This window comes from Streptomyces sp. NPDC028910, assembly GCF_055564955.1.
In genome coordinates, this window is sequence record NZ_JBVHVF010000017.1 from 110825 (window position 1) to 165916 (window position 55092).

The window sequence follows — 55092 nt, forward strand, 5'->3', positions numbered from 1 at the left end:
GCCTGGCCACGGTCGTCGCCGTGCTCGACGAGCCGATCCCGGCGCCCGTGCGCTCCGGCCCGCTGGGGCCCGTACTGGAACGGCTGCTGGTACGGGACCCGGCGGCGCGGCCCGACGGGGAGCAGCTGGAACAGCTGCTCCGCGATGCGAGCACTGCTCTCGGCGCGGGCACGGGCGCGGGTCCGGGCGCTGGCTCGGGTTCGGGCGCGGGGGCCGGCCCGGCGCCCGTCGCCTCCCCGGTCGTCCCCGGCCCGTACGGGCCGTACGGCCAGTACGGGCCGCCCACCCCGCCGCCGTTCGGCCCCGTCCCCTCCTCCGCGGGCACCACCACGCCCCTTCATACGGCGCACGCCCCGCGCGGGCGACGCCCCGTCCTCCTCGGCGCCGCGCTCACGGCGGTGCTGGCGGCCGGAGTCGTCGGGATCGTCCAGTGGCTGCCCGACGGGACCTCCGGCGGGGACGACAAGGCGAAGGACGGCCGGGCAACGCGCCCCGCCGTCGCCACCCACCCCACCCCGGCCACTCCCGGAGCAACGGCCCCCGGGCCCGAGGCGAGTACCCCCAAGGCCGGCGCGCCCCGGGGCAGCATGCTCACCCCGGAGAACATCCGGACCGCCCTGGAGGCGCTCAAGCGACAGACCGGCACCACCGTCTTCGTGGACCTGAAGGTCTACGACGGCTACGTCATCGCCTCCGTCCCCACCGCCCCCGGGGCCAAGACCGTCGACTCCTGGCAGTACCGCGACGGCGCGGCCCGGCGCACCGGCCCGAACGGCACGGTCAAGGACGGCGAGCCGCTGATCGACATGGCCACGGTCAACTGGGACGCGCTGCCCGGCCTGCTGGAACAGTCCAAGAAGGACCTCGACGTCCCGAACCCGACCTCGCGCTACGTCATCGTCGAGCCCTGGATGATGGACCAGGTCCCCTGTATGCGCCCCTATCTGAGCGACGAGTACGGCCGGGGCGGCTACGTCCTCGCCGGCATCGACGGCAAGGTCAAGAAGGTCGTCGCCTCCTGACACCGGCTACGGACGCGGCTGCACCCCTGCGCATCCGCGTCCGCGCCGTTCGCCGCCGGGACCGGTTCTAGTAGGGCCCGTTGACGTTGTCGATCGAGCCGTAGCGGGCCGCCGCGTAGTTGCAGGCGGCGGTGATGTTGGCGACCGGGTCGTAGGAGTCCAGCGAGGTGCCGGGCACGTGGTAGGCGCGGAAGGTCGGGTCGATGACCTGGAGCAGGCCCTTCGACGGGATTCCGTTCTTGGCGTTGATGTCCCAGAGGTTGATCGCCTTCGGATTGCCCGAGGACTCCCGCATCACATTGCGGTGAATTCCGTTGTAGGTGCCGGGAATTCCGTGCTTGGCCATCACGTCGAGGGACTCGCGGATCCATCCGTCGAGATTGTTCGCGTAGGCGAGGGCGGGCCGGGCGGCGGACCTGCTGGCGCGTTCGGCCTCCGCCTTGGTGCCGAGGTTCAGTTTGATGCCGGGCCGAATGATCGACGGGTTGTCGCCGATGACGGTCCGGTTCGCCGCGTAGAGCTGCTGCCAGCCGCCGCTCACGGAATGATCCGCGGCGATCTCCGAAAGGGTGTCACCGGGGACCACGGAATAGGTCGCGGGAGCGGCGGCAGCAGCTGCAGGAGCGACGGTAACGGCTGCGGGAGCGGTGGTCGTCTGCACCGCCCCGGCGGTGGTCGCGCTGATCAGCGGAAGGGTGAGGGCCGCGCCACCTGTGCCGGCGAGGGCCAGCTTGCGGGTGATCGGGTGGTGCTTGGGCCGACGGTGCTTACCCTTTGCGGGCATGGCGGAATTCCTCACGTGGGGGGACGGGAGAGCCCGGGCAGCGGCCGTATTCGGCAGCTGACCACCAGGAACGAGGGTGACCGTAGGCGAGCCCGTCGGGCGGTAACAAGCCCCGAATTCCACCGATAGATCGACATCCCGGTATCGGCCCGGAAAATGACCTTGGAGGCGCCCGGCCGCAATAGCCGATTCCCTTTCCGGGAAAAGGGAATCGGCCTCTCGGTGGAAATGATGTTGGCCTGACCGGCGTGACCCACATCACGGGCCGGCCGCTCCGAGGTCAATACGGGCAAGTCCGCACTCCACGTGCCGCATTCGGGCGACTCGTACGTAGGTGCCGAATCGCCCATCGTGGACGCTTTCCGGCGTCCGGCTCGCCCTACGACGCGTCCGCGAGCTCCGCCAGTCGCTCCAGGGTGGCCGTCACCGCCGCGTCCGAGGCCGGCAGCAGGGGCAGCCGTACGTCGGGCGTCGGGATGCGGCCCTGCGCGTGCAGCACGCCCTTGACGACCGCCGGGTTGGGCTCGGCGAAGGCGGCCGCCGACATCCGGGCCAGCGCGTGCCCCAGCGGCCGTGCCCGCGCCACGTCGCCCGCCCGCCAGGCCGCGGCGAGCTCCGCGAACCGGGCCGTCGCCAGATGCGCCGAGGCCAGGATCCCGCCCGCCGCACCCAGCGCCAGCAGCGGCGACAGGTACGCGTCGTCGCCGGCCAGCACCTCGAACCCGGCCGGCAGGTCACCGAGCAGCGCCACCGTGTCCTGGTCGATGCCGCCGCCCGCGTACTTCACCGCGGCCACCCCCGGCAGCGCCCCGAGCGCCCGCAGCGCGGCCGCGTCCAGCGGCTGCCCCGTGCGGTACGGGATGTGATAGACGATCAGCGGTACGGGGCTGACCTCCGCCAGCCGCGCGAAATGCGCCAGCACCCCCGCCGCGGAAGGCCGCACGAACGACGGCACGGTCACCAGCGCCGCCCGCGCCTGCGGCCACCGAGTCAGCCGGGTCAGCGAGGCCTCGGCGGCCCGGGTGCCGCTCGCCCCCGCGCCGACGGTCAGCGGTGCACCCCGCTCCCGGCAGACCCGGGCGCACACGCCGGTGACGAGGTCGCGCTCCGCCTCGTCGAGGCCGGCCGCCTCCGCGGTGGTGCCGAGGGCGACGATCCCGGTGGCGCCCCCGTCGAGCACCTCGTGGGCGAGTGCCTCCAGTGCCTCGGCCGCGACGTCCCCCGAGGCGGTGAAGGGGGTGACGAGCGGTACGTGGATCCCGTGGAGCGGGAGGGTCTCCGCGATGCCCTGTGCCATGTCCCGTGTCGTGTTCTGTGTCGTGTCCTGTGCCATGCCGAAGAGCCTCACCCGCCCGAAGGATCAAATCCAGTTCGCGTTCCTTACCCGACTCGTAAGCTGAGCCGATGCTCGATGTACGACGCCTGCGCCTGCTGCGCGAACTCGCCCGCCGCGGCACCATCGCCGCCGTGGCGCAAGCCCTCGCCTTCAGCCCATCGGCCGTCTCCCAGCAGCTCAGCGTCCTGGAACGGGAAGCCGGACTGCCCCTGCTGGAGCGCACCGGCCGCCGGGTCCGGCTCACCCCGGCCGGGCAGAACCTCGTCCGGCACGCCGAGGCCGTCCTCGAACGGCTGGAACAGGCCGACGCGGACCTCGCCGAGGCGCGCGGCGGCCTGGCCGGAGCCCTGCGGATCGGCGCCTTCCCCACCGCCACCCGGGCCATCGTCCCGGCCGCCCTGGTCGCCCTCGCCCGGCGCCATCCGGGGCTGGAGCCGATGGTCTCGGAGACCGACCCGGCGGCCGTGGCGCACGCCCTGCGGGCCGGCGACCTGGACGTGGCCCTGGTCCACGCGTACGACTTCGTGCCCGCCGCGCGGGAGCCGGGGCTGGCCACCGAGCCGCTCTACCGCGAGGCGATGTACCTGGCCGCGCCCGCCGGGGAAACCCCCGACCCGCCCCGGGAACCCGACCTGGGCGCGGTCCTGCGTACCCACGCCGAAGCGCCCTGGATCACCGCCACCCCCGGCACCCTCTGCCACGCCATGACCGTACGGGCCTGCCAGGCCGCCGGTTTCACGCCACGGGTCCGCCACCAGGTCGACGAGTTCGCCACCGTGCTCGCGCTGGTCGCGGCGGGCCAGGGCGTCGCCGTCGTACCGCAGCTCGGCGTCACGGGCCCCACCGATCCGGCCGTGCGCCTCACCCGCCTGCTCATGCAACGCCGTACCAACCTCGCCTTCCGCAGCGGAGCCGGCGCCCACCCGGCCGTGGCCGCCTTCGGCGCGGCACTTCGGGCCGCCGTACCGCCGGATCTGGCCGGGCCGGGCGCCGCGGCGTGACACAACTCCCGTACCGCGCGGCGCCCGTGTACGTTCGTTCACGTTCGTTGATCCAGACCGATTCGATCAGAGCGGGGTACGACGTGACGCATCGCGTACGAGGGGTCATCGCCCGGAGCAAGGGCGCACCGGTGGAGACGACGACGATCCTCGTGCCCGACCCGGGACCCGGCGAGGCGCTCGTCCGGGTCCAGGCCTGCGGGGTGTGCCACACCGACCTGCACTACCGCGAGGGCGGCATCAACGACGCGTTCCCCTTCCTCCTCGGCCACGAGGCCGCCGGAGTCGTCGAATCGGTCGGCCCGGACGTCACCTCGGTGGCGCCCGGCGACTTCGTCGTCCTCAACTGGCGCGCGGTGTGCGGCAGCTGCCGTGCCTGCAAGCGCGGACGGCCCTGGTACTGCTTCGCCACGCACAACGCCACCCAGCCCATGACCCTGGAGGACGGCACCCCACTGTCCCCGGCGCTGGGGATCGGTGCCTTCGCCGAGAAGACCCTGGTCGCGGCCGGCCAGTGCACCAAGGTGGACCCGGCCGCCGCCCCGGCGGCCGCCGGACTCCTCGGCTGCGGGGTGATGGCCGGCCTCGGCGCCGCCCTGAACACGGGCAACGTCGGACGGGGCGACTCCGTCGCCGTCATCGGATGCGGGGGAGTGGGCAACGCGGCCGTGGCCGGCGCCCGGCTGGCGGGCGCCTCGCGGATCATCGCGGTGGACCTGGACGACCGGAAGCTGGAGTGGGCGCGCGGCCTGGGCGCCACGCACACCGTCAACGGCCGTACGGAGGACGTGGTCAAGGCCGTCCAGGGCCTGACCGGCGGCAACGGCGCGGACGTGGTGATCGACGCCGTGGGCCGGCCCGAGACCTACCGCCAGGCCTTCTACGCGCGCGACCTCGCCGGGACGGTGGTCCTGGTCGGCGTGCCGACCCCGGAGATGAAGCTCGAACTGCCGCTCCTCGACGTCTTCGGCCGCGGCGGCGCCCTGAAGTCCTCCTGGTACGGGGACTGTCTGCCCGAGCGTGACTTCCCGCTGCTCATCGACCTCTACCTGCAGGGCCGGCTCGACCTGGACGCCTTCGTCTCCGAGACCATCCCGCTCGACGGGGTCGAAGCCGCCTTCGCCCGGATGGAACGCGGCGAGGTGCTCCGCTCGGTCGTCGAGTTCTGACGCCGCGACCGACGAGCGCCGTGACCGGGGCGACCGGGGCGACCGCCGTACCGGCCTGGCCGTGCGTTCCGGTTCACCCGGAGCGCGCGGCAACCCGTAAGCCCCACGCTGCGCCATTGCCCCGTACTACACTCGGCGGACCGCCACACCCGCGCTCCGCCGTCACCCGGCCGGGGCGCGGTCCGCCGTACCTCGTACCCCAGGGGGCCGTCCGTGACCATCGCCCACAGCTACCGCCAGCCCGGCACGGTCCTCACCGATCACCGGTTCACCGTCCCCCTGGACCACGCGCGCCCGGACGGGGAGCGGATCGAGCTGTACGCCCGCGAGGTCGTCGCCACCGGCAAGGACCCCGAGACGCTGCCGTGGCTGCTGTACCTGGAGGGCGGTCCGGGCTTCGGCGCCCGCCGTTTCATCGGCCGGCAGGCCTGGCTGGAGCGGGCCCTGACCGAATACCGGGTGCTGCTCCTCGACCAGCGCGGAACCGGTCGCTCCACCCCGGTGAACCGGCAGACCCTGCCCCTGCGCGGCACCCCCGCCCAGCAGGCCGACTACCTCGCCCACTTCCGCGCCGACTCCATAGTGCGCGACGCCGAGGCCATCCGCCCCGGCCTGACCGGCGGCGCGCCCTGGACCGTGCTCGGCCAGAGCTTCGGCGGCTTCTGCACGACCCACTACCTCTCCACCGCGCCCGAGGGCCTCACCGCCGCACTGATCACCGGCGGGCTGCCGTCGCTGACCGCCACCGCCGACGAGGTGTACGAGGCCGCCTACCCCCGCATCGCGCGCAAGAACCGGGCCCACTACGCCCGTTACCCGATGGACGTGGAGCGCGCCCGCCGGATCGCCGCCCACCTCGCGGAGCACCCGGCCGAACTCCCCGGCGGCCACCTCCTGACCGTCGAGGCCTTCCAGTCCCTCGGCATGCTCCTCGGCGTGGGCGACGGCAGCCACCAGCTCCACTACCTGCTGGAGGACGCCTTCGTCCCGACCTCCGCCGGCCCGGCCCTCTCCGACGCCTTCCTGGAGGGCGCCCGCGCGCACCTGTCCTTCGCCGGGCACCCCCTCTACGCGCTGATCCACGAGTCCATCTACGCCCAGGACCCGGCCACGCCCACGGCCTGGGCCGCCGAGCGGGTCCGCGCGGGCCACCCCGGCTTCGACGCGGCCAAGACCCTCGAGGGCGACGAGCCCCTGCTCTTCACCGGCGAGACCATCCACCCCTGGCACTTCACCACCGACCCGTCCCTCGCCCCGCTCCGCGAGAGCGCCGAACACCTGGCCGCCCGTACCGGCTGGCAGCCGCTCTACGACCCGGAGCGCCTGGCGGCGAACGAGGTGCCGGTGGCGGCCGCCGTCTACCACGACGACATGTACGTGGACACCGCGGACTCGCTGCGCACGGCTGCGGCCGTCCGTGGCCTGCGGACCTGGGTGACGGACGAGTTCGAGCACGACGGCGTCCGCGCGGGCGGCACCCGCGTCCTGGACCGGCTGCTCGCCCTCGTACGCGACGAGGCCTGAGCCCGCCTGCCTGCCCGCCTGCCTGCCCGCCCGCCGGCCAGCCCGGCTCCGGCGCGTCCGGCAGGGGTGCCGGCCGCCCCCTCGCGGTGTTCGCCTAGGGTGCGGGGTATGACCGAACGACGTGATCAGCATGCCCCGTTGCAGCCCATGCCCACCGACTGGAAGCGCGCCCTCGCGGTCGTCGCCCACCCCGACGACCTGGAGTACGGATGCGCGGCCGCCATCGCGGACTGGACGGACGGTGGCCGGGAGGTGGTCTACCTCCTGGCCACCCGCGGTGAGGCGGGTATCGACACCATCGCCCCCGCCGCGTGCGCCCCGTTGCGCGAGGCGGAGCAGCGCGCGAGTGCCGCCGTGGTCGGGGTGTCCGAGGTGGAGTTCCTGGACTACCGCGACGGTGTCGTCGAGTACGGCCTCGACCTGCGCCGGGACATCGCCGCGGCCATCCGCCGCCACCGCCCCGAGCTGCTGATCACCATGAACCACCGCGACACGTGGGGCGGGGCGGGGGGCGGCGGCTACTGGAACACCCCGGACCACAAGGCCGTGGGCCGGGCCGCCCTGGACGCGGCGGCCGACGCCGGGAACCGCTGGATCTTCCCCGAACTCATCGAGGAGCAGGGTCTGGAGCCGTGGAACGGGGTGCGCTGGGTCGCGGTGTCCGGCACCAACACGCCCACGCACGCGGCCGACGCCCGTCCCGGCTTGGAGCGTTCGGTGAAGTCCCTGCTGGAGCACAAGGCGTACCTCGCGGCGCTGACGGACCAGGATCCCGAGGAGTACGTCCGCGCGTTCCTCGGCGAGAACATGCAGCAGGTGGCGGACCGGTTCGGCGGGCGTCCGGCGGTTCCGTTCGAGGTCTTCCCCCGCTGACCGCGCACCCCTAGGATGACGGCTCGTCAGAAGCCGGGCCGGGGGGTGCGGGACAAGGTGATCGACACCATCTCCACGGAGATCGCGGAGGGTGAGGAGCGGATACGGCTGGAGGCCGCGGACGGCATCGCGGTCCTCACCCTCTGCCGCCCGGACCGGCTCAACGGCTGGAGCTGGGAGTCCACCCGCCAGCTGGGTCTGCTCGCGGACCGGATCCGCTTCGACCCCTCGGTACGGACGGTGCTGCTGCGCGCCGAGGGCAGGGCCTTCTGCGCGGGCATCGACGTGACCGCCCCGGGTGGCGCCATCACCGGCGGATCCGCCGCCGAGCGGACCCGCAACTACTACGAGGGCATCCGCTGGGTCCACGAGCGCTTCGCGGTCCTCGCCCGTCTGCCGCAGCCGGTGGTGGCCGCCGTCCAGGGCTACTGCCTCGGCTTCGGCTTCGAGCTGGCCCTGATGGCCGATGTCCGGGTGGCGGCCGAGGACGCCGTCTTCGCCCTGCCCGAGGCGCAGTTGGGCGTGGCCGTGGACGCGGGCGGCGACCTCCGGATAGCGCGCGAGGCGGGTGCGGGCTGGGCCAAGTACCTGGCCCTGACGGGGCGTCGCATCGACGCCGCGACGGCGCAGCGCCTGAATCTGGTCCAACTGGTCGTCCCCGGCGAGGACCTGGAGTCCACCTCCCGCGCCCTGGCGGCGGAGATCGCCGCGAACGCCCCGCTCGCGGTCCAGGGCATCAAGCGCGCGGTCGACGCGTACGCCGACGCCGCGCTCCCCGCGGCCCTCGACCGGGTGGCGATGACCGCGGCCCTCACCCTCACCTCGGACGACGCCCGCGAGGGTTACGGAGCCAAGGCGGCCCGCCGGCCCCCGCACTTCAGGGGAGGCTAGAAGGTGTCCGGTCGATCGGGCCGAACGGGCCGCGTCCCAACTGCTCCCGGACCGGGACGACCTCCGGATTGACCACCGAGCGGCGCTGCCAGTTCGCGCCGTCGACCACCAGGGTGTGGCCGGTGACGAAGCGGGCGTAGGGCGAGGCCAGGAAGGTGGCCGCCCAGCCCAGTTCGCGTGGCGCGCCGACCCGGAGGGCGGGCTGTCGGGCGTCCTTGGTGCCGGGGGCGGCGTGCTCCAGGCCGCCCCGGACGTCCTCGGTCATGTCGGCGTGCGGGAACAGCCCGGGGACGAGCCCGTTGATCTGGATGCCGTACGGGCCCCACTCGACGGCGAGCGTCTCGACCAGGTTCTTCACCCCGGCCTTGGCGGCGGCGCTGTGGGCGAATCCCGGCCCGCCCGTCCAGGCGTACGAGGCGCCGATGTTCACGATCGACCCCGGGGTGCCCGCGGCCAGGTGGCGGCGGCCGAACTCGCGGGTCATGAACCAGGTTCCGGTTAGGGTGATGTCCACCACCGCCCGCCAGGCGTTCGGCGACAAGTCCTCGGCCGGGGAGGGGAAGTTGGCGGCCGCGTTGTTCACCAGTACGTCCGGCAGCCCGAACGCCGCCTGCGCCGCATCGAAGACCTCCGCCACCCGCTCGGGATCCCTGATGTCGCAGACGGCGGCCGTCACCCGGCCCGCGCCGGGTACGGCCGCCAATTCCTCCCGCGCCGCCTTGAGCTGCTCGCAGCGCCGGCTCGCGATCACCAGGTCGGCGCCGAGCCGCGCGAACTCGGCGGCCACGGCCTTGCCCAGCCCGGTGCCGCCGCCGGTCACGAGGACCACCTGCCCCGCGTACGTACCGGGGGGCAGGGCGGCGGCGCCGAGCGGCGGCGGCGCGGGCAGGCCGCGCAGGGGGTTGTCCATGGGCCCATCGATAGCGCGCGGGCGCTCAGATCACCATGCCCCGGACGGGATCAGCCCTGCGGTGTGTACGCTTGCTTGCTCGCGCAGGTCCAGATCACGGCGTTGGTCACGCCGGTGTTCCAGTCCATGAAATAGCCGCCGACCCGGTCGTCGTCCGAGGCCGCGGAGGCCTCGCTGCGGGAGTCCGCGCTCGCCCCCGCGGGGTGGGGCAGGGCCAGTACCGGGCCCTGGCCCGGCCAGTAGGCGGCCTGGACGTAGTTCGGGTACCCCTCGACGAAGGTGACGGCCGTGCCGACCGCCACGTTCGTGGTCGGGCTGGCGGCGTGGAGTTCGAGGTGTTCGTACCCGGCGACCTTGCCCGGGTCGGCCGGCAGCGCGTCGTACGGCTTCTTCCAGATGGCGGCGGTCCGGCGCTGGTCGTCCCGGTAGCCGAACTTCTCGATCCCGATGACCCGGCCGCGGTCGTCGATATCGTGCGCATGGCTGCCGACGCTCCAGTGGCCCTCGTTCCACACCTGGAGGCTGTACGGCGGGTAGCCGCCGCCGGCCGGCCAGACCACGGGGAAGGTCTTGGTGACGGTCTGGTCGCTGTCCGCGTCGTAGTACTCGGTCCGCGCCGTACCGGTGATGTCGCCGCGCTTGTTGATACCCGCGACCGAGATGATCCTGGTGCTCGGGTGGGCGTCCGCGGGGACGGGCAGCTCGCGCACGAGCCGGCCGTCGCGCCACTCCTTGGCGCCGCCCGCGTCGCTGCCGACGACGTGGCCCGCGTCGTTGACGTCCAGCGCGAAGGTGCCGGTGGCGCCCCCGTTGAGCAGCTGGACGGCGCTCGCGCCCTGCTGGTAGGTGAACGCGGCGACGGCGCGGTCCGAGCTGCGCTGCACGGTGCCCACCATCAGGCCGGTGGAGTTCACGGCCTTGACCTCGCCGGACTCGAAGCCCTCGGGCAGCGGGACGGCGTGGGCCGCGCGGTCCGCGGTCCAGTACACCGGCAGGTTGGCGCTGGAGCCGACCGCGAGGCCCCCCGCCCCGAAGTCCTTCAGCCGCCCGCCGCCCGAGGCGTCGCCGTTGATGCCGGGCAGCTTGACGACGTCCGGCGCGCACGGGGTCGTGGCCGCCGCGGCCGGCCCCGCCGCCGTGATGAGACCCGCCAGTACGATCGCGGCTCCCGTGACGGACGTGGTACGTCTGATGCGGCTTCTGTTCATCGTGTGGTCCCCCTGATCACGCGTGTCATATGCCGTACGGCACCTGGCCGTTGATGGTAATCCGGCGGACCGGGAAAGATCACCTGTTTGCCCGGGCGCGCCCGGTGGTTCCCAGATGGGCAAGCGACCGCTTAGTATGCCCGCGGAGTGTGATTCCTCGACGGCGGCTGGAGGCCCCGGATGCAGGCATGGCGAGTACATACCCCCGGCGAGCCCCGTGAGGCCATGCGCCTCGAAGAGGTTCCCGAACCGGTGCCCGGTGACGGGGAGGTCAGGCTCAAGGTGCTCGCCGCCAACGTCAACTTCCCCGACGCGCTGCTCGTCCGCGGGCAATACCAGATCCGGCCGCCGCTGCCTTTCACCCCCGGAGTCGAGATCTGCGGCGAGACCGAGGACGGCCGCCGGGTCATCGCCACCCCGAGCCTGCCGCACGGCGGTTTCGCGGAGTACGTCACCGCGCCCGCCCGCGCCCTGCTCCCCGCCCCGGACACCCTCGACGACGCCGAGGCGGCCGCCCTGCACATCGGCTACCAGACCGGCTGGTTCGGCCTGCACCGCCGCGCCCGCCTCCAGCCCGGCGAGACCCTCCTCGTGCACGCCGCCGCCGGCGGGGTCGGCAGCGCCGCCGTCCAGCTCGGCAAGGCCGCCGGGGCCACCGTCATCGGAGTCGTCGGGGGCAAGGCCAAGGCGCGCACCGCCGAGGAGCTCGGCTGCGACCTCGTGATCGACCGGACGGCGCAGGACATCGTCGCCCGCGTCAAGGAGTTCACCGGCGGGCGCGGCGCCGACGTCGTCTACGACCCGGTCGGCGGGGACGCCTACACCGCCTCCACCAAATGCGTGGCCTTCGAGGGCCGGATCGTCGTCGTCGGCTTCGCGAGCGGCACCATCCCCGCCCCAGCCCTCAACCACGCGCTGGTGAAGAACTACGCCGTCCTCGGCCTGCACTGGGGGCTGTACGCCACCAAGGAGCCCGCCGCCATCCCCGCATGCCACGCCGAACTCACCCGGCTCGCCGCCGAGGGCGCCATCAGACCGTTGGTCAGCGAACGCGTCCCGCTCGCCGCGGCCGCCGACGCCGTGCAGCGCCTCGCCGACGGCAGCACCACCGGCCGGCTGGTCGTCGTACCGGCCCCGGACGGAGGTGCCCGATGACCGGCGTTACCGCGTCCGCGGCCGCCGAGGAGCTGCGCGCCCGGGTCCGCGACCTGCTCGCCGCGCACCCGCCCGCCACCACCGCCCGCACCGACTTCCTGCGCGCCCGCTTCGACGCCGGACTCGCCTGGGTCCACTACCCCGAGGGCCTCGGCGGACTCGGCGCGCCCCGCACCCTCCAGGCCGTCGTCGACGCCGAGCTGGAGGCCGCCGGCGCTCCCGACAACGACCCGCGCCGGATCGGCATCGGCCTCGGCATGGCCGCGCCCACGATCCTCGCGTACGGCACCGACGAGCAGAAGCACCGCTTCCTGCGCCCCCTGTGGGTCGGGGAGGAGGTCTGGTGCCAGCTCTTCAGCGAGCCCGGCGCCGGATCCGACCTCGCCGCGCTCTCCACCCGCGCCGTCCTCGACGAGTCCACCGACGAGTGGGTGGTCGACGGCCAGAAGGTGTGGACCTCCAGCGCCCACACCGCCCGCTGGGCCATCCTCATCGCCCGCACCGACCCGGCGCTCCCCAAGCACCAGGGCATCACCTACTTCCTCTGCGACATGCACGCCCCCGGCGTCGAGGTCCGGCCGCTGCGCCAGATCACCGGCGAGGCCGAATTCAACGAGGTCTTCCTCACCGGCGTCCGCATCCCCGACCACCACCGCCTCGGCGCCGTCGGCGAGGGCTGGGCCGTCGCCCGCACCACCCTGATGAACGAGCGGGTCTCCATCGGCGGCATGCGCATCCCGCGCGAGGGCGGCATGATCGCACCGGTCGCCGCCGCCTGGCGCGAGCGCCCCGAGCTGCGCACCCACGCCCTCCACCAGCGGCTGCTGGAACTGTGGGTCGAGGCCGAGGTCGCCCGCCTCACCGGGGAACGGCTGCGCCAGCAGCTCGTCGCCGGACAGCCCGGTCCCGAAGGCTCGGGCATGAAGCTCACCTTCGCCCGGCTCAACCAGGAGATCAGCGGACTGGAGGTCGAACTCCTCGCCGAGGAAGGCCTCTCGTACGAGGACTGGACCATGCGCCGGCCCGAACTGGTCGACTTCACCGGCCGCGACGCCGGCTACCGCTACCTGCGGGCCAAGGGCAACAGCATCGAGGGCGGTACCAGCGAAATCCTCCTCAACATCGTCGCCGAACGTGTCCTCGGCCTGCCCCCCGAGCCGCGCGACGACAAGGACCTCGCCTGGAAGGACCTGGCCCGATGAAGACACCGACGCCGCCGACCGCACCGACGCCCCCCACCGCACCGACCGATCTGCTCTACTCCGAGACCGAGGAGGAGCTGCGCTCCGCCGTACGCGCTCTCCTCGCCGACCGCTGCGACGCGAAGAGCGTCCTCGCCCGGGCGGAGACCGGCCGGCCGCACGACCCGGCCCTGTGGCACACCCTCGCCGTCGAGATCGGCGCGGCGGGGCTCCTCGTACCCGAGAAGCTCGGCGGCCTGGGCGCGAGCCACCGCGAGGCGGCCGTGGTCCTGGAGGAGCTGGGCCGGGCCGTGGCGCCCGCCCCGTACCTGACGAGCTCGGTGCTCGCGACGGAGATCCTGCTCGGCTGCGACACGGTCGAAGTCGCCCCGCTACTCAGGGAATTGGCCTCCGGCCGTACGGTCTGCACACCGGCCGTGCCGCTGACGCTCGCCCCGGGCGCGCGCCTTCCGGCCGCCGTCCGGGACTCCGGTGGGGGAATCCTGACCGGCACGGTCACCTCCGTGGCCGACGCGGTGGCCGCCGACGTACTGCTCGTACTGGCCGACACCGGGCTCTACGCCGTCCCGGCCGCCTCGGCAGAGCTGACCGCGCAGGTCCCGCTGGACCTGACCCGTCCGCTCGCCACCGTCACCCTGCGGGCGGCCGCCGGCACCCGGGTCGCCGACCCCGCCACGGCCCGCGCGGCCGTCGCGGGAGCCCTGCTCTCCGGGGCCGGGCTGCTCGCCTCGGAGCAGCTCGGGCTCGCCGAGTGGTGCCTGACGCAGACCGTCGGCCACGTCCGGGGCCGCCACCAGTTCAACCGGCCCGTCGGCTCCTTCCAGGCCCTCAAGCACCGCCTCGCCCGGCTCTGGCTCGACGTGGCCTCCGCGCGTGCGGCGGCCAGGGCAGCGGCGGACGCCCTCGCCACCGCGGCCCCCGACGCGCCGCTGACGGTGGCCGTCGCCCAGGCCTACTGCTCGGGCGTGGCCGTACGCGCCGCCGAGGAATGCGTACAGCTCCACGGCGGCATCGGCATGACCTGGGAACACCCGGCCCACCTCTACCTCAAGCGGGCCAAGGCCGACTCCCTGGCCCTGGGCACGGCGGGCCACCACCGTGGCCTGGTCGCGGACTTCGCGGAACTCCCCGCGCCGTAGCGGGCGCCGGCCGGATCAGGGGGCGCCCGGGCCGTCCGACAGGATCGGCTCGCGCCCGGCGAGCCGTCCGTCGTGCTCGCCGGGACGCGAGCGTTGCGGACGTCCACCTGGCCGGCGTTCCCGGCCCGGCCGCTGCGGGCACGGCACCGTGCGCGCCACCCGCGCCGGTCGCCCTGGTGCACGAACCCGCGATCTTCCTGGCACGGGCACCGGCACCGGCGCCGGTACCGGCGCGGGCACGGGCATCGGCACGGCACGGCGCGGGCAGCCGCATCCGCCCCCGCCTCCAGCGCGTCCCCGGGTGATCCTTATCCTCGCCGCATGACGGCCACCATCACCGCGCTCTCCGCGACCGGACTCCGCGCCCATCGCGACGAACTCGCCGCCCTCCTCCTCGCCGTGGTCGACGGCGGCTCCTCGCTCGGCTTCCTCGCCGGCCTCGACCACCAGGGCGCCGCCGCCTGGTGGGACTCCCAGCTGCCCGCCGTCGAGGACGGCTCCCTCGCGCTCTGGGTCTCGCGGGGCGGCGACGGCCGCATCGACGGCACCGTCGGCTGGTACCGGGAGTCCAAGCCCAACGGCCGCCACCGCGCCGAGCTGCGCAAGCTCATGGTGCACCCGGCGGCCCGCGGCCGTGGCACCGCCCGGGCCCTGCTCGCCGAGGCCGAGACCGCCGCCGCCCGGGCCGGGGTGCTGCTGCTGTTCCTGGACACCGAGACCGGCAGCGGCGCCGAGCACCTGTACCGCGCCGCGGGCTGGACGGAGGCCGGCACCATCCCCGACTACGCCACCGACCCGGCCGGCCGACTGCACCCCACCACCCTCTTCTACAAGCGGTTCCGTAGCACTCACGGGTGACCTCGCTCCCCGCGCGGCGTTAGACCCGTAGCCGCCGGCCACCGAGCGAGGGAGACCGTATGTTCGCAGCATCAGCCGCCGCACCACTGACCCGCCGTGCGGTTCTCCGTACGGCCTTCACCGCGGCCGTGCTCGCCGGCACGGCCGCGGCCCTGGCCCCCGTACTGCGAGCCCGTCGGCCGCGGCAGACCGTCACCCCGGCGCCGCTCGCCGAGGAGGAGACGTACCGCGGCCGGCACATCGCCGTCGACGTCGCCGGGGTCCGCATCGACGGCCGTCCGCTGCACGTCATGCGGCGGGCCGACGGGAGTTATCTCAGCGGGATCAACCACTTCCAGTCCTTCGCGACGCCACTGGAACTGGCCCGCGCCGCCGTCGACGAACTGGGCACGGCCCAGCTGGCGTTCGCGGCGGCCCCGCACCACGGCTGACACACCCACGGGAAGGGGAGGAGCCCCGCATTGCATACCCGGCAAAACCAGAAGGACCTGACCAGCGCCCAGAAGAAGCGGTTCACGGCTGCGGTGCTGGAGCTCAAGCGCAACGGCACCTACGACGCGCTGGTGCGCACCCACGACAAGTACTTCGTGCCCGACCGGGACCGCAAGCTGCGCGTCGGGCACATGTCCCCGTCCTTCTTCCCGTGGCACCGGCTCTATCTGCTGGACTTCGAGAAGAAGTTGCAGGCGCTCGACCCGGGAGTGTCCATCCCGTACTGGGACTGGACCACCGACACCAGCCCGGCCGGCTCCCTCTGGGCCGACGACTTCCTCGGCGGCACCGGCCGGGCGAGCGACCGCAAGGTGATGACCGGGCCGTTCGCCTACGACAAGGGCAACTGGACGGTGACCGTGGGCATCACGGAGTCCGCCTTCCTCACCCGCAACCTCGGCCGGCCGCAGAACCCGATCACGCTGCCCACCCGGGCCGAACTCCAGTGGGCGATCGACGACCCGACCTACGACACCTCGCCCTGGGACTCCACCGCCGCCCGCGGCGGCTTCCGCAACAAGCTGGAGGGCTGGGCGGCCCCCAAGAGCGAGCGCTGGCGCAACCACAACAAGGTCCACCAGTGGATCGGCGGCCACATGACCGGAGGCACGGCGCCCAACGACCCCGCGTTCTGGCTGCACCACGCCTTCGTGGACCTGATCTGGGACCGCTGGCAGCAGAAGCACCCCGGCGCCGGCTATCTGCCCGCCGCGCCGCTCGCGCCCGGCGACCCCCAGCGCGGCCGGGTGATCTCGCTCGACGAGCCGATGCCGCCGTGGAACATCACCCCGCGCGAGATCCTCGGCCATCAGGGCCTGTACCGCTACGAATGACCCGGGACCCCGGGACTCCGGGACCGGTGGAACGCCGGAACACCGGAAAGGGCCCCCGCCGAACGGCGGGGGCCCTTCCGAAGTTCAGCCGATCAGTGGCCGTAGTCCCCACCCTCGGTGTGGTGGTTGCCGTCGCCGGACGCGTTCACGCAGGTGTTGCCGAACGCCGGGTTCAGCAGGGCGATGATGTTGACGGTGTTGCCGCAGACGTTGACCGGGACGTGCACCGGAACCGCCAGCAGGTTGCCCGAGAGGACACCGGGGGAGCCGACCGCCGCACCGTGCGCTCCGGCATCGGCAACAGCCAGACCCGCACCGGCGGCCACAGCGCTACCGGTGACAGCGGTGATGGCGATGGCCTTCGCGATACGCGACATCAAGATCTCCTCGTGAGATATGGGGCGCCACAGACTCTGCGGCATTTGACATGGCATACAACGCAGGGGCGGCCGTGGGGTCACGGCCGCTGCGCCTACTTGGTGACGGGAAACCGCACGGAGGCGAAATAGGGCAGCACCTGGCCCACGGCGCCGGGCTCCAGGACCCCGACGACCCGGCCCGAGCACCCCGGGTCCTGGTAGAGGGTCGCCGAGCCCCGGGTCTTGTTGGTGACCGCCCGGGAGCCGCCGCCCTCCGCCTCGACGCAGCCCCTCGGCGCGGTGAGCCCGTGGACCTTGTCGTCCTGGCCCACGTACTGGAAGTCCGGTCCGGCGGCGGCCCGGGCCGGTCCGCCGAGGAGTGCGGTGCCCGCCAGCAGCAGGACGGGCATGGTGGGGTTGATACGCAGGAATCGCATGCCCGTCCAACCGGCCCGGGCCCCGGCACGGTCACGCCTTGTCACCCGTTGGACGGCTGTGCGACCGTGCGCCCAGCACCGGTATTCAGGAGGACTGACGAGATGAGCGCAGCGGGCGACCCGGCGGGCGACCCGGCGGGCGACGCCGAGTGCGGCGGCCGGCCGCGGGTGAGGACCCGGGCCGGCGTGGTCGAGGGCCGGACCGGGGCCCACGGGAGCGCCGTCTTCCGGGGCATTCCGTACGCCGCCCCGCCCGTCGGCCCCCTCCGCTTCGCGGCGCCCGCGCCCCCGGCCGCCTGGGAGGGCGTACGCGACGCCGCCGCGTTCGGCCCCACCGCGCCCAAGGTGCCCTACCCGGAGACGTTCGCGGCCCTGCTGCCCGACCCGGACATTCCCGGGGACGACTGCCTGAGCGTGAACGTGTGGACTCCGGATCCGGCCCCCGGGGCCCGGCTGCCCGTCATGGTGTGGATCCACGGCGGGGCGCACACCCGCGGCTCCTCGGCCGTCCCGGTCTACGACGGCTCCGCCTTCGCCCGCGACGGGGTCGTGCTCGTCTCCTTCAACCACCGCCTCGGCGTCCTCGGCTACGGCCTCTTCCCCGACGCCCCCGCCAACCGCGGCCTGCTGGACCAGATCGCCGCCCTGGAGTGGGTCCGGGACAACATCGAGGCCTTCGGCGGGGATCCGGCCCGCGTCACCCTCTTCGGCGAATCCGCCGGAGCCATCAGCGTCGGCTCCCTCCTGGCCGCGCCGCGCGCGGCCGGGCTCTTCGCCCGGGCCGTGCTGCAGAGCGGTGCCCCCGAGGTCCTGCCGCGCCCCAGGGTCCGCACCATGGTCCGGCGGATGGCCGCGCTGCTCACGGTGGACGCCACCGCCGAGGCCTTCACGGCCATCGGCCTGCCCACCCTGCTCGCCGCCCAGGCGGCCGTGCTGCGCAGGTCCGGCCCGCTCGTCGGCGGACCGGCCTTCGGCCTGGTCACCGATCCGGACACGGTCCCGGGCGACCCCCTGGACGCCCTGACGGGCGCCGCCGTCTCGGACGAGGTGCCCCTGCTGCTCGGGTGGACCACCGAGGAGTACCGGCTCTGGCTCGCCCCCACCGGCGGGATGCGGCTGCTGGACCGAATGGGCCCGGTCGCCGTGTCGCTGGCCCGGGCCCGCGCGGGCAAGGACCGGGCCGCCGTACGGGAGCTGCGCGCGGCCCTGCCCGGGGCGAGCCCGGCCGAACTCGCGGGCCAGCTGCTCACCGACCGGCTGCTGCGCGACCCGCTGCGCAGGCTCGCGGGGGCGCGGCGGGCGGCGCCCAGCTTCCTGTACGAGTTCGCCTGGTCCTCCGGCGTACCGGGGCTCGGCGCCTGCCACGCCCTGGAGCTGGGTTTCGTGTTCGACACGCTCGGCGTGCCGGAGGCCTCCTGGCTGGCCGGGCCGGACGCCCCGCAGGCGCTGGCGGACGAGATGCACGCGGCCTGGGTGCGGTTCGCGGTGACGGGCGATCCGGGCTGGGCGCCCTGGAACGGCGACGGCCCGCCGAAGGTGTTCGGCGGGCCGTCGCCCGATCGGGCTCAAGCGTCGACGGCTGAGCGGCCTGCTCGGGCTGTGCGGTCTACTCGACGGGTCCTTCCATGACCTTGCTGATGTACTGGATCGGTCCCTCACCCATGTTCGGGACGTAGGTCTTGGCGTTGTGCTGGCCGCCCTTGATGACCCTCAGCTCGGTGTGGACGGGCCCCTTGTTGCCGTAGGTGGCGATGAACTTCTGCACGTCCGGCAGGGTCTTCTTGTTGTTCTCGCTGTCGCCGACCTGGAAGGCGAGATAGACGTCCGGACCCTTGCGGTCGATGAGCTGCTTCGCCAGCACCTCCGGGTTGTTCTCGGCCTTGTCCTTGTCGTGGCCCTTCCACAGGGAGGAGTCCGGGACGATGTCCGGGCCGGACGCGATCACGGCCTTGAACTTGTCCGGGTGCTTCAGCACGGCCTTCAGGCCCGCGAATCCGCCGGTGGAGGATCCCATGAAGGCCCAGCCGTCACGGGACTTGACGGTGCGGAAGTTCGCCTTCATCAGGTCCGGGACGTCCTCGGTCAGCCAGGTGCCCATCTTGGGCTGGCCGGGGATGTCGGAGCCGTCCCAGTAGATGCCCTTGTCGTCCGGCGCCGGGTTGAGCACCGGCATGGCCAGGATGAAGGGCTTGCTCTTCCCCTCGGCGTACCACTTGCTGATGCTGGTCTGGAGGCCGAGGTCGGTGCCCATCCAGTAGTTGTTGGGGAAACCCGCGCCACCCGGGAGGGCGATCATCACCGGGAAGCCGCTCTTGGCGAACTTCGGGTCGTTGTACTCCTTGGGCGCCCAGACCCAGACCTTGCCCTTGAAGCCGGACTTCTTGCCGTCCAGCGTGGTGACGGCCACATGCGTGCCGTCGGGGAGCGTCATCGAGTTCTTGAACTCGGCGGCCGGCCCGGTCGGCATGAGCATCTTGGAGTTCGCCGGCTGCTGGGTTCCGCCGCCGCTCTGTCCCTTGCCGTCCGCGGGCGGCTGCCCGAAGGACACCGCGGCGCCCTTGTCGGTGAAGGGGGGTATCTCGTAGTGGTTCATCACGAGCGCCGCTATGCCCGCGAGCGCCAGGACGGAGGCACCCGCGATCACCCAACGCCGGCCCCGGGACCTGCGGCGCGGGGGCTCGGGCAGCTCCTGGTGGTCCTGCGGCCCGTTCGGCGGCTGCTGTCCGTACGGCTGGCCGTACTGGTCGCCGTAGGGCGGCGTCGGATGCTGCCCTTCCGGCCGGTACGGCTGGTACTGCTGCCCGTCGGGTGCGTACGACATGTGCGGTGGCTCTCCGGCTGGTGCTGCCCCAGAGGGGCGGGGTGGTCTGACTGCTGGATCCTTCCGTTCGAAGGATGAACGAAAGCATGTCAGGGTTCCCTACTTTTCCATCTCTTGGGGTCTGCCAGGGAAGGCCATTGCCCGCCTCGGGCAAGGCCGGTGGCTTCCCGCTCCGATCACCGCACGTCCCTGGCCCCCGCACATGCCGCTGGGTATGGTGCCCCCGCGCCGCTCCCGGAACTCCCACCACGCCCGGAGTCATCCATGACCCTCCAGCGCCGGATCCTGATCCTCGCCACCGCGGTGGTCCTGCTCGCCGCCGTGGGCGTGCTCGCCGTCCTGCGGGCCTCCTCGCGGGCCGAGGAGAAGGACCACGCCCGGGCGGGCGGCCCGCAGATCGCTCCGGGCGCGGTGTCACTGGCCCCGGGCGAGGGCGGCCGGCGGATCGTCTTCCGCAACATGGCCTGGGGACCGCACCGCGACGAGCTCGCCACGGTCCCGGCCGGCGCGCCGGAGGGGGCCCGCAGCGCGTCCGGGGTGAGTTGCCTGCGTTTCCACGCGGCCGGGGGCACCGGGATCTGCCTCCGGGCCGACAAGGGCGGGGTCCAGGACGGCTACGAGGCCGTCGTCCTCGACGCCCGCCTGAAGGAGGTCTCCGCGCATCCGCTGTCCGGGATACCGACCCGCGCCCGGGTCTCGCCCGGCGGGCACCTCGCCGCCTGGACCGTCTTCGTCGGCGGGGATTCGTACGCGGGCACGAATTTCTCGACGCGGACCTCGGTGCTCGACCTGCGCACCGGCAGGCTCGACGCCTCGCTGGAGGACTTCGCGATCCTCAAGGACGGCAAGCCGTACCGCAGTGTCGACGTGAACTTCTGGGGCGTGACCTTCGCCGCCGACGAGCGGACCTTCTACGCGACCCTGGGCACCGGCGGCCGGACCCACCTGGTCCGAGGGGACCTGGCCGAGCGCACGGTCACCACCCTGCGCGAGAACGTCGAGTGCCCGTCGCTGTCGCCCGACGGGACCCGGGTGGTGTTCAAGAAGCGGGTGCCGGGCCGGCCGGCCGAGGCGCCGTGGCGGCTGCACGCCCTGGACCTCGCCTCCGGCGTGGAGACCCCGCTCGGCGAGGAGCGGAGCGTGGACGACCAGGTGGTCTGGACGGACGACCGCACGGTCGTCTACGCCCTGCCCGGGGACTTCGGCGCCGACCTCTACGCCGTGCGGGCCGACGGGAGCGGCGCCCCCGTCCGGCTCATGCCCTCGGCCATCGCCCCGGCCTTCCTCGGATGAGGGGACCGGGGCGACGTGCCGGGGTCGCCGGCCCGCGGGCAGGATCGTTTTTCCGTTTTTCCCTACCGGCTAGGCCGGGATCAGGGTCTTGCGGCGCCGCTTGCGCTGCGCGCCCGCCGACAGCCTCAGCTCGATGATCGACCGCACGGCCGGCCACTCCTCGTCGAGGATCGAGTAGAAGGCGGTACTGCGCACGGCCCCGTCGAGCCCCCGCGAATGGGCCCGCCGGACCCCCTCGCAGGTGAAGCCGAGACGTTCCATCGCGGCCCGCGACCGACCGTTGCGCGCATCGGCGCGCAACGAGACGCGCCGGACACCCCAGGTCTCGAAGGCGTGGCGGAGCATGAGCAGCTTCGCCTCGGTGTTGATGCCGGTGCCCTGGGCGCCCGGGGACAGCCAGGTGTTGCCGATCTCGGCGGCATCGGGGATCGCCGTCGCCGGATCGCCGAACGGGACGCCCGGCACTGCGGGCCACACCAGCGGCCCCTGCCAGTAGTCGAGTTCCAGGAACCGGGTCGAACCGACGACCCGCCCGTCGGTGGCTCTGACCACCGCGAACGGGAGCGATCGACCCGCCGCCTGATCGGCGAGGGCACGGTCGATGTACTCGTGGGACGCCTGCACGCCGTGGGGTACGGGAGTGAAGGCGTAAGTCGTACGATCCTCGGCCCCGGCCACGGCCAGAGCCTCGGTGTGGTGGGGGGCGAGGGGCTCGAGCCGCACGGTGCGGCCCGCGAGGTGTACGGGTACGGGCACGGAGCCTTCGGTCCTTCTGGGCGGTGGGGTGGTTGCACAGTCTGCGTCCCTGACGTCGCCCCCCGTGCAAAACACGAGTGAAAGGCAACCGGCTGTCAGGTGAACGCGAGTGGCTCAATGTAGCCCCTTAAAGTCCTCTCATGAACCCCCAATTTGGCAATGGCGCGACTGTGATTTTCGATGACTTGGGTCCCCGGGGCGGAGCGCCGGTAATCCTGATCCACGGACATCCCTTCAACCGCACGATGTGGGCCCCCCAGACGGCCGCGCTGACGGCCGCCGGGTACCGTGTGATCACGCCTGACCTGCGGGGATACGGGGAAAGCCCGGTGCTCCCCGGCAAGGCGCTGCTCGCCGATCTCGCGGACGATCTCGCTGCCCTCCTCGGTCGTCTGGGGATCGAACGGGTGGTCGTCGGTGGTGTGTCCATGGGCGGTCAGATCGCGATGGAGATGCGACTGCGCTACCCGGGTCTGGTACGGGCCCTCGTGCTCTCCGACACCTCTCCGGTCCCGGAGACGCGGGAGGGCGCGAAGCTCCGCCGGGAGACCGCCGAAAGGCTGATCGCCGAGGGCATGCGGCCCTATGCCGAAGAGGTCATCGACAAGATGCTGGCGCCCTACAACGTGACCCGCATGCCCGAGGCCGCCGCCCGGGTGAGCGCCATGATGTGCGCGACCGACCCCGAGGGCGCGGCCGCCGCACTGCGCGGCCGCGCCGAGCGCCCCGACTACCGGCCCGTGCTGGCCGAGGCCGCCGAGCCCTGCCTGGTGCTGGTCGGCGCGGACGACGTCTACACACCGGTCGCGGAGGCCGAGGCCCTGCACGCGCTGCTGCCGCACTCGGTGCTCACCGTCATCGAGGGGGCCGGGCACCTGCCGGGGGTGGAGCAGCCCGAGGCCTTCAACCGGGCGCTGCTGGAGTTCCTCGCCGGGCTCTGAGCCGGACGGGCCGCCGCCGGCCGTGCTGGTGGCCCCAGTGGTCCGCCCTACCGTGTCCTTGCAAGACCAGGGCGGGCCCGCGGGGGCCGCCGTACAGTCGGGATGATGTTTCTGCCGAGGAGGACACACATGCTGCGCGGGGTTGCGACGATCAATTTCTGGGCGGACGACCTGGAGGCGGCGAAGGCCTGGTACACCGAGCTGCTCGGGATCGCGCCGTACTTCGAGCGCCCCGGGTACGCGGAGTTCCGCATCGGCGACTACCAGCACGAGCTGGGCATCGTGGACCGCCGCTACGCCCCGCCGGGCGCGGCCAAGGAGCCGGGCGGCGCGGTGGCCTACTGGGCGGTCGACGATCTTCTGGCGGTCCGGCAGCGGTTGCTGGACCTGGGCGCCGAGGAGTACCAGCCGGTGACCGCGCACGGTGACGGGGGCTTCGTCACGGCGTCGGTCACCGACCCCTTCGGCAATGTGCTCGGCATCATGCGCAACCCGCACTACCTGGACATCCTCGAAGGGTCGACCCCGGACCCGGCCTGATTCCGGGTCGTGCGCACGCGCGGCGTGATCATGTCGCGCCGCACCTGAGATCATGGCCGCCATGGACGACGTACTGCGGCGAGTGGCCGCCGTAGGACCCTTCTTCAGCGTTCCGTACGGGAAGGAGCCGCCCGGGCCCGGCTTCCGGCCGCTGACCGCGCTGTACGGGGAGCGGCTCGGGCCGTATGTGGCCGAGGTGGGGCGGCGGATCGGCAGCGGTCCCGGACGGGTGGCCGCCTCGACCGCGCAGTTCGGGATCGCCTCCCGGCTGTGGTCGCTCGGGCTGGGCTGCGCGGCACTTTCCGCGCGGGTGCCGGACCTGGCCGCCGACCGGGTGTGGTGGCGGCTGCCGGACGCGGGTTCGCTGGAACTGTGGCTGCCCGAGCCCTCCGACCTGCCGGCCGAGGCCCTCGGGGAGAGCGTCCTCGGGAACCTGTCGGAGCTCGACGCGGGCCTGCGGGAGCGGTACGGGGTCTCGCCGAAGGTCCTGCGGGGCAACGCGGCGTCCGGGCTCGTCGGGGCGCTGCGCGTGCTGATCGACCGGGTTCCGGGCGGCGCGGCCGTGGAGCTGGCGGGCGCGCTGCTGGCCGAGGGCGGAGCCCTGGCGGGCACCGGCACCTTCCTCCACGAGGAGGGGCTCGGGGTGGCGTTCGTACGCCGCAGCTGCTGCCTCTACTACCAGGCGCCCGGCGGCGGGCTCTGCGGGGACTGCGTGCTGCGCACCAGGCGGCGGACGACATGACGGAGGCCATCGGGGAGCGGTGGCACCGCTTCCCGATGGCCCCGAAGGAACGACCTCTAGAAGGTGAGGTTCCAGGAGTCGATTTTGCCGATGTCGCCGCCGGCGTTGTCGTTCACCCGGAGCTTCCAGGTGCCGTTCGCGACCTCCGCGGAGGCGTTCACGGTGTAGACCTGGTTGATGTTGTCGGCGCTGCCGCCGCTCCGGTTGTGCACGGTGTAGACGCTGCCGTCGGGGGCGATCAGGTCGACCTTCAGGTCACCGATGTAGGTGTGCACGACGTTCACGCCCACCTTGAGGGTGGCCGGGGCGTTGCCGGTGACACCGCTGACGGTGATCGGGCTCTCCACGGTGGTGTTGTCGCCGATGGCGAAGTCACCGAGGTTCTCGAAGTACTTGCCGGGCGGCGGGGTGCCGCCGACGGCCTTGAGGGCGTCGACCTGGCCCTCGCCGAAGAAGCCGTTCTTCGTGGTGGTGCCCTGGCAGCGGCTGTCCGACGGGCAGGCGACGTCGTTGGCCTGGACGGCCAGCTTGTCGCGCAGCTGCGCCGGGGTGATGCCCGGGTTGGTGCTCGCCAGCAGCGCGGCCACACCGGCCACGTGCGGGGAGGCCATCGAGGTACCGCTCATGCTGCCGTACTTGCCGCCCGGCAGGGTGCTGTAGATGCCGGTGGCGTCGCCGCCCGGGGCCGTGACGTCGATGACGTTCAGGCCGTAGTTGGAGTACGAGGCCTTGGCGGTGGTGCCCATCGCCGACACCGTGACGACGCCCGGGAGTTCGGTCGGGATGTCCAGGCAGGCGTTGGTGATGGTGCGGGTGACCGGGGTCGAGTCGTTCGGGCTCTCGGTGTCGGTCGTCTTGTTGGCCAGGTCGAGGTTGGAGTTGCCGGCCGCGGCGACCTGCAGCGAGCCCTTGCCCTCCGCGTACTCCTGGGCGCGCTTGACGCCCTCGATGATGGCGGCCTGGTCGGCGTTGTCCGGGCAGTTGAACTGCCACGGGTCCGTGTAGTAGCTGTTGTTGGTGACCTTGAAGCCGTGGTCACCGGCCCACATGAAGCCGCAGACGGTGTTCTCGGGGAAGAAGAGCGAGGAGCCGGGCTCGGCGATGCGCACCGAGGAGATCTTCACGCTCGGGGCCACGCCGATGACGCCCTTGCCGTTCTTGGCGGCCGCGACCGTACCGGCCACGTGCGTGCCGTGGGTGCCCACGTCCCGCCAGGCGCCCGTACGGGTGTCCGGCTTGCCGTAGGCGCAGGACGCGGAGTCCGCCGCGTTGAAGTTCGGGGCCAGGTCCTGGTGCTGGTCGTCCACACCGGTGTCCAGGATGCCGACCTTGACGGTGGCGGAGCCCGTGGTGACGGCCCAGGCCTGGTCGGCCTTGATCTGGGTCATGTCGGCGCGGACCGGCTCGCCCGAAGGGGTCGTGGACTGCGCCGGGTTGGCGGGCAGCGCCGGGTTGTAGGCGGCCGCCGGCACGTCCGAGGTGCGGGTGGCGCCGACCTGCTGGACGCCGCTCACACCGCGCATGGCGGAGGCGAATGAGGCGGACGCGGAGTGGGCGGTGATCACGCCGATCGCGTCGTAGTAGTGGAAGACCGTGCCGCCGTTGGCGGTGATGGCGTTGCGAACCGCCGAGGTGTCACCGGGAGCGGTGATCACGAAGTAGGCGCGGGTACCGGCAACCCAGGTCGCACTCTGGGAAGTCGGGGCCGCGGCCTGGGGCGCCGCCGCCGCGGGGGCGGAGGCGGACGAGCCGGAAGGAGAGACCGGGACGGTGCCGGCGAGCGCGGCGGGGGCCCCGAAGGCGAGTGCCGCGCCGAGCGTTGCGGCCAGCACGAGGGTACGTCGAGGTCGGCCGGATATGTGGGGTATCAATGCGTCCTCCGATGACCCGGTGGTGCGCATGGGCACGTGCCGGGTCGTACGAAACAAGTGGTGGACGCAAGATGTCATGCACACGGCCTGGTACGGAAGTACCTTTTGCAACATGGGGGTTCGTTAATCGGTGGCCGAATACCGACTATGGGTGCAAGTGCGGAGAATGCGGCGGGCCGGCCGCGCTGGGCACCGTGGGGGCGAGCCCTGCCCGGCCGGCCCGTGCGGGCGGACCGGTTACACCGGTACGCCGTCCTTGGGGCTGTGCGACGGGACCGGTGCGGCGGCCGGCGTCGCGTCCGGTCCGGCGGGCTCCACCACGTGTCCGTCGTCGACCAGCGTGCTCTCGTCGAACGGCAGCCGCCCCGCGAGGACTTCGGCGGCCCGCTCGTGGTCGAACTCCTTCGTCCACGTCCCGATGAGCACCGTCGCGACCGCGTTGCCCGCGAAGTTGGTCAGCGCCCGCGCCTCGCTCATGAACCGGTCGATGCCCACGATCAGGCCGACCCCGTCCACCAGTTCCGGCCGGTGCGACTGCAGTCCGCCGGCGAGGGTGGCCAGGCCCGCGCCGGTCACCCCGGCCGCGCCCTTCGAGGCGATGATCATGAACAGCAGGAGCGAGATCTGCTCGCCCAGAGCGAGCGGCGTGCCCATCGCCTCGGCGACGAACAGCGAGGACATCGTCAGATAGATCGCGGTCCCGTCCAGGTTGAAGGAGTATCCGGTCGGCACCGTGATCCCGGTGACCGGACGCGACACCCCGAGGTGCTCCATCTTCGCGATCAGCCGCGGCAGCGCCGACTCCGAGGAGGAGGTCGACAGGATCAGCAGGAACTCCCGGCCCAGGTAGCGCAGCAGGGCGAAGACGCTGACCCCCGTACACACCCGCAGCAGCGTGCCCAGGATCACGAACACGAAGAGCAGGCAGGTCGTGTAGAAGCCGATCATGATGACGGCGAGGGACTTCAGCGCGTCGATGCCGGTGGCCCCGACCACCGCGGCGATCGCGCCGAAAGCGCCCACCGGAGCGGCCCACATGATCATCGCGAGGACCCGGAACACCAGCTTCTGCAGGTGCCCGATGCCTCGCAGCAGCGGTTCGCCCGCCCGGCCCATGGCCTGCAGGGCGAACCCGCAGAGCAGCGCCACCAGCAGGGTCTGGAGCACCTCGCCCCCGGTGAAGGCGGACACCAGCGTGGTCGGGATGATCCCGAGCAGGAACTCCGGCGTGCTCTCGCCGCCGCCCGCCTTGGCCTGTGCCTCACCCGCGCTGCGCGCCGCCTCGGTCAGGTGCAGTCCACTGCCCGGCTCCAGCAGGTTGCCGACCAGCAGCCCGATGGCCAGTGCCACCGTGGACATGACCATGAAATAGCCGAGGGCGAGCCCGCCCACGGCGCCCACCTTGGCGGCCTTGCGCACGGACCCGATCCCCAGCACGATCGTGCAGAAGATCACGGGCGAGATCATCATCTTGATGAGGTTGACGAAGCCGGTGCCCAGCGGTTTGAGCTCCACGGCCACGCCGGGCGCGGCGAAGCCGACGGCGATGCCGAGCAGCACCGCGCCGATCACCGCGATGTAGAGATAGTGCGTTCTGTCGCGCCTGGCGGCCACGATGCCTCCCGGTGGTGAATACGTTCGGGGAGACCATCACCCAGGGCTGTGACCCCGGTCACCCTTGCGTTCATTGAGTTCACGACCCGGTGCACACTGAACGCCATGCTCCGCTTCCCCCGACCGCCGCGCAGCCTCGCCGGCCAGCTGTTCGCCATGCAGGTGCTGCTGGTCGCCGTGGTCGTCGCCGGCTGCGCGGTCTTCGCGTACGCGACCGCTCGCGGCCAGGCCGAGGAGGCCGCCCGGCGCCAGGCCGGGGCCGTGGCCCACGCGGTCGCCGACTCGCCCTCCGTGCGGGAGGCCGTACGGGGAGTGGCGCGCGGGAGGGACCCCTCGGTGGAGCTCCAGCCCTACGCGCAGAAGGTCCGCGAGGACTCGGGCGTGGACTTCGTGACGATCATGGCCCCCGACGGGAAGCGCTGGACCCACCCCGACCCGCGCCGGATCGGCGAGCCCTTCATGGGCAACACCGCCCCCGCACTGCGCGGCGAGACCTTCAGCGAGACGTACACCGGCACCCTCGGCCCTTCCATCCGCGTGGTCACCCCGCTGGAGGACGACGGCCGGATCGTCGGCCTCGTCAGCGCGGGGATCACCGTCCGCGCGATCAGCGACCGGCTCGGCGCGCAGCTCTCCGCCCTCGCCTGGGTCGCGGGAGGCGCACTCGCCCTCGGCGGAATCGGCACGTACGTCGTCAACGCGAGGCTGCGCCGTCACACTCATGGCATGAACGCGGCCGAACTCAGCCGGATGTACGACTACCACCAGGCGGCCCTGCACGGTGTCCGCGAGGGGCTGCTCATGCTCGACGGGCAGCGCAGGATCACGCTGATCAACGACGCCGGGCGGGAGCTGCTGGGCCTGCCGGGCGAGATCACCGGCACCGGGGTCGCCGAGCTCGGTCTGCCGGCCCCCCTCACCGGCGCCCTGCTCGCCGACCGGCCCCGGGTGGACGAGGTGCACCTGACCGTGGACCGGGTGCTGGTCGTCAACAGCTCGCCGGTCGCGGGCGGAGGCCGCCGGGGCACCGTGGTCACCTTGCGCGACCACACGGAACTGCAGGCGCTGACCGGCGAGCTGGATCACGAACGGGGTTTCACGCAGGCCCTTCGCTCCCAGGCCCATGAGGCGGCCAACCGGCTGCACACCGTGGTCTCCCTGATCGAACTCGGCCGTGCGGAGGAGGCGGTGGAGTTCGCCACCGCCGAGCTGGAACTGGCGCAGGCCCTCACCGACGAGGTGGTCACCGCCGTGGGGGAGCCGGTGCTGGTGGCGCTGCTGCTGGGCAAGGCCGCCCAGGCGCACGAACGGGGCGTCGAGCTGGTGGTCACCGCGGACAGCCGCAGCCTCGCCGAAGGGGGCGGGCTGCCACCGGCCCGTGACCTGGTCACCGTGCTGGGCAATCTCATCGACAACGCGGTCGACGCGGTCACCGCCGTACCGGGGGCGCGGATCGCGGTGACGCTGCGGCCCGAACGGGACGAGCTGCTGCTGCGGGTCGCGGACAACGGGCCCGGACTGCCCGAGGGCGTGGACGTCTTCCGCCGGGGTTGGTCCGGCAAGGGGGAGGGCCGCGGGATAGGCCTCGCACTGGTCCGGCAGGTGGCGCAGCGCTACGGCGGCACGGTGGTCGCCACCCAAGGCCCGGGCGGTGGGGCGGAGTTCACGGTCCGGCTGCCGATCGCGCCCCCGCCGGGCGCGGACCAGGAGCCGGCCGCGGGGAGCCGGCGGTGAGCGCGGGCGACGTGCGCGTTCTGGTGGTCGAGGACGACCCGGTCGCCGCCGACGCGCACGCGCTCTACGTGGGCCGGGTACCCGGCTTCACGGCCGTCGGCGCCGTCCACTCGCTCGCCGAGGCCACCCGGGTCCTGGAGCGGATCCGGGTCGACCTGCTGCTGCTCGACCTCGGCCTGCCCGACGGGCACGGACTGCGCTTCGCGCGCGGGCTGCGCGCCGCCGGGCACCCCGTCGACGTGATCGTGGTGACCTCCGCGCGGGACCTGGCCGTGGTCCGCGAGAGCGTCTCCCTCGGCGTCGTCCAGTACGTCCTGAAGCCCTTCGCCTTCCCGACCCTGCGCGAACGGCTCCTGCGCTACGCCGAGTTCCGCGCGACCGCGGGCGAGGCGGCCGGGCAGGACGATGTGGACCGGGCGATGGCCGCCCTGCGCGCCCCCCGCCCGGCCGAGCTCCCCAAGGGGCTGAGCGCGCCGACGCTGGACCGGGTCGCCGCCCTGCTGCGGGCGGCGCCCGAGGGCCTGACCGCGGCGGGGGCGGCGGAGGCGGCCGGGATCTCCCGGATCACCGCACGCCGCTACCTGGAGCACCTGGTGGACACCGGCCGCGCGGACCGCACCCCCCGGTACGGCCAGGTCGGCCGGCCCGAACTGCACTACCGCTGGCTGGCGGCGGCCGGTTCGGTGTCGAAGGTGTAGAACTTCCGGTGGTCCAGCATGTCCGCCGGGGTCACGTCGTTCCACGGGCGCATGGTGTCGCCCAGGTCCACGACGTTCGGGGTGCCCGCTGCCGGCAGGTAGGCGGACTGCGGGTGGCGGGCCTGCCAGTCGGCCCACAGCTTGTCGATGAAGGCGTGGTGCATCCAGAACACCGGGTCGTTGGGGGAGACGCCGGTGGCCATCTGCCCGCCGACCCAGACGTGCACCCGGTTGTGCAGGTTGGCTCCGCGCCAGCCCTCCAGGTGGTTGCGGAAACCGTTGGAGGAGCTGTTCCAGGGGGCCGTGTCGTAGACCGGCATGGCGAGCACGGAGTCCACCTCGGCCTTGGTCGGCAGCTGGGCGACGGCCGTGCCGAGCGCGCGCCGCAGGTACTCGCGCCCGTCCACCCGTACGTCTATGTTCCACTTGCCCGTCGCGTACGCGAACGGGCCGTCGAGGACCTGTCCGTCACGGGCCCGCCCGGTGCCGCCGAGGAAGTCGGGGGCCCAGAGGGAGGAGCGGGCGGTGCGGTCGACGGTCCAGTCCCAGTAGGGGATCGAGACGCTCGCGTCCACTTTCTGCAGCGCCGCCTCGAACTCCAGCAGGAAGCGCCGGTGCCAGGGCAGGAAGGAGGGGGAGCGGTGGCCGACCCGGTCGCCGGAGTCGGTGTCGCTCATGATGAAGCCGTTGTGGGTGGTGACGAAGCGGTCGTAGGTGCCGGTGCGCTTGAGCTCCAGCAGGGCCGAGGTGAAGGCGCGCTTCTCCTCGGGGGTCAGCGTGGCCTGGTTCTTGCGGACGGTCATGCCGCACCTCCGAAGGGGACGAGGGCGGCGCCCTGGAGATCGCGGACGGCGGCGCGGGCGAGCAGGGTGGGGTCGGAGAAGGTCTCGTAGTGGTTGATCACGCTGATCCAGCTGCCGTCGGCGTTGCGCATGACGTGCAGTTCGCGGCCGTCTATCCGGACGGTGGGCTGGCCGGGGGAGTGGTGGCCGCCGTGGTGGCCGCCCGCGCCCGGGGTGATCTGGATGCGGCGGCCCTTGTAGACCTCGTCGACCGTGCCCGGGGGTGTGGACGCGGAGGGGGTCGCGGCGGCGCTCGTGGCGACGCTCGTGGCGGCAGCGGTGAAGCCAAGGACGGTGAGTGCACCGGCAGTTGTACCCAAAGCCTGACGGCGGGTGAGCTTGTTCATGGCCCGAGAGGTATCAGGGCGGGGGAGACGGTTGGCCTGTATCCGGACATCAGCGGATAAGTTGCCGATAGAACGAATTGGATGATCTTCCCGTCCGGACCGGCTCCAGGGGCCCGAACGGGAAGATCTGCGGGATTGAGTCTACTGGACGGTAATTTCTCCGGAGCGCGGGGGCTCGTATGGACGGGGTCACACCCAAGAGTCGGCCGGAAGGCGCGGCGTGAACCGCGCCCGGATCATGGTCGATAGAGGAGGTTTGTCACCTATAGTCCCGATATGGCTCTTCATGAGACGAAGGACGCACGCGCCGACGACGCCGAGACGGACGTGTTCGCGTCCGCGCTGAGCGGCCGGATCCTCCCCAAGTACCGGATTCCGGAGGACCATTCGCCCACCGAGGTCGTCTACGAGCTGCTCCGCAACGAGCTGCTCCTCGACGGCAACGCCGCCCAGAACCTGGCCACCTTCTGCACCACGTGGTCGGACGAGGGCGTGCACCGTCTGATGAACGCCTGCCTCGACAAGAACATGATCGACAAGGACGAGTACCCGCAGACCGCGGAGATCGAGTCCCGCTGCGTCAACATCCTGGCCGACCTGTGGAACGCCCCCTCCGGCACCCGCGCGACCGGCTGCTCCACCACCGGATCCAGCGAGGCCGCCATGCTCGGCGGCCTCGCCCTCAAATGGCGCTGGCGCGAGCGCCGCCGCGCCGCGGGCCTCCCCGTGGACCGCCCCAACCTGGTCTGCGGCCCGGTCCAGATCTGCTGGGAGAAGTTCGCCCGCTACTTCGACGTCGAACTGCGCCAGATCCCCCTGGAGGCCGACGCCACCGGCCTGCGGCCCCATCAGCTCGCCGCGCACGTCGACGAGAACACCATCGGAGTCGTCGCCATCCTCGGCGTCACCTACACCTGCGACTACGAGCCCGTCGCGGAGCTCGCCGCCGAACTCGACCGGATCCAGGCCGAGCGGGGCCTTGACGTCCCCCTCCACGTGGACGCCGCGAGCGGCGGGTTCGTCGCGCCCTTCCTCCACCCCGACGTGGTGTGGGACTTCCGGCTGCCGCGCGTCGCCTCCGTCAACACCTCCGGCCACAAGTACGGACTCGCGCCCCTGGGCGTCGGCTGGATCGTCTGGCGCACCGCCGACCTGCTGCCGGCGGACCTCGTCTTCGACGTGGACTACCTGGGCGGCGACATGCCCACCTTCGCCCTCAACTTCTCCCGCCCCGGCGGCGAGGTCATCGCCCAGTACTACCTCTTCCTGCGCCTGGGCCGGGGCGGCTACCGGCGCGTCCAGCAGGCTTGCGCCGACACCGCCCAGTACCTCGCCCGCCAGATCGACCAGATGGGCCCCTTCACCCTCCTCTACGACGGCCAGGGTGCCCTCCCCGCCGTCTCCTACCAGCTCACCGACCCTGCCGCGGCCGGCTTCACCCTCTACGACCTCTCCGACCGGCTGCGCATGCGCGGCTGGCAGGTGCCCTCGTACCCGCTGCCCGCCGACCGCGAGGACACCGTCATCCAGCGCGTCCTCGTCCGGCACGGCGTGACCCGCGACCAGGCCGCCCTGCTCGTCGCCGACCTGCGCCGGGCCGTGGACCACCTCACGGCCACGCCCCCACCCGCAGCGGCCACCGCGCCCCGGTCCGGCTTCCACCACTGACGACCGCCACTGACGACCGCCACTGACGACCGCCACTGACGACCGCCACTGACGACCGCCACTGACGACCGCGAGGTCGGGCCGACCTGACGGAGGCCGCCTGCGGGGTCAGCGCGAGGGGCCGGTCGTCTTCCAGGGGGCGAACGCGTTGTCCACCGACTTCATGGACGGACGCAGCTCCGGGAAGTGGCGCAGCAGCACGCTGGCCATGCTGTTGTCCTCGATCCAGTCGAGACCGGCCTGCGTGTACACCTGGGGCGTGTAGTCCCTGGTCAGGAACCGGTCGCTGTTGAGCCGGCGGGATGCCATGAGGATGAAGATCCGGAAGGCCGTGTCGCTGAAGGCGAAGCCTTTCGGCCGGGGCTCGGCGAAGAGCCCCACCATGAGGTCGACGCGTTCGATGTCGTCCTCGTACACCTGGCGCAGTTCCTCGGCCCAGACCGGATCGTCCGTGATCGAGTGGAAGTCCTTCGCCGGGGCGAGGTGGAGCTGACGCCTGAACTCGTTGTACCGCGGTACGCCGAGCTCCCGGATCCGCAGGACGTCGACGGCCGCCAGATCCATGAGGTTGCCGTCCGGACGCCGGAACTCCTGGAGGAACTTGGGGAAGTTGTGCAGGGTGACCAGGCCCGGGTGCGAGGTGCCGAAGGAGTAGAAGAGATCGGGCAGGGTGTGCTTGCCGAGGATCTCGTAGGCGTGCGGGCCCGCCAGCTCCTCGAAGCCCGCCTGCTGCAGCAGGGAGTCGTCCGCGACCGAGCGCAAGCTCCAGTCGTCAGGGACCAGGGGGTGCATCCGGTAGACGGCCACGAACTCCTCGGTGAGGGCGTACGGGACGCCGAAATGGTTGGTGCGCCCGCCCGCGATGCCGCTGAGCACCTCGCTCTCGCTGACTCGGCCGAGCAGTCGGTGCACCCGCTCGCCCAGCAGCCCGTACCAATTGGCGCGCATGCCGGTGGCGGTCGTCGGGTGGCTGATGACGGCGGGGGTCCACTCGATGGTGTGGATCTTGGCGATGAGCGCCGCGTTGATCAGCCGCGACCGCTGGAAGAGCTCCTCGTCCGACCATCCGGGGTACTCGTCGCGCAGCCTGTCGCAGATCGCGTTGTGTTCCAGGACGAACAGCGTGTGCATCATGGCGAGGCCCACCCAGAACCCGGGGACCTTCGCCGGATCCCGTTCGGGGTCGCCGGAGAACACCGCACCGTTTCGGGGGACCTTGAGTTTGCCGGCTTCGCCCGTGCGCAGCTCCCGCTGGGCCGCCAGGTCGTCACCGTAGAGCTGGGAGGCGTCCCACCAGTGCGACTTCTCGTTGATGTACGTCGGCGGAAGGCCGTCGGCGCCGTCGGCGCCGTCGGGACGGGTCGGGTCGGGGACGCTGCGCGGCACGAGCATCGGCCGGGCCGGCCACGGGTCGTCGTCGAGCAGCTCGATCTGCCAGGCGCGGTCCGCGCTGCCCGCACCGTGGCTGACCCAGTCCCGGATCATGAATTGCAGCCATGCGGCCACCAGGGCGTTCACGGATTCGGCGGGGATGAACTCCTCCCGCGTGAGGAGGGCCCGACTCACCTCACGAGGGTTCGGGGACAGGATCTGGGGCTCGGGCTCGGGGAAGTTCCGCTCCCGCGGGACGTTGCGGCCGAAGCGTGAACCGGCCATGCCCATGCGCGGGTTGGCCAGGTCGTTGTACGTCCCGTCGGCCGTACGCTCGGTGCGATGCCGCGGGTCCGGCGGGTCGATGGGCGGCAGGTCCCGCGCCGGGTAGCCGGTGGTGTCGAAGAGGTTCTTGCGGCGCAGGTTGTTGCGGAGGCCGATGAGGGCCAGCAGGCCGAGCGGTGTCGGCAGGTTCTGCCAGCCGATCCTGCGGTCCACGGCCAGCGACAGCTTGTTGTGCAGCTGCACGAACGGTGAGGTGGTGCTGGTGTCAGCGGCGTCCTGCGGCGTCTTGCGGTCCGCGGAGCCGTCGGGAGCTCTACGCATCGTGGAATGCCTTCCGGCGTCTGGTTCGACATCGCAGCGCTCAGATCGCTGCCGGCCGGGTCCGGTCCTCGTCCTCCCGGGACTGGACCACCGGTACTGACGCTATTGCACGTGCGGTCGATGCGCGCGCCCAGCCGGCCGGGGGCCCGGCCCCGATGGCGATCTCCCAGCCCGTGTGCCAGCCTCGAAAAGGATGCCCGGGGGGCCTCCCAGCACTGGGATGGAAGCCGGCCGCACAGCCGCAAAGCCCGCACGTCGGGCGGCCCGCCCACGCCGCCGGAGGTGTCCTTCACCCGCGACACCTCGCCCCCGTCGCGACGGTCGACCGCCACACCCGTCCAGCGGCCGGCCGGGGCTGGGCGGCGGTCGGCGACGCCGCCAGTGCGACCGACCCGCTGGCTGCCCGGGGGATCATCATGGCCCTGGCCACCGGCCTGGAATCGGCGCGGGCGTTCCTACCGACCACAGCGGTGACGCCCACGCCCTGGCGGCCTGCACCCGGCGCATCGCGGCCCTCCACCAGGAATACCTGCGTGCCGCCCGCGCGTACGGTCAGCAGACCGCCGGCCGGCTACCGGGCGCCGAAGTTCTGCGTCCACCAGGGGCCGCCCGAGCCCTGGTGGATGCCCACGCCGATGTCCTTGAAGGAGCAGTTGAGGATGTTCGCGCGATGGCCCGGGCTCTTCATCCAGGAGTCCATGACCGACTGCGCCGTCTGCTGGCCCTTCGCGATGTTCTCCCCGTACGTCGACCAGCGGTACCCGGCCGCGGTCGTCCGCTGCCCCGGGTCCGCGCCGTCGGGGTTGGTGTGTGAGAAGAAGTCCCGGGCCGCCATGTCCTCGGAGTGCCCCTGAGCGGCCGCACGCAGCTGCGGGTCCTCCTTGAGGGGGCCGCAGCCGGCGGCCGACCGCTCGCTGTTGACCAGGGCCACGACCTGGCCGGCCATCCCCGGCGGGGCGGGCGCCGGCTTGGGCGACGAGGGACGCGGACTCGGGGAGGCGTTGCGGGACTGCGCCGGACTCGGGCTCGCGGACGGGCTCGGCGAGGCGGAGGCCGACGGGGAGGGCGATGGCGAGGGCGACGCGGAGGGCGAGGGCGAGGCCGGCTGCGAGGGGAGCCCGGCGGACTCCGTCGCCGAGAGCGCGGCCAGCGGGGTGGCCGGCGTCGCGCCGCCGTCCTTCGGCGTACCGGACCCGTGCAGCCCCCCGACGTACACCAGGCCGCCGCCCGCGACGCAGGCGGCGATCACCGCGCCGCCGACCACCCGGCGGCGGGTGCGCCGGCGCCGGCGCCGGCGCAGCGCGCCGCGGCCACCGCCCGTACCGCCGACCGGGGTGAGCTGGGTCGCCGCGTCGGCGAAGCTCCCCTCGGTGCCGTCGGCGAAGGCCGCGCCCGCGGGAGCGAAGTCGGCCGCCCCGGCCGTCCGTATCCCGGCCAGCAGGGCCGCCGAGACGGGTACGAGGGCCAGACCGGCCAGCAATCCCTCCGCCGGAACCAGTCCGCTCCACAGCCCGCAGCACCGTACGCATTCACGCGCGTGCCGGGCTATTCGCTTGCGCCACAGCGCGGAGGGCCGCCCGTCCCAGCCCGCCAGCACGGTCCGCAGCTCCTCGCAGGCCGGATGGGCGTGGGCGTCCAGGGCCCGCTCCACCACCCGCGCCGACTCCAGCTGAGCCTTCATCCGCTGCACCCGGACCGCCGTGTGCTGCGGGGACAGCTCCAGCGCTGCGGCCACCTCCGCCCGGGTCAGTTCCCCGGCGCACTCCAGCCACCACAGCGACAGCAACGCCCGGTCCTCGGGCTCCAGCCAGCGGGTGGCCCGGGCCGTCTCGCGCCGCTGGCCCGCGAGGTTGAGGCGCACGACGGTCAGGTCGACGAAGTCGGCCCCCGGGTCGGCGACGTCCTGCGCCGCCTCCAGCGTGCTCTCGCCGAAGCCGCTGCGACGGGCCTGCCAGTGCGCCCGTACCCGGTTCATCGCGATCGCCACCAGCCACGACCGGAAGCTCTCGTCCGCGCGCAGCGCGCCCAGCCCGTCGAGTGCCCGCAGCATCGTGTCCTGCACCACGTCGTCCACGTCGCAGGACCCGTTGAGGGCCCGCCCGACGATGTTGTAGACGAGCGGGAGGTGGGCGGCGACGAGCTCGTCCTGCGCGCGGGGATCGCCCGCGCGGGCCGCTGCCACCAGCGCTGCCGTGTGCTGAGTACTCATGTGATGTTCCCTGTCCGTACCGGCGGTCGATGATGCCCGATACCTGGGAGACCGTCGATGGGGGCCTCGATAACACTTATCCGGAAGGTTTTCCGGAAGCCGGGTCCCCGGCTTCCGGAGCGGACGGCAGCGTACCCACCACCCGCCTCTGCCGGCTCGACTCTCCCATGAGCGAAGTCACCCGGCAGCCCCCGGGGGTAGGCGAGGGCTCTCTTCGTCACAGCAGCGGAGCCAGGGCCTGCGTGGCCGCGCGCAGGGCGGGCGCGTACGCCTCGATCTCCTCGCGGGAGACCAGGAAGGTGACGGTGGTGACGCTGACCCCGCCGACCGGGCGGCCCGCCGGGCCGAGGACCGCGGCGCCGACGCAGCGAATGGTCGGCTCGTTCTCCTCGTCGTCCAGGGCGTAGCCCCGGGCGCGGACCTCCGCCAGCTGGGCGTACAGGGCCTGGGGGTGGGTGAGCGTGTTCGGTGTCCGGCGCGGCAGCCCGGTGGCGGCGATCAGGTCCCGTACCTCCTCGGCGGGCAGGTGGGCCAGGATGCTCTTGCCGATCGCGGTCGTGTGCAGCGGCATGCGCATCCCGGTACGGGAAGCCGTCCGGAAGGGCTGGTCGCCCTCCAGCTTGCGGATGTAGGTGATGGTCTGCCCGCTGTGCAGGGCCAGATGGACCGTCTGGCCGGTCGTCCGCTGGAGTTCGCCGAGGATGCGCCCGATGCTCGGCGGCTCCCCGCCGTCGACCAGGGCGGACAGCCCGCGCAGCCGCGGCCCCACCCCGTAGCGGCTCTCGGCCTCCTGGCGTACGAAGCCCTGGTCGATCAGCGAGGCCAGGATGCGGAAGGTGCTCGACTTGGGCACGGCGGCCGCCGTCGCCACATCGGTCAGCCGGTGCGGTCCGCCGGGCGCCGCCACCGCCTCGAGGATGCGCAGGGACTTCTCCAGCGCGGAACCGGCTGCGGAGGTCCGCCCCGCGGGGGTCCGCCCCGCGGAGGCCGGCCCCGCGGAGGCCGGCCCCGCGCGCATGCCTTCGCGGGTTTCGTCCGCATCCGTTGACACGAGAACTCCTGGCGTGCGTAAGGTCCAGACCACATGGTTCCGTTACACGATACGGCGTTCCACTATGTGGAACAAGTGGGAGGCTCTCTTGTCCAGTCGCCCGTCCAGCCCTCCGCCCTGCCACCCGTACGCGGTGCTGGCCGCCCAGCGACTGCTGCCGGTGCTGCGCCACGCCGACGCCGACGAGGCCGTCTCCCGCGCCACCGTCCTGCTCGACGCCGGCTGCCGCGCGGTCGAGCTGACCACCTCCACCCCCGGCTGGGCCGAGGCGGTCACCCGCACCGCCACGCTCCATGACGCGCACGGCCGCCCCGCCCTCATCGGCGTCGGCACGGTCACCACCACCGCGCAGGCGGAGACCGCCCTGGACGCGGGCGCCGCCTTCCTGATCTCCCCGTACCCGGCGCCCGAGGTCCGCGAGGTCGCCGAGCGTCGCGCCGCCGTCTTCATCGAGGGCGGGTTCACCCCGGGCGAGATCGCCTCCGCCGTCCGGGCCGGCGGAGCCGCCAAGGTCTTCCCGGCCCACGTCGGCGGCCCCGGCTTCGTCCGCTCGCTCATGGCCGTCCTGCCCGGGGCGGTGATCATCCCGACCGGCGGGATCCGGCCCGCCGAGGTCCCCGACTGGCTCGCCGCGGGCGCGACGGCCGTGGGCATCGGCGCCGGCCTGCCCACCGACCCGGTGGAACTGGCCGCCGTATTCGCCGAATCGGCCCGACGGTGTTGCGCGCGCCGCTCCGCCGGAGCGGAGCGCTGACCGTGCCCGGGTCCGGACGAGCCGCCACCGCCTACGACGTCCTCGTGCTCGGCGAGGTCCTGGTCGAGATCCACGCGGGCACCCCCCTGCGCGAAGCCGCCGACGGCACCCCGGCCCGTATCTCCTACTCGGGAGACGCCCTCAACGCGGCAGCGGCCGCCGCCGCGGCCGGGGCCCGGACCGCCCTGCTCGCGGTCGTCGGGGAGGACGAGCTCAGCGTTCCGCTGCTGCGGCGGGCCGCCGAGCTCGGCGTGGACGTCTCCCACGTACGCCGCGCCCCGCACCCCAACGGCGCCTACCTGCTCTGCGCCGACACCGAGGGCGACCGCGCGTTCGTCTACTGGCGCACCCGCAGCGCCGGTTCCACCCTCGCTCCCCGGCACGTCGAGTCCTGGCGGAAGCTGCTGACCCGCTGCGGAGGGCTCATCACCAGCGGCATCACCGGCGCCCTGTCGCGGAGCAGCCGGGAGGCCGTAGTGGCCGCCGCGCACCTCGTGAACGGGGCCGGCGGCCACCTGTCGTACGACCCGAACTTCCGCTCCCGCCTGACCGGCCGCGACGAGGCCCGCGAGCTGCTGTCCCGGATCGCCCCGCTGACCGGGCTGCTCAAGACCTCCTGCCCGGCCGACGCCCGGGCCCTCGTGGACACCGCCGACCCGCGCACCGCCGCCGCCCGCTACCGCGCGCTCGGCGCCCGTACGGTCGCGGTCACCGCGGGCGCCGGCCGGCTGCTGCTGGACGACGGCACGCGGGCGGCGTACCATCCCGTGCCCGTGAACCCGGCGCCGGTGGACGCGACGGGCGCGGGCGACTGCTTCACCGGCACCACCACCGCCCGGCTCGTCCTCGGGGACACCCTCGCGGACGCGGTGGCGTACGGGATGGCCGCCGCATCCCTCTCGGTCTCCGGACGCGGCGGCACCGGGCGCGTCCCCGCCTTCACGGAGACCGCGGCACTGGCCGCCGCCGCCCGCCGGGAGGAGACGTAGGCGCGGCCGTGCCGCTGGGTTTCACCCCGAGTTCAAGGGGGCGCCGGGTGCCCGCGGCGGCCGCGGGGACCGTGGCCGAGGCTGTCCTGCGACCTCATCGGGCTCGGTGACCCAGCCCGCGGCGAGGACCAGCCGGGAGGTCCGGTGGACGGCCAGGAAGCCGAACGGCCGGTCGAGGCGGACCTCGGCCCGGCGGGCCCGGTGGGCCGCCCGCGGCGGGCCGCTGCCGGGCCTCGCCGCGATGGCGGTGACGGCCGCCGCCTCGAATCCCGCGGCATGGAACCTGGCCATGGCCGACTGCCGCGCGGAGCCGATCGCCAGTGGCTCGGGGCTGATGCCGGGGAAGTGCCCGAAGCCGCTGTCCGTCGCGGTCGACAGCCCGAACAGCGGGGCGTCGTCCAGCAGATCGTGCTCGGCGCGCAGCGAGAAGGCCACGGCGGCGAGGGACAGCAGCGGCTGCGGGCCGGCCGCGTCCACCGTACGGATCGCCAGCCCGGGCCCCGGATCGCCGTCCGGCAGGGCGCTGCCGCGCACGGACCGGACGGTACCGGCCAGGGCCGCGATGCCGGTCTCCAGCACCTGGCCGGGTTCGGCCGTCGGCTCGCCGAGCAGCAGCTGTACGTCCAGGTCCGTGTCTTCGTCGCCGGCCACGTCCACGATCGTGACGGGCCCGGCGGGGCCCTCGGCCACCCGGACACCGTCCAGGGAGGAGGTGGTGCGGTGCAGCCGCCGCAGGGTGCGCCCCGACCACGGGCCCTCCTGCGCCTGGCCGGGAAACTCCCGGAACGGTTGCGCCCAGTTCAGGCGCAGCGCGAGCGCGGAGGCCAGGACGAGCCGGGTGTCCGCCCGCAGCGATACCGGCATGCGCTCGATCAGGCCGCCCGTCCGGTACGAGGCCCACGCGTCCAGGGCCTTGCCGTCCTCGTCCGGATTCCCCGTCAGCGTCGCCAGGGCGCCCGGCGGAAGCCGCGCCGACCAGCTCCGCTTCAGCGGGAGTCCGGCTTTCGACCACACCCCGGTCACCGCCTGGAGACCGCGTACGCCGGCCAGCGCGACCAGCAGCTCCCGTGCCGCCTCGGCTGCGGCCTCGGCGGGTATGCCCAGCGCCTGCGCCAGTTCGGCGCGGGCCGGGCCGTCCGAGCCGTCCGCGAGGAGGGCGAGCAGCGGCCAGACCCCGGCCGCGGTGAAGACCGTGCCCGCGTCCCCGGCCGTGGCGGGCGCGGCCCAGCGCGCCGTGAGGCGGTTGACCGCCCGCACCGTCGAGTTCCTCATGCGGGGAGCGTACGTGGAGGGGCGCGGCCGGACCGGAGCGGATGGCCCCGGCCGGGGGGCCCGCGGGCGGGGCCCCCGGCCGGTGGTCGCGCAGGCCCCGGTGGACCTGGTAGGTGCCGGAATCGGCCAGTCTCTGCAGCGCCTTGTAGTCCTCGTACCCGGCGGACCAGCTCCAACCGCCCGGCGAGATCAGCACCTTGAGGCCGGGGTGCCTGGCCTTGAGCTCGCGCAGCCGGTTGAAGTTGGAGTTCTCGGCGTAGGGCGGGCGGACGTCGCCGGCCCAGGTGGCGCCTGCCACGACGGCGCGGACGCGCCACGCAGCGGCCTAGGACAGGCTCCACTGGCCCACGTCGTCGGCGAGACCGCCGTTGAGGGCGAACTGGACCGCGGCCAGGCCGGCGTCCCGGGGGAGCCGGAAGGTCACGAAGCCCTCGGCCGTGCCGCCCGGGTCGAGGGTGACGGTCTCGGGGAAGCCCGCCCCGGCCGTCGTGGGGACGTTGAGCCCGGCGAACCGCTGCCCGGTGGTGTCCAGCAGATGCGCGGCCGGTGCGGGGGAATCCTTGTAGACGGCGGTGCCGGTGTTCTCCAGGTGGAACCGCACCGCGACGAGCCGGTCCGAGCCCTCGGGCTCCGGGCCGGTGGGGCTCGCGGGGTCGACCACCCGCGTCAGCGTGACGTCGAGCCGCTGGCCGGGCTCGTTCCCGGCGAGCGCGATCGTCTCCCCGGAACCCCCGGGACCCCCGGGACCCCCGGGACCCCCGGGACCCGCGCCCAGCAGCGCGGGGGCGAGCAGCGCGATGGCCACGAGAGTGCCCCGGAGGCGGCAGCGGCGTCCCGGACGGCCTGGTTCTCGGCTTCGGGACATGACGAACCTCCCGGTCCACGCGCCACCCTCTCCACGATCCTCCGCGTCCGCGCGCGCCGCCACCCCCTGACCCCGCAGGCATCTCAAGAGGCGGACACACGCCGAATTCAGTGGATCTCCGGAGCGAGCCGTGTCATGGTTGGTCTCGCCGAAGGGGTGTAGCTCAGCTGGTCAGAGCGCCGGTCTCCAAAACCGAAGGCCGCAGGTTCGAATCCTGCCGCCCCTGCCATGTTCATCAGCGGCTTCGCCGCAAACGCCACGTCAGGTCCCGCCCGTGTGCACGGGCGTGGCGTGGCGTCGCCGGTTCGGGGCACTCCACGTGGGAGTAGGCCACGAGCCGGACGTGACGGTTCCGTTGCTCCGGATGTCGGCTGTCATCTGCCGGATCCTCCCCAGGGTCCGGCCCGATGGCGTGTTCGGGCCCCCCGCGGGCCGGTGACGTGCGCTTTCTGGCACACTGGCCGCGTTACCCAGGCGGTGCAGGACAGGAAACCGGTGCGATTCCGGTGCGGTCCCGCCACTGTGACCGGCCATCCCCGTGCGGGAGGGCCGGGAGTCAGACACTGACGCGCCGCCTCCGCTCGTTCCGCACGTCGACCAGGGGACGCGGATCCCCCGGAGAGGCCCCGCCATGTCGCGTTCCCGCGCCGTCTTGCGCGCATTCGTCCCGCTCGCGTTCCTGATACCCCTGGCCGCGTGTGCCGGTTCGCCCGGGGTGCGGCAGGACCAGGCCGCGGGGGACTCCGCCGCCGCGCCCGGTTTCCCGTACACCGTCACCAACTGCGGGGTCAGCAGCACCTATCAGGCTCCGCCGCAGCGCGCGGTCACCATGAACCAGCACGCCACCGAGCTGCTGCTCGCCCTCGGGCTGGGTGACCGGATCGCCGGGTCCGCCTACCTCGACGACGCCGTGCTGCCGGCCTACCGGCCCGCCTACGACAAGATCAAGGTGCTGGCCAAGGAATACCCCTCCAAGGAGGTCCTCCTCGGCGCCGACCCGGACTTCGTGTACGGCGGGTACGCCAGCGCCTTCGACAAGGCGCAGGGCCGCGACCGCGAGGGGCTCGCCACGTCCGGTATCAACTCCCGGCTGAACGTGGAGTACTGCGCCGAGGGCGCCGTCGGCCTCGATCAGCTGAAGACCGAGATCACCGAGGTCGCGCGGACCTTCGGCGTGCCCGAGCGCGGCGCGAAGCTCATCGAGGACGAGCAGCGCCGCATCGAGGCCGTGACCGCGCGGGTCAAGGACAAGCCCTGGCCGTCCGTCTTCGTCTACGACTCCGGTGAGACCTCCGCCTTCACCTCCGGAGGAAACGGCATCGGCAACGAGATCGTCTCCCTCTCCGGCGGGACGAACGTCTTCGCCGACCTCAAGGACGCCTTCGGTGACGTGTCGTGGGAGAAGGTCATCGAGCGGGCGCCCGAGGTCGTCCTCATCTACGACTACGGCGGCACCACCGTCGAAGCCAAGAAGCAGCGCCTGTTGAACGACCCGGCCCTCGCTCAGGTTCCCGCCGTCAAGAACCGGCGGTTCGTCGTCCTGCCGCTCTCCTCGGCCGTCCTCGGCGTGCGCGTCGCCGACGCCGTCGAGTCGCTGGGCGGCCAGCTCCACCCCGACGCCGCGTGAGGCTCCGCACCGCGGCGGTCCTCCTCGTGCTGGCCGCCGCGCTCGTCGCGTCGGCCGTCGCGGGGCTGGCGCTGGGGCCCGTACGGATCGCCCCCGGCCGGGTGCTTGACATCGTCCTCGGCGGCCTGTCGGGGGAGGGGCACAGCGGAGCCTTCGCCTCCATCGTGTGGGACGTCCGCATGCCGCGCGTCCTCCTCGGGGCCGTCGTCGGCGCGGGGCTCGCGGTGGCGGGCGCCGTGCTGCAGGCCCTCGTACGCAACGAGCTCGCGGACCCCTTCCTGCTCGGCGCCTCCTCCGGGGCCTCGGCGGGAGCCGTCCTCGTGATCGTCTTCGGTACGGCGGCCGTCGGGTTCGGCATGGGCGTGCCGCTCGCCGCCTTCGCCGGTTCCATGGCCGCGCTCGTCGGCGTCTACGCGATGGCCCGGCGCGGCGGAACCATGACCACCGGCCGGCTGGTCCTGGCCGGCGTGGCCGTCCAGTACATCCTGTCCGCCTTCACCAGCCTCGTCCTCGTGCTCGCCGCGCACCCCGACCAGATCCGCACCGTCCTCTTCTGGACGCTCGGCGGCCTCGGCGGGGCCCGCTGGGACGAACTGGCCCTGCCCTCCGCCGCGCTGCTCGTCGGCACCGGACTGCTCATCGCCCTCGCCCGGCCGCTCGACCTGCTCCTCGCCGGGGAGGAGGGCGCGCACACCCTGGGCCTGGACACCGGACGCTTCCGCGCCGCCGTCTTCGTGCTCGCCTCCCTCGTCATCGGGGTGCTCGTCGCCTACAGCGGGGCGATCGGCTTCGTCGGGCTGATGGTTCCGCACGCCGCCCGGATGGTCGTCGGCGCCGGACACCGGGCGCTGCTGCCGGTGGCCGCGCTGGGCGGGGCGGTGTTCCTGACCCTGGCCGACCTGGTCGCCCGTACGGCCGCCGCGCCCGAGGAGATCCCGGTCGGCGTGGTCACCGCGCTCGTCGGCGGACCGTTCTTCCTCTGGATGCTGCGCCGCTCCAGCCGTACCGAGGGGATCGCCGGATGACCGGGAACCCGGCGCGGCCGGTGGAACTCGCGGTCCAGTCCGTGCGTTACGAGATCGACGGGCACACACTGCTGCACGGAGTCGACCTCACCGCCAGACCCGGCGAGACGGTGGGTGTGGTCGGCCCCAACGGCAGCGGCAAGACCACGCTGCTGCGCTGCGTTTACGGCACCCTGCGGCCCACCGCCGGCCGGATCCTGCTGGACGGCGCGGACGCGGGCGCGCTCACCGTCAAGGACCGGGCGCGGCGCGTGGCCGTCGTACCGCAGGACGCGAGCGGCACCTTCGGGCTGACCGCCCGCGAGGTCGTCGCCATGGGCCGCAGCCCGCACAAACGGTTCTGGGAGCAGGACGGTCCGGAGGACGTACGGCGCGTCGCCGACGCCCTGGAGACCGTGGGTGCGGGCCCCTTCGCCGCGCGCCGCTTCGACGGGCTCTCCGGCGGCGAACGCCAACGCGTCCTGGTGGCGCGGTCCCTCGTCCAGGACCCCGGCCTGCTGGCCCTCGACGAGCCGACCAACCACCTGGACATCCGCTACCAGCTGGAGATCCTGGCCCTGGTCCGCGCCCTGCCCGCCACCAGCCTGCTCGTCCTGCACGACCTCAACCTCGCCGCCGCCTTCTGCGAGCGGCTGTACGTCCTGTCGCGCGGCCGGGTCGTCGCCTCGGGACCGCCGCGGGACGTGCTCACCGAGGAACTGCTGGCCGAGGTGTACGGGGTACGGACGCGGGTCGAGGTCCACCCGGACACGGGCGCGCCGAACATCGTCTACCTTCCGCGGGCGGGGGAGCGCGTGGGGACCTGAGGACGCTGCCGGATGCGGTGCTGGACGCGCCGTCGGCCATCCGGACCCCGCCGTCCGTCACAGCCTCGATGCTCAGCCGTACGGGCGATCAGGGGCCGGCGGCGCCGATGGCTACGCGGTCCCGGGTTCCTGATAGCCGTACGGGCGCGTGATGATCTCCATCCCGTGCCCCGAGGGGTCCGTGAAGTACACGCCGCGGCCCCCGTCGTTGTGGTTGATCTCGCCGGGGTGCTTGCCGTGCGGGTCGGCGAAGTACGGGACCCCCGCCGACCGGATCTTCTCGAACGCCACGTCGAACTCCTCCTCGGAGAGGAGGAACGCGTAGTGCTGCGCGGTGATGGACTCGGCCGGGATGGTCGCGAAGTCCAGGGTGACGCCGTTGCTGGTGTCGACGGGGATGAAGGGTCCCCACTCCGTCCCGACCTCGAGGCCGAGGATGTGCGCCAGGAATGCGGCGGACTCCCGGTTGTCACGGGAGTGGATGATCGTGTGGTTCAGTTGCACAGACATGAGTGAATGCCTCCGAAAGGCACATCACGGGCGCCTCCATGCCTCACCCGGCCGGTGACCGACACGCGACGCCGTGATCACGATCCTAAGCACCCCGTCCGGGCGAAGTCCACCCCTTCCGCCCGGACCCCACGACTCGCCCGGACCCCACGGCGGCCTCACGAATCCCCGTACACCGCCTTGACGTTGTCCCGCGCCGGGCGCGACCGGCCGGCCGGGCCCGCCGCGAACACCCGCAGGAGGTTCTCCGTCACCCGTGGGGTCAGGGCCCCCGACCGCGCGTCCAGACCGTGGTTGCTTCCGCTGCTGCCGTCGCCCGTCGCGTCCAGCGCCTCCACCCACCGCATCGTGCCGGTCGCGAAGACCCCCGCCCCGCTCGGCACCGTGTAATACGCCGTGTCCTGGTGGCTGGGGCGGCCCTCGCACACCACGGGGGAGTGGGCCAGGATCTCGATCGGCCGGGGCGTCGGGAAACCGGTGTCGACCTTGTCGTACTCCACCCCGACCAGGTGCGCGAAGCGGTCGCCCGCCCGCGCGCCGGTGCCCTCGAACAGCCAGTGGCCGGGGTTGGTCACCACGTACGGGGCGTCCACCGGATAGCCGTCGTAGATCACGCCGAGCAGTGAGCTCTCCGGGTCCGCGCCGGGCGCCGAGCGGAAGTCCACCGTCGCCGGATGCCCCCGTTTGAAGCCCGGGTCCTGGTCGTAGGAGGACTTGTAGCAGACCAGCGTACGGTCCGGCCCCAGGTCGGATGGCTCCAGCCGGATCCGGCGGTAGCAGCAGTTCGCGCCCAGGATCGCGATGTTGGTGCCGGCGTCGCGGGCGGCCGTGAAGTGGGCCCGCTGCTCCGGCGACCAGTACTCGTCGTGCCCGAGCGAGAGCACCGCCGCCGCCCCCTCCAGCAGCCGCTTCTCCCGCGCCACGTCGGTGGTGGTCGCGTACGCGAGGGGTATGCCGAGCCGCTCGGCCAGCGCGATCAGCGGGGCCTCGTACACCAGGAACAGGCCCGCGCCGTCGTCGTACTCGTACGGTCGGTCGAAGGTCACGGAGAGGGAGCGCGAGGCGAAGCTGCCGCTGGGGCCGTCATAGCTGCCGTAACCGCCCCACCGGTTGTAGGCCTGCCAGGTGGCCACCGCGTTGACCACGACCGTACGTCCGGCCGTCGCCGCCGACCGGACGGTGACCGGCACGAAACGCTGGCCCTCGCCGCCCTGCGCGTCCAGTCGCAGCAGGTAGCAGCCCTCCGGCCAGTCCTTGGTTTCCACCGTGGCCGTACGGGCCCACCGCGTGCGCACCATCCGGGTCCCCGAGTCCACGGTGTGCTCCGGCTGGCGGGCCCCGGGCAGGGCCTCGGAACGCCACACCAGCCGGGCCCGGGCCCCGCCGTACCAGCCCATCCGGTAGGCGGACACGGTGAAACGGGGCGCGGTGGTCGACACGTGCAGCCCGAAGGACTCGCCGGGCAGGACGCTGACCTTGTCCGCGAAGCCCTCGATGGCCCGCGCCGGCCCGGCCTTGGTCACCGGCCAGTCGGCATGGCCCGGCCGGGCGTTTTCGGCCCTGACGTCGAAACCGTGCGGCCCCGCCGCCGACGGCTGCCCGCTCGGCGCCGCGGACCCGCCGGCCTGCTCCCGGCCCCGCCCGTCGGCGCCGCCGTCCCCGCTCGCGCAGCCGGCCACGGCACCGAGACCCGCGGCGGTGGCCGCGCCCGTCGCGATCGCGAGGAACCGCCGCCTGCCTGCGCCTTCGCCGTCCGCGGCCGGCCCGGCTATGTACTCCTGATCCATGGAGGGCACGTTATGTGACCCTTCGGACCCCCCTCCCACCGCCCCGTCCGGCCCCCTTGATCTAGGCTGACCTCCTGCCCTTCCGGGCATCAACTCAGCCTGGGGGAGCCCGACATGACGTACAGCGGTGCGCATGACCTGGGGACGGTCCGGCAGCTGTGGCAGCTGCTCGAACCCGTCCACGCCGTCGTCTACTTCGCACCCGAGGCCTACGAGGAGGCCGGCGCGCTCGGTTACGCCACCGACGACCGGTGGCCGATGTACTTCGCCCTCCGGACCGCCCCGCTCGGCCCGGCGCCGGCGGAGCTCGTGAACGCGCTCTTCTACACCTTCAGCCCGCGCATGGTGGAGCGCTACCTCGCGCAGTCCTGGCACACCGCCCCGCCGGCCCGGGTGCTCGCGGCCCGGGCCGTAGCCGTCGACCGCTCCCTGCGCACCCTCCTCGGCGAGCGCGTCACCTCCCCGGACCTGGCCGAGGCGGCCCGGCTCGCCCGGCGCGCCGCCGAGGCCGCCGACACCGCCGGACGCCCGCTGGGCGCCGCCAACGCCGCCCTGCCCTGGCCCGCCGCTCCGCACGCCGTGCTCTGGCACGCGGCGACGATCCTGCGCGAGCACCGCGGGGACGGCCACCTCGCCGCCCTCCAGGCCCACCACCTCGACCCCGCCGAGTCCCTGGTCCTGCACTCCGGTGCCGGAGCCGCCCCGGCGGAGTGGTTCGAGAGCCGTCAGTGGTCCGCCGAGGAGTGGAACGCGGCCCGCGACCGGCTCGCCGCCCGCGGCCTGCTGGCCGAGGACGGCACGGCCACCGGCGCCGGACTGGCGCTGCGGACCGCCATCGAGAAGCTCACCGACGAACTCGCCTCGGCCCCGTGGTCGGCGCTGACCCCGCAGGAAGTGGCCCGGCTCGCTGAACTCCTCCTTCCGCCGGTCCTCGACATCGTCGGCGCGGGGATCCTGCCGACCCAGAGCACCCTGGGCATCGGCATGAAGTACGACTACGAGGGCTGAAACTCCGGATCGACAGAAAGCCCGCCGGTACCGGCCGCGCCGCTCACTCCACGTGTGCGCGATAGCGCTCGATCACCTCCCGCAACACCTCGGCACCGTCCCGGGCCCACAGCCTGGGCTGGAAGATCTCCACCTCCACCGGGCCCCGATAGCCGGCGGCGTCGGCCAGTTGCCGGAAGCCCCGCAGATCGATGGAGCCGTCGCCCAGCTGCCCGCGCCCCAGCAGCACGCCCGCGGGCAGCGGAGTCACCCAGTCGGCCACCTGGACGGACACGATGCGTCCGCCCTCGCCGGCCCGGCGCAGGTCGTCGGGCAGCCGCTCGTCCCACCACAGGTGGTACGAGTCGGCCACCACCCCCACCTGCTCCGCCGGGAACTGCTCGGCGAGGTCCAGGGCCTGGCCGAGGGTGGAGACCACACAGCGGTCCGAGGCGAACATCGGATGCAGCGCCTCGATCCCCAGCCGCACCCCGTGCGAGGCGGCCCACGGCGCCAACTCGCCCAGGATGTCCGCGATCCGCCCGCGCGCCGCCACCAGGTCCCGGTCGCCCTCGGGCAGTCCACCCGAGACCAGGACCAGCGTGTCGGCGCCCAGTTCGGCAGCCTCCTCCACCGCCCTGCGGTTGTCGTCGAGCGCGGCCGCCCGGCCGGACGGATCGGCGGCGGTGAAGAACCCGCCGCGGCAGAGCGAGCTGACGCGCAGTCCGGCCCCGGCGACCAGCTTCGCCGTCCTGCGCACCCCGAAGTCCCGGACGGGGTCGCGCCACAGCCCGACCGCGCCCACTCCGGCCGCCGTGCACCCGGCGACCAGCTCGGGCACGGACCACTGGCGGATCGTCTCCTGATTGAGGCTGAACCGCGCGGGCGCCGCGCTCATGACGACACCCCGTGCACCGCGAGCAGCCGCCGCATCCGCTCCTCGGCGAGCTCCGGATCCGGGAACAGGCCCAGGGTGTCGGCCAGTTCGTACGCCGTCGCCAGATGGGGGAGCGACCGGGCCGACTGCAGCCCGCCCACCATCGTGAAGTGCTCCTGGTATCCGGCCAGCCAGGCCAGCAGGACCACCCCGGTCTTGTAGAAGCGCGTCGGCGGGGCGAAGAGATGTCTCGACAGGGGGACCGTCGGATCCAGCAGCTCCCGGAAGCCGTCCGTGTCGCCCCCGTCGAGTGCGATAGCGGCCCGGGCGGCTACGGGGGCGATCGGGTCGAAGATTCCCAGGAGCGCGTCGCTGGCCAGCTCCCCGTCCCCGGCGATCAGTTCGGGGTAGTGGTAGTCATCGCCCGTATAGCAGCGCACACCGGCCGGCAGCCGGCGCCGGATGTCCACCTCCCGCCCCGCGTCCAGCAGCGAGACCTTGATCCCGTCCACCTTCTGCGGGCATTCGGCGATGATCTTCAGAAAGACCTCCGTGGCCCCGTCAAGGTCGTCGTGGCCCCAGTAGCCGGCCAGCGCCGGGTCGAACATCGGCCCCAGCCAGTGCAGTACGACCGGCCGCGCGCTCTGCCGGAGCAGGCCGCCGTACACCTCCAGGTAGTCCTCGGGGCCGCGGGCAGCGGCGGCCAGGGCCCGCGAGGCCATCAGCACAGCCCCCGCCCCGCACGCTTCGGTGTGCGCGAGCTGTTCCTCGTACGCGGCGGTGATCGCGGCGAGCGAATGGCTCCCGTCGGCTGCGAGCTGGTCGGTGCCCGCGCCGCAGACGATCCGGCCGCCGACGGCCCGGGCCTCGGCCGCCGAGCGGCGGATCAGCTCCGCTGCCGTCGGCCAGTCCAGGCCCATGCCGCGCTGCGCGGTGTCCATGGCCTCGGCCACACCGAGCCCCTGTGTCCACAGGCCGCGCCGGAAGGCAAGCGTGGCCTCCCAATCGATCACCGGCCCGGCTTCGGCCGACGCGGCCAGCGGATCGGCGACCACATGGGCGGCCGAGTAGAAGGTACGGCTGCGAGCCGGGGCGCAGCTGAGCGGCGGATACGGGTCGGTGTTCGGCCGGTGCAGGCGGTACCCGCCCGTGGCCGAGGGGAGCCGGATGCTCACAGCGCCACCTCCGGCACCGGCAGCCGCCGGCCCTCGGCCGAGGAGCGCAGGCCGAGATCGGCGAGCTGCACTCCGCGCGCCCCGGCCAGCAGGTCCCACCGCCAGGGCTCGTCGAGCACGACATGCCGCAGGAAGAGCTCCCACTGGGCCTTGAAGCCGTTGTCGGCGGGGCTGTTGTCCGGAACCTCCTGCCACTGGGACCGGAAGGCCTCGCTCTGTGGCACGTCCGGATTCCACACCGGCTTCGGCGTCGCCCCGCGGTGCTGGATCCGGCAGCCGCGCAGCCCGGCGACCGCCGACCCGTGCGTCCCGTCCACCTGGAACTCCACGAGCTCGTCGCGGTGGACCCGGACCGCCCAGGAGGAATTGATCTGCGCGACCGCGCCGCCCTCCAGTTCGAAGATGCCGTACGCGGCGTCGTCGGCCGTGGCCTCGTACGGCTTGCCCTCCTCGTCCCATCGGCGGGCGATGTGCGTGCGCGTCAGGGCCTGCACCGTGCGAACCCGGCCGAACAGCTCGTGGAGCAGGTACTCCCAGTGGGGGAACATGTCGGCGACGATGCCTCCGCCGTCCTGCGCGCGGTAGTTCCACGACGGCCGCTGGGCGGCTTGCCAGTCGCCCTCGAAGACCCAGTATCCGAATTCTCCGCGCACGGACAGGATCTCGCCGAAAAAGCCGCCCTCGATCAGCCGCTTCAGCTTCAGCAGCCCCGGCAGGAACAGCTTGTCCTGGACCACGCCGTGTTTGATCCCGGCGGCCTCGGCCAGCCGTGCCAGCTCCAGTGATGACTCGAAGGTCAGAGCGGTCGGCTTCTCGCAGTAGACGTGTTTGCCGGCAGCTATGGCCTGGCGGACCGCCGCCTCACGGGCGCTGGTGACCTGCGCGTCGAAGTAGATCTCGACCTCCGGATCGGCCAGCACCGCCGCCAGGTCCGTGGCCACGTGCTCCAGCCCGTGCCGCTCGGCGATGGCCCGCAGGGCGGGCTCCCGGCGCCCCACGAGAACCGGCTCCGGCCAGAGCACCGTGCCGTCGCCGAGGTCGAGGCCGCCCTGCTCGCGCAGGGCGAGCAGGGACCGGACCAGATGCTGTCGGTACCCCATGCGCCCGCTCACGCCGTTCATCGCGATCTTGATCGTCCTGCGCTCCATGACTCCCCCTCATCGACAGAAAGCGCTTTCACTCCGTTCAGGCTAGGGCCGGGAATCCTCTCGACGCAAGACACGAACGGGTGATGGAAAGCGCTTTCTTCCTTCGGCATTATGGAGGTTCACGCACCAGATGAGACGATGACCGGGGTCCTGAAGAGGGAGGGGTGCAGCATGGCGGTGACTCTCGCCGAGGTCGCGGCGCACGCGGGCGTATCGCCCGCCACGGTCTCGCGCGTACTGAATGGCGGATACCCGGTGGCCGGTTCCACCCGGACGCGGGTGGAACAGGCGGTGGAGGAGCTCGGCTACATCGCCAACGGCCCCGCCCGCGCGCTCGCGGCCGCCACCTCCGATCTCGTCGGCGTCCTGGTCCACGACGTCGCGGACAGCTTCTTCGGGATCCTGGCCGGATCCCTGCAGAGTGCCCTGGCCCCCACCGGTCAGGGCGGCGGCGCCCGCCGGCTCGCCGTCGTCTGCAACACCGAAGGCGCCCCCGCGGCCGAACTGGCCTACCTCACCCTCCTGGAGGGCCAGCGGGCCGGTGGGGTCGTCCTCACCGGCGGCGCCGCCGAGGACGCCGAGCACACCGCCGCACTCGCCGCCCGCATCGCGCGGATGGCGGCCGCCGGCGCCCCCGTCGTCCTGTGCGGGCGGCCTCCGCTGCCCGTGCCCGCCGGACTGCCCGTCGCCACCGTGATGTTCGACGATCACGGCGGCGCCTTCCGCCTCGCCGAGCACCTCCTGACACTCGGTCACCGGCGCATCGCCTACGTCGCCGGCCCTCCGGGGCTGAGCACCACCCGCGAGCGGCTCGCCGGGCACCGCGCCGCCCTGCTGCGGCACGACCCCGGCCTCCCCGAGGCCTGCGCCGACCTCACGGTGCACGCCGCCTTCGAGCGCTCCGCCGGCTACGACGCCACCCGGGAACTGCTGCGCCGCGGCTCGCCCTTCACGGCCGTCGCGGCCGCCAACGACACCGTCGCCACCGGGGTCGCCGCCGCCCTGCGCGAGGCGGGCATACGGATCCCCGAGGACGTCTCCGTCGCCGGCTTCGACGACCTGCCCTTCTGCGCGGACACCGCCCCCGCGCTCACCACCGTCCGGGTGCCCCTGCGCGAGGCGGGCGTGCTCGCCGCCCAGCTGGTGACCGGCCGCCGGCCGCCGCCCCCGGGCGGGATCACCACCCTGCCCACCGAGCTGATGGTGCGCGCCTCCACAGCGCCGCCACCGGCCGCGGGGGGCCGTCCGTAGGGAGCCGTTCGTGAAGTACGCCTTCTCCACACTCGGCCTGCCCGGCGCGCCGCTCGACCGCAGCGCCGCCCTCGCGGCGTCCCACGGGTTCGACGGCGTCGAGCTGCGCGCCCACCCCGAGGAGCCCTTGCACCCCGGCAGCCCGGCCGCCGAGCGCGCCGCCGGACGGCGGATCCTCTCCGCCGCGGGTGTCGCCGTCCTGGGGGTCGCGGGCTATGCCAAGGTGGCTGCCCCCGGCGCGGACGAGCCGGTCCTCGCCGAACTGCGCGCCCTGGTCCGGCTCGCCGCCGATCTGGACGCCCCCTACGTACGGGTCTTCCCGGGCGGCGCGGACCTCCCCGAGGACGAGGAGGCGGCCGACGCCCATGCGGTACGCCGGCTGCTGGCCGCGGCGCCGTTCGCCGAGCGCCACGGCGTGCGGATCCTGCTCGAGACCCATGACTCCCACCGCACGGCGGCAGCGGTCGCCCGGGTGCTCGACCGGGTCGCCCATCCGGCCGCGGGCGCACTGTGGGACGTGCTGCACACCTGGCTGGGCGGCGAGCCCCCGGCCGAGTCGCGGCGCGCGCTGGCCGCGCACCTGGGCTACGTACAGGTGAAGGACGTGGAGTCCGCGCAGGAGCTCACCCCGGTCGGGCTCGGCGCCGGAGTGCTGCCCCTCGCCGACGCGGTGGCCGCCGCAGCGCCGGACGGCTGGCTCTGCTGGGAGTACGAGAAGCGCTGGTACCCCGCCGCCGCCGAACTGCCCGGTCAGCTCGGGCGGGGCCGGGAGTACCTGGAGTGGTTGCTGGCGGGACAGCCGCCTTCCACGAAGCCTTCGTCACTCTGGGATGCGCGCTGATTTTCTGGCGACGCTTGGACTCATCACGATGAAAGCGTGTCAGAGCGGAGGAGGCGCGGGCTGAAGACTCACCCGCTGTTTCGGTCCTGGGCAGCGATGACCTCATCGCCGTGCTCGAAGGCCCAGGCACCGAATGCGTCGATCGGGCCGAGCAATGTCCTTCCCAGGGTTGTGAGTTCGTACTCGACGCGGGGTGGAGGTCGTCGTCGCGAAGTTCCAGGCGGCGCTGAGCGGGAAAGTCCTGCTCGACTGTGCCAATCCGGTCGGGCCCGGCTTCCGGCTGCTGACGGAAGGCGGGCCCTCGGCGGCGGACCGACTTGCCGCGGCGGCACCGGGTGCGCAGGTCGTCAAGGCGTTCAACCTCTGTCACGAGGCGGTTGGTGCGGGATGTGGGCTGCGAGCGGTGGCCGGAGGCGGGCTGGAACGCGCCGGACTGCTGGAGGCAACCGCCGCGTTGTTCATCGGGCTGTGGGTGGCGGAGCACGGGCGATCGCGCCGCCGTTGGCCTACGCGACAGGCCCAAGCGCTGAGAGCGTGTGAGGCATACCGGGCACTGGGCGTCAGGAGCTGCCCCGGAAGGGCGCGTGGACGCGACGATATTGTTCTGACCTCGGACGGATCGTTCCCCTGTCCGAGGTCAGACCCGGCGGGTCAACGCAGACACATCCAATGCGGCGAGTCGACGGCTGCGAACTTGTTCCAGGCCAGGCAGTGCGCCTGGGAATCTGGACCGAGGCCATCACAGACCGTCCGCAGCTCGAACCCCTCGTCCCAGGCGTTGAGCAGTGCCTCGAGGAAGCCGGGGGTCCTCGACCGGCACGTTCCCCTCGGCTCGGCGTGCGCCGCGCGGACTTGGACCTGGACGTGACGACGAGGTCGCG

The 55092-nt window shown here is 73.1% G+C and carries 50 protein-coding genes, 1 tRNA gene, 2 pseudogenes and 1 riboswitch (1 of these 54 running past the window's edge); of the genes and pseudogenes, 30 read left to right on the forward strand and 23 right to left on the reverse strand.

Annotated features, from left to right (window positions below):
- Positions 1-1022, forward strand: the 3' portion of a protein-coding gene (locus ACZ4TV_RS21260) for a serine/threonine-protein kinase (protein ID WP_468136256.1). It extends 688 nt beyond the left edge of the window; only the last 1022 of its 1710 coding nucleotides appear in the window; its start codon lies off the left edge, out of view; the stop codon is at positions 1020-1022.
- 67 nt (positions 1023-1089) lie between these two features.
- Here the strand turns inward: ACZ4TV_RS21260 and ACZ4TV_RS21265 are convergent, their stop codons facing one another.
- Positions 1090-1806 carry a LysM peptidoglycan-binding domain-containing protein gene (locus tag ACZ4TV_RS21265; RefSeq protein ID WP_468136257.1) on the reverse strand — a complete coding sequence of 239 codons (717 nt, stop codon included), beginning with the start codon at positions 1804-1806 and terminating at the stop codon, positions 1090-1092.
- A gap of 379 nt (positions 1807-2185) precedes the next feature.
- Positions 2186-3139, reverse strand: coding sequence for a dihydrodipicolinate synthase family protein (locus ACZ4TV_RS21270; RefSeq protein ID WP_468136258.1), 954 nt, complete (start codon positions 3137-3139; stop codon positions 2186-2188).
- Between the two features lie 71 nt (positions 3140-3210).
- Here ACZ4TV_RS21270 and ACZ4TV_RS21275 point away from each other — a divergent pair, with 71 nt between their 5' ends.
- The 5 genes from ACZ4TV_RS21275 to ACZ4TV_RS21295 all read left to right on the forward strand — a co-directional run bounded on the left by ACZ4TV_RS21275 (position 3211) and on the right by ACZ4TV_RS21295 (position 8600).
- The gene (locus ACZ4TV_RS21275) at positions 3211-4143 is read left to right on the forward strand and encodes a LysR family transcriptional regulator (RefSeq protein WP_468136259.1); all 933 of its coding nucleotides are present in this window, start codon (positions 3211-3213) and stop codon (positions 4141-4143) included.
- An 83-nt stretch (positions 4144-4226) separates the two neighbouring features.
- Positions 4227-5312, forward strand: coding sequence for an S-(hydroxymethyl)mycothiol dehydrogenase (locus tag ACZ4TV_RS21280; protein WP_468136260.1), 1086 nt, complete (start codon positions 4227-4229; stop codon positions 5310-5312).
- A gap of 219 nt (positions 5313-5531) precedes the next feature.
- Positions 5532-6836, forward strand: a complete 1305-nt coding sequence (locus ACZ4TV_RS21285) for an alpha/beta fold hydrolase (RefSeq protein ID WP_468136319.1) — start codon at positions 5532-5534, stop codon at positions 6834-6836.
- A 108-nt stretch (positions 6837-6944) separates the two neighbouring features.
- Positions 6945-7709, forward strand: a complete 765-nt coding sequence (locus ACZ4TV_RS21290) for a PIG-L deacetylase family protein (RefSeq protein ID WP_468136261.1) — start codon at positions 6945-6947, stop codon at positions 7707-7709.
- Between the two features lie 15 nt (positions 7710-7724).
- On the forward strand, positions 7725-8600 hold the full coding sequence (locus ACZ4TV_RS21295; protein WP_468136262.1) for an enoyl-CoA hydratase/isomerase family protein: 876 nt from the start codon (positions 7725-7727) through the stop codon (positions 8598-8600).
- Here ACZ4TV_RS21295 and ACZ4TV_RS21300 read toward each other — a convergent pair.
- Positions 8587-9510: an SDR family oxidoreductase gene (locus ACZ4TV_RS21300; protein ID WP_468136263.1), complete on the reverse strand. Its 924-nt coding sequence runs from the start codon at positions 9508-9510 to the stop codon at positions 8587-8589. The two genes, ACZ4TV_RS21295 and ACZ4TV_RS21300, sit on opposite strands and share 14 nt — an antisense overlap.
- A 50-nt stretch (positions 9511-9560) precedes the next feature.
- A complete protein-coding gene (locus ACZ4TV_RS21305) occupies positions 9561-10718 on the reverse strand; it encodes a hypothetical protein (protein ID WP_468136264.1) in 1158 nt (385 codons plus the stop codon).
- A gap of 180 nt (positions 10719-10898) precedes the next feature.
- Between ACZ4TV_RS21305 and ACZ4TV_RS21310 the strand changes: the two genes are divergently transcribed.
- The 6 genes from ACZ4TV_RS21310 to ACZ4TV_RS21335 all read left to right on the forward strand — a co-directional run bounded on the left by ACZ4TV_RS21310 (position 10899) and on the right by ACZ4TV_RS21335 (position 16397).
- A complete protein-coding gene (locus ACZ4TV_RS21310) occupies positions 10899-11873 on the forward strand; it encodes an NADPH:quinone oxidoreductase family protein (RefSeq protein ID WP_468136265.1) in 975 nt (324 codons plus the stop codon).
- Complete coding sequence (locus tag ACZ4TV_RS21315; protein WP_468136266.1) at positions 11870-13075, forward strand: acyl-CoA dehydrogenase family protein; 1206 nt, start codon at positions 11870-11872, stop codon at positions 13073-13075. The genes ACZ4TV_RS21310 and ACZ4TV_RS21315 overlap by 4 nt, the downstream gene beginning before the upstream one ends.
- Positions 13072-14214, forward strand: a complete 1143-nt coding sequence (locus ACZ4TV_RS21320; RefSeq protein ID WP_468136267.1) for an acyl-CoA dehydrogenase family protein — start codon at positions 13072-13074, stop codon at positions 14212-14214. Before ACZ4TV_RS21315 ends, ACZ4TV_RS21320 begins: the two co-directional genes overlap by 4 nt.
- Before the next feature lie 321 nt (positions 14215-14535).
- A complete protein-coding gene (locus tag ACZ4TV_RS21325; protein ID WP_468136268.1) occupies positions 14536-15072 on the forward strand; it encodes a GNAT family N-acetyltransferase in 537 nt (178 codons plus the stop codon).
- A gap of 59 nt (positions 15073-15131) precedes the next feature.
- On the forward strand, positions 15132-15503 hold the full coding sequence (locus ACZ4TV_RS21330) for a tyrosinase family oxidase copper chaperone (protein ID WP_468136269.1): 372 nt from the start codon (positions 15132-15134) through the stop codon (positions 15501-15503).
- Between the two features lie 30 nt (positions 15504-15533).
- Positions 15534-16397: a tyrosinase family protein gene (locus tag ACZ4TV_RS21335; RefSeq protein ID WP_468136270.1), complete on the forward strand. Its 864-nt coding sequence runs from the start codon at positions 15534-15536 to the stop codon at positions 16395-16397.
- Between the two features lie 92 nt (positions 16398-16489).
- On the opposite strand, the gene ACZ4TV_RS21340 is transcribed toward ACZ4TV_RS21335, so the two are convergent.
- Together ACZ4TV_RS21340 and ACZ4TV_RS21345 are read right to left on the reverse strand one after the other, a co-directional pair.
- Entirely contained in the window at positions 16490-16774 is a 285-nt protein-coding gene (locus ACZ4TV_RS21340; protein ID WP_468136271.1) for a chaplin, read from the reverse strand.
- A 95-nt stretch (positions 16775-16869) separates the two neighbouring features.
- Positions 16870-17193 (reverse strand): hypothetical protein, encoded by a 324-nt coding sequence (locus ACZ4TV_RS21345; protein ID WP_468136272.1) that lies wholly within the window; start codon positions 17191-17193, stop codon positions 16870-16872.
- A gap of 102 nt (positions 17194-17295) precedes the next feature.
- Between ACZ4TV_RS21345 and ACZ4TV_RS21350 the strand changes: the two genes are divergently transcribed.
- Entirely contained in the window at positions 17296-18822 is a 1527-nt protein-coding gene (locus ACZ4TV_RS21350; protein ID WP_468136273.1) for a carboxylesterase/lipase family protein, read from the forward strand.
- Here the strand turns inward: ACZ4TV_RS21350 and ACZ4TV_RS21355 are convergent.
- Positions 18800-20014: an alpha/beta hydrolase gene (locus tag ACZ4TV_RS21355; RefSeq protein WP_468136274.1), complete on the reverse strand. Its 1215-nt coding sequence runs from the start codon at positions 20012-20014 to the stop codon at positions 18800-18802. The genes ACZ4TV_RS21350 and ACZ4TV_RS21355 overlap by 23 nt on opposite strands.
- Before the next feature lie 264 nt (positions 20015-20278).
- On the opposite strand from ACZ4TV_RS21355, the gene ACZ4TV_RS21360 reads away from it, so the two are divergent.
- Positions 20279-21307, forward strand: a complete 1029-nt coding sequence (locus ACZ4TV_RS21360; protein WP_468136275.1) for a TolB family protein — start codon at positions 20279-20281, stop codon at positions 21305-21307.
- Positions 21308-21376: 69 nt separating this feature from the next.
- Here the strand turns inward: ACZ4TV_RS21360 and ACZ4TV_RS21365 are convergent, their stop codons facing one another.
- Positions 21377-22063 carry a GNAT family N-acetyltransferase gene (locus tag ACZ4TV_RS21365; RefSeq protein ID WP_468136276.1) on the reverse strand — a complete coding sequence of 229 codons (687 nt, stop codon included), beginning with the start codon at positions 22061-22063 and terminating at the stop codon, positions 21377-21379.
- A gap of 140 nt (positions 22064-22203) precedes the next feature.
- Between ACZ4TV_RS21365 and ACZ4TV_RS21370 the strand changes: the two genes are divergently transcribed.
- The 3 genes from ACZ4TV_RS21370 to ACZ4TV_RS21380 all read left to right on the forward strand — a co-directional run bounded on the left by ACZ4TV_RS21370 (position 22204) and on the right by ACZ4TV_RS21380 (position 24286).
- Complete coding sequence (locus tag ACZ4TV_RS21370) at positions 22204-23004, forward strand: alpha/beta fold hydrolase (RefSeq protein WP_468136277.1); 801 nt, start codon at positions 22204-22206, stop codon at positions 23002-23004.
- 129 nt (positions 23005-23133) lie between these two features.
- Complete coding sequence (locus ACZ4TV_RS21375; protein ID WP_468136278.1) at positions 23134-23544, forward strand: VOC family protein; 411 nt, start codon at positions 23134-23136, stop codon at positions 23542-23544.
- A 61-nt stretch (positions 23545-23605) separates the two neighbouring features.
- Positions 23606-24286, forward strand: a complete 681-nt coding sequence (locus ACZ4TV_RS21380) for a (2Fe-2S)-binding protein (RefSeq protein WP_468136279.1) — start codon at positions 23606-23608, stop codon at positions 24284-24286.
- Positions 24287-24342: 56 nt separating this feature from the next.
- Here ACZ4TV_RS21380 and ACZ4TV_RS21385 read toward each other — a convergent pair whose 3' ends face one another.
- On the reverse strand, positions 24343-26118 hold the full coding sequence (locus ACZ4TV_RS21385) for a S8 family peptidase (protein ID WP_468136280.1): 1776 nt from the start codon (positions 26116-26118) through the stop codon (positions 24343-24345).
- Between the two features lie 276 nt (positions 26119-26394).
- Entirely contained in the window at positions 26395-27771 is a 1377-nt protein-coding gene (locus ACZ4TV_RS21390; RefSeq protein ID WP_468136281.1) for a cation:dicarboxylate symporter family transporter, read from the reverse strand.
- A 105-nt stretch (positions 27772-27876) separates the two neighbouring features.
- On the opposite strand from ACZ4TV_RS21390, the gene ACZ4TV_RS21395 reads away from it, so the two are divergent.
- Together ACZ4TV_RS21395 and ACZ4TV_RS21400 are read left to right on the forward strand one after the other, a co-directional pair.
- Positions 27877-29505, forward strand: a complete 1629-nt coding sequence (locus tag ACZ4TV_RS21395) for a sensor histidine kinase (RefSeq protein WP_468136282.1) — start codon at positions 27877-27879, stop codon at positions 29503-29505.
- Positions 29502-30203 (forward strand): response regulator, encoded by a 702-nt coding sequence (locus tag ACZ4TV_RS21400; RefSeq protein ID WP_468136283.1) that lies wholly within the window; start codon positions 29502-29504, stop codon positions 30201-30203. Before ACZ4TV_RS21395 ends, ACZ4TV_RS21400 begins: the two co-directional genes overlap by 4 nt.
- On the opposite strand, the gene melC2 is transcribed toward ACZ4TV_RS21400, so the two are convergent.
- Together melC2 and melC1 are read right to left on the reverse strand one after the other, a co-directional pair.
- Positions 30161-31006, reverse strand: coding sequence for a tyrosinase MelC2 (melC2, locus tag ACZ4TV_RS21405; RefSeq protein ID WP_468136284.1), 846 nt, complete (start codon positions 31004-31006; stop codon positions 30161-30163). The two genes, ACZ4TV_RS21400 and melC2, sit on opposite strands and share 43 nt — an antisense overlap.
- Complete coding sequence (melC1, locus tag ACZ4TV_RS21410; protein ID WP_468136285.1) at positions 31003-31392, reverse strand: apotyrosinase chaperone MelC1; 390 nt, start codon at positions 31390-31392, stop codon at positions 31003-31005. Before melC1 ends, melC2 begins: the two co-directional genes overlap by 4 nt.
- 276 nt (positions 31393-31668) lie before the next feature.
- Here melC1 and ACZ4TV_RS21415 point away from each other — a divergent pair, with 276 nt between their 5' ends.
- A complete protein-coding gene (locus ACZ4TV_RS21415; protein WP_468136286.1) occupies positions 31669-33060 on the forward strand; it encodes a glutamate decarboxylase in 1392 nt (463 codons plus the stop codon).
- Positions 33061-33168: 108 nt separating this feature from the next.
- On the opposite strand, the gene ACZ4TV_RS21420 is transcribed toward ACZ4TV_RS21415, so the two are convergent.
- The 3 genes from ACZ4TV_RS21420 to ACZ4TV_RS21430 all read right to left on the reverse strand — a co-directional run bounded on the left by ACZ4TV_RS21420 (position 33169) and on the right by ACZ4TV_RS21430 (position 38297).
- Positions 33169-35037, reverse strand: coding sequence for a peroxidase family protein (locus ACZ4TV_RS21420; protein WP_468136287.1), 1869 nt, complete (start codon positions 35035-35037; stop codon positions 33169-33171).
- A gap of 571 nt (positions 35038-35608) precedes the next feature.
- Entirely contained in the window at positions 35609-37246 is a 1638-nt protein-coding gene (locus ACZ4TV_RS21425; RefSeq protein ID WP_468136288.1) for a sigma-70 family RNA polymerase sigma factor, read from the reverse strand.
- A gap of 217 nt (positions 37247-37463) precedes the next feature.
- A complete protein-coding gene (locus ACZ4TV_RS21430; protein WP_468136289.1) occupies positions 37464-38297 on the reverse strand; it encodes an IclR family transcriptional regulator in 834 nt (277 codons plus the stop codon).
- An 88-nt stretch (positions 38298-38385) separates the two neighbouring features.
- Here ACZ4TV_RS21430 and ACZ4TV_RS21435 point away from each other — a divergent pair, with 88 nt between their 5' ends.
- Together ACZ4TV_RS21435 and ACZ4TV_RS21440 are read left to right on the forward strand one after the other, a co-directional pair.
- Positions 38386-39051, forward strand: a complete 666-nt coding sequence (locus ACZ4TV_RS21435; RefSeq protein WP_468136290.1) for a bifunctional 4-hydroxy-2-oxoglutarate aldolase/2-dehydro-3-deoxy-phosphogluconate aldolase — start codon at positions 38386-38388, stop codon at positions 39049-39051.
- A gap of 2 nt (positions 39052-39053) precedes the next feature.
- The gene (locus ACZ4TV_RS21440; protein ID WP_468136291.1) at positions 39054-40040 is read left to right on the forward strand and encodes a PfkB family carbohydrate kinase; all 987 of its coding nucleotides are present in this window, start codon (positions 39054-39056) and stop codon (positions 40038-40040) included.
- A 21-nt stretch (positions 40041-40061) separates the two neighbouring features.
- Here the strand turns inward: ACZ4TV_RS21440 and ACZ4TV_RS21445 are convergent, their stop codons facing one another.
- Complete coding sequence (locus ACZ4TV_RS21445) at positions 40062-41312, reverse strand: serpin family protein (protein ID WP_468136292.1); 1251 nt, start codon at positions 41310-41312, stop codon at positions 40062-40064.
- 325 nt (positions 41313-41637) lie between these two features.
- A complete protein-coding gene (locus tag ACZ4TV_RS21450; protein WP_468136293.1) occupies positions 41638-42117 on the reverse strand; it encodes a DUF4352 domain-containing protein in 480 nt (159 codons plus the stop codon).
- A 212-nt stretch (positions 42118-42329) separates the two neighbouring features.
- On the opposite strand from ACZ4TV_RS21450, the gene ACZ4TV_RS21455 reads away from it, so the two are divergent.
- The 4 genes from ACZ4TV_RS21455 (at position 42330) to ACZ4TV_RS21470 (ending at position 45635) form a co-directional block, all read left to right on the forward strand.
- Positions 42330-42406 (forward strand) — tRNA-Trp (locus ACZ4TV_RS21455).
- A gap of 217 nt (positions 42407-42623) precedes the next feature.
- A riboswitch (cobalamin riboswitch) is annotated at positions 42624-42763 on the forward strand.
- A 45-nt stretch (positions 42764-42808) separates the two neighbouring features.
- On the forward strand, positions 42809-43804 hold the full coding sequence (locus tag ACZ4TV_RS21460; protein WP_468136294.1) for an ABC transporter substrate-binding protein: 996 nt from the start codon (positions 42809-42811) through the stop codon (positions 43802-43804).
- Positions 43801-44829 (forward strand): FecCD family ABC transporter permease, encoded by a 1029-nt coding sequence (locus ACZ4TV_RS21465; RefSeq protein WP_468136295.1) that lies wholly within the window; start codon positions 43801-43803, stop codon positions 44827-44829. The genes ACZ4TV_RS21460 and ACZ4TV_RS21465 overlap by 4 nt, the downstream gene beginning before the upstream one ends.
- Positions 44826-45635, forward strand: a complete 810-nt coding sequence (locus ACZ4TV_RS21470) for an ABC transporter ATP-binding protein (RefSeq protein ID WP_468136296.1) — start codon at positions 44826-44828, stop codon at positions 45633-45635. Before ACZ4TV_RS21465 ends, ACZ4TV_RS21470 begins: the two co-directional genes overlap by 4 nt.
- A 111-nt stretch (positions 45636-45746) precedes the next feature.
- On the opposite strand, the gene ACZ4TV_RS21475 is transcribed toward ACZ4TV_RS21470, so the two are convergent.
- Positions 45747-46145, reverse strand: a complete 399-nt coding sequence (locus ACZ4TV_RS21475; RefSeq protein WP_468136297.1) for a VOC family protein — start codon at positions 46143-46145, stop codon at positions 45747-45749.
- Between the two features lie 158 nt (positions 46146-46303).
- Positions 46304-47932 (reverse strand): N,N-dimethylformamidase beta subunit family domain-containing protein, encoded by a 1629-nt coding sequence (locus tag ACZ4TV_RS21480; protein WP_468136298.1) that lies wholly within the window; start codon positions 47930-47932, stop codon positions 46304-46306.
- 114 nt (positions 47933-48046) lie between these two features.
- Between ACZ4TV_RS21480 and ACZ4TV_RS21485 the strand changes: the two genes are divergently transcribed.
- The gene (locus ACZ4TV_RS21485) at positions 48047-48940 is read left to right on the forward strand and encodes an SCO6745 family protein (protein ID WP_468136299.1); all 894 of its coding nucleotides are present in this window, start codon (positions 48047-48049) and stop codon (positions 48938-48940) included.
- 43 nt (positions 48941-48983) lie between these two features.
- Here the strand turns inward: ACZ4TV_RS21485 and ACZ4TV_RS21490 are convergent, their stop codons facing one another.
- The 3 genes from ACZ4TV_RS21490 to ACZ4TV_RS21500 are packed head-to-tail and all read right to left on the reverse strand — an operon-like array spanning position 48984 to position 52119.
- A complete protein-coding gene (locus ACZ4TV_RS21490; RefSeq protein ID WP_468136300.1) occupies positions 48984-49817 on the reverse strand; it encodes a sugar phosphate isomerase/epimerase family protein in 834 nt (277 codons plus the stop codon).
- Complete coding sequence (locus ACZ4TV_RS21495) at positions 49814-50971, reverse strand: dihydrodipicolinate synthase family protein (protein WP_468136301.1); 1158 nt, start codon at positions 50969-50971, stop codon at positions 49814-49816. The genes ACZ4TV_RS21490 and ACZ4TV_RS21495 overlap by 4 nt, the downstream gene beginning before the upstream one ends.
- The gene (locus tag ACZ4TV_RS21500) at positions 50968-52119 is read right to left on the reverse strand and encodes a Gfo/Idh/MocA family protein (RefSeq protein ID WP_468136302.1); all 1152 of its coding nucleotides are present in this window, start codon (positions 52117-52119) and stop codon (positions 50968-50970) included. Before ACZ4TV_RS21500 ends, ACZ4TV_RS21495 begins: the two co-directional genes overlap by 4 nt.
- Positions 52120-52290: 171 nt before the next feature.
- On the opposite strand from ACZ4TV_RS21500, the gene ACZ4TV_RS21505 reads away from it, so the two are divergent.
- Complete coding sequence (locus tag ACZ4TV_RS21505; protein WP_468136303.1) at positions 52291-53370, forward strand: LacI family DNA-binding transcriptional regulator; 1080 nt, start codon at positions 52291-52293, stop codon at positions 53368-53370.
- Positions 53371-53380: 10 nt separating this feature from the next.
- Complete coding sequence (locus ACZ4TV_RS21510; protein ID WP_468136304.1) at positions 53381-54211, forward strand: sugar phosphate isomerase/epimerase family protein; 831 nt, start codon at positions 53381-53383, stop codon at positions 54209-54211.
- Between the two features lie 68 nt (positions 54212-54279).
- Here the strand turns inward: ACZ4TV_RS21510 and ACZ4TV_RS21515 are convergent.
- A pseudogene (locus ACZ4TV_RS21515) lies at positions 54280-54408 on the reverse strand (winged helix-turn-helix transcriptional regulator); the annotation flags it as partial.
- 5 nt (positions 54409-54413) lie between these two features.
- Here ACZ4TV_RS21515 and ACZ4TV_RS21520 point away from each other — a divergent pair.
- Positions 54414-54751: pseudogene (locus ACZ4TV_RS21520) on the forward strand (NAD(P)-binding domain-containing protein); the annotation flags it as partial.
- Positions 54752-55092 lie beyond the last annotated feature (341 nt).

Bases quoted from the DNA above. Each gene is read 5' to 3' on its own strand.
- ACZ4TV_RS21485 (WP_468136299.1), top strand. From the start codon at position 48,047: ATGACGTACAGCGGTGCGCATGACCTGGGGACGGTCCGGCAGCTGTGG.
- ACZ4TV_RS21475 (WP_468136297.1), bottom strand. From the start codon at position 46,145: ATGTCTGTGCAACTGAACCACACGATCATCCACTCCCGTGACAACCGG.
- ACZ4TV_RS21295 (WP_468136262.1), top strand. From the start codon at position 7,725: ATGACGGCTCGTCAGAAGCCGGGCCGGGGGGTGCGGGACAAGGTGATC.
- ACZ4TV_RS21275 (WP_468136259.1), top strand. From the start codon at position 3,211: ATGCTCGATGTACGACGCCTGCGCCTGCTGCGCGAACTCGCCCGCCGC.
- ACZ4TV_RS21330 (WP_468136269.1), top strand. From the start codon at position 15,132: ATGTTCGCAGCATCAGCCGCCGCACCACTGACCCGCCGTGCGGTTCTC.
- ACZ4TV_RS21305 (WP_468136264.1), bottom strand. From the start codon at position 10,718: ATGAACAGAAGCCGCATCAGACGTACCACGTCCGTCACGGGAGCCGCG.
- ACZ4TV_RS21265 (WP_468136257.1), bottom strand. From the start codon at position 1,806: ATGCCCGCAAAGGGTAAGCACCGTCGGCCCAAGCACCACCCGATCACC.
- ACZ4TV_RS21300 (WP_468136263.1), bottom strand. From the start codon at position 9,510: ATGGACAACCCCCTGCGCGGCCTGCCCGCGCCGCCGCCGCTCGGCGCC.
- ACZ4TV_RS21290 (WP_468136261.1), top strand. From the start codon at position 6,945: ATGACCGAACGACGTGATCAGCATGCCCCGTTGCAGCCCATGCCCACC.
- ACZ4TV_RS21345 (WP_468136272.1), bottom strand. From the start codon at position 17,193: ATGCGATTCCTGCGTATCAACCCCACCATGCCCGTCCTGCTGCTGGCG.
- melC1 (WP_468136285.1), bottom strand. From the start codon at position 31,392: ATGAACAAGCTCACCCGCCGTCAGGCTTTGGGTACAACTGCCGGTGCA.
- ACZ4TV_RS21355 (WP_468136274.1), bottom strand. From the start codon at position 20,014: ATGTCGTACGCACCCGACGGGCAGCAGTACCAGCCGTACCGGCCGGAA.
- ACZ4TV_RS21500 (WP_468136302.1), bottom strand. From the start codon at position 52,119: ATGGAGCGCAGGACGATCAAGATCGCGATGAACGGCGTGAGCGGGCGC.
- ACZ4TV_RS21310 (WP_468136265.1), top strand. From the start codon at position 10,899: ATGCAGGCATGGCGAGTACATACCCCCGGCGAGCCCCGTGAGGCCATG.
- ACZ4TV_RS21480 (WP_468136298.1), bottom strand. From the start codon at position 47,932: ATGGATCAGGAGTACATAGCCGGGCCGGCCGCGGACGGCGAAGGCGCA.
- ACZ4TV_RS21320 (WP_468136267.1), top strand. From the start codon at position 13,072: ATGAAGACACCGACGCCGCCGACCGCACCGACGCCCCCCACCGCACCG.
- ACZ4TV_RS21445 (WP_468136292.1), bottom strand. From the start codon at position 41,312: ATGAGGAACTCGACGGTGCGGGCGGTCAACCGCCTCACGGCGCGCTGG.
- ACZ4TV_RS21420 (WP_468136287.1), bottom strand. From the start codon at position 35,037: ATGCGTAGAGCTCCCGACGGCTCCGCGGACCGCAAGACGCCGCAGGAC.
- ACZ4TV_RS21340 (WP_468136271.1), bottom strand. From the start codon at position 16,774: ATGTCGCGTATCGCGAAGGCCATCGCCATCACCGCTGTCACCGGTAGC.
- ACZ4TV_RS21470 (WP_468136296.1), top strand. From the start codon at position 44,826: ATGACCGGGAACCCGGCGCGGCCGGTGGAACTCGCGGTCCAGTCCGTG.
- ACZ4TV_RS21415 (WP_468136286.1), top strand. From the start codon at position 31,669: ATGGCTCTTCATGAGACGAAGGACGCACGCGCCGACGACGCCGAGACG.
- ACZ4TV_RS21490 (WP_468136300.1), bottom strand. From the start codon at position 49,817: ATGAGCGCGGCGCCCGCGCGGTTCAGCCTCAATCAGGAGACGATCCGC.
- ACZ4TV_RS21460 (WP_468136294.1), top strand. From the start codon at position 42,809: ATGTCGCGTTCCCGCGCCGTCTTGCGCGCATTCGTCCCGCTCGCGTTC.
- melC2 (WP_468136284.1), bottom strand. From the start codon at position 31,006: ATGACCGTCCGCAAGAACCAGGCCACGCTGACCCCCGAGGAGAAGCGC.
- ACZ4TV_RS21315 (WP_468136266.1), top strand. From the start codon at position 11,870: ATGACCGGCGTTACCGCGTCCGCGGCCGCCGAGGAGCTGCGCGCCCGG.
- ACZ4TV_RS21270 (WP_468136258.1), bottom strand. From the start codon at position 3,139: ATGGCACAGGACACGACACAGAACACGACACGGGACATGGCACAGGGC.
- ACZ4TV_RS21375 (WP_468136278.1), top strand. From the start codon at position 23,134: ATGCTGCGCGGGGTTGCGACGATCAATTTCTGGGCGGACGACCTGGAG.
- ACZ4TV_RS21425 (WP_468136288.1), bottom strand. From the start codon at position 37,246: ATGAGTACTCAGCACACGGCAGCGCTGGTGGCAGCGGCCCGCGCGGGC.
- ACZ4TV_RS21380 (WP_468136279.1), top strand. From the start codon at position 23,606: ATGGACGACGTACTGCGGCGAGTGGCCGCCGTAGGACCCTTCTTCAGC.
- ACZ4TV_RS21395 (WP_468136282.1), top strand. From the start codon at position 27,877: ATGCTCCGCTTCCCCCGACCGCCGCGCAGCCTCGCCGGCCAGCTGTTC.
- ACZ4TV_RS21505 (WP_468136303.1), top strand. From the start codon at position 52,291: ATGGCGGTGACTCTCGCCGAGGTCGCGGCGCACGCGGGCGTATCGCCC.
- ACZ4TV_RS21325 (WP_468136268.1), top strand. From the start codon at position 14,536: ATGACGGCCACCATCACCGCGCTCTCCGCGACCGGACTCCGCGCCCAT.
- ACZ4TV_RS21370 (WP_468136277.1), top strand. From the start codon at position 22,204: ATGAACCCCCAATTTGGCAATGGCGCGACTGTGATTTTCGATGACTTG.
- ACZ4TV_RS21350 (WP_468136273.1), top strand. From the start codon at position 17,296: ATGAGCGCAGCGGGCGACCCGGCGGGCGACCCGGCGGGCGACGCCGAG.
- ACZ4TV_RS21360 (WP_468136275.1), top strand. From the start codon at position 20,279: ATGACCCTCCAGCGCCGGATCCTGATCCTCGCCACCGCGGTGGTCCTG.